The sequence below is a fragment of the Pseudarthrobacter sp. NamB4 genome (assembly GCF_005796185.1).
GTDB lineage: Bacteria > Actinomycetota > Actinomycetes > Actinomycetales > Micrococcaceae > Arthrobacter.
This window is the reverse complement of record NZ_VAHM01000010.1, coordinates 112,542-154,515: the sequence shown is the minus strand read 5'-3', so window position 1 is coordinate 154,515 and position 41,974 is coordinate 112,542. Positions and strand designations below refer to the sequence as shown.

Below are 41,974 nucleotides of genomic sequence, written 5' to 3'. Positions count from 1 at the left end.
ACTCCATGGCGTGAGTCAGGCCCCCGTTGGACGCCTCCCCGCCCAGCTTGTTCCGGAAAATGTCCGCCAGCAGCGCAGCGGCCAACTCGGTGTGTCTACCTTCCAGCATGAGTACCTGTCCGAACGGACCAGTACTCCCGGCAATTTAAACGCGTAGCCTACACGCTAGTTTCAGGGTTTCCCAATACATAGCTTCTACACCAGGGCGCTCCCAGGTTCTCGCCAATGGAGGTGTAGTCGTGTCTAGGCTCAACAGAATAACCAAACAACTGGCCCTCGAAGCCACCGCTGGAATAGAACGGCGCGGACTTCTCAGGCTGGGAACACTGGTGACAGCACTTACGGGTGCATCAGCCATCACAGCTGTCAGCGCACAGGGCGCCAACGCCGCGGCAGATGACAGGAATCAAACCACGTATGTTCCCACAGCGGAAAAGGGAGCAGCCTCGGGAGTGGCAACCCTTGATCCGGGGGCGAAGATCCCAACATCACAACTGCCCGACCTCTCCACTACCTACGTGGCCAAAGGAAACCTCGCCTTCATCGCCAAAGATTTCGGCGCCGTCGGGAACGGCACCACTGACGACACAGCAGCCTGCCAAGCCGCCATCAACGCCGCAGTTGGCACCACCGTGCGATTCACATCCGGCACGTACAAAGTCAGCCAACTCTCGATTGCCAGCAACACCACGCTCGTCATCGACGCCGGAGCGGTCATCGTCCACTCAAACCCAGGCGCAGTCCTGAAGGCCAGCGGCACGCAGGACACCCGTAAATCACTCCTCACGGCCAACTCCCCCGGCGGCTCGTACACAGTGACAGTTCCCGGGCACGGCCTGCAGCCCGGTGACATCTTCCGGCTCGCCTCCAACGCAGTTTTTGATACCTACTCAACCAGCGTGAAATACGGTGAGCTTTGCGTCGTGGCGTCCGTGGCCGGGGACGCAATTACGACGAGCGCGCCAATTTCCGGCTCCACTTACGCGGTTGCAGACGCTGCCTATGTCCAGAAAATCAGCCCCGTGAGGAACGTGACCATTCTTGGCCCCGGCGCTATCCGGGGAATGCGGTCAGCGGCCATGGGCCAATACGGTATCGACGTAATGATGGGCAACAACGTCCGCATATCCGGTGTGACAATCGAAAACGTTGACCGACGCCACATCTACTTCTCCGACTGCATCAACGCGTGGGCTGAACGTTGCACCCTCAAATGGGCGGTGGACAACACTATGGCCTACGCCATTTCAATTGCCAATGCGTCACATGACTGCGGCGCCCGCTATAACGACATTGACTACGTCCGCCACGCGTTCACCACCAACAACGAAACGGCCTACCCCGGGATTCCGCGGCGAATACTGTTCAGCCACAATACTGTCCGCAGTACATCCACCGCACTCGCTGGCTCGAAAGGCGGAGGTGATGCCATCGACACCCACACGGCAGCCGAAGATATCTGGATTGAACGCAACAGTGTCCTAAGTTCCAGCGGCCAGGGCATCAACTTCGAGGCCCGGTCCGGGCACATCGTGGGCAACAAGGTCAAGAACACAGTGTCCAACGGCATCAGCGTGCATAACGAATCCGACCTGCCAGGCAGAATCAATGTCACCGACAACGAAGTCCGCCACAGCGGCAGCGCGGCCATCCATGTGCGGTCAGGGGCGCGTGGAACCAAGGCAGTGTACGAATACATCAATGTATCGAACAACGTCGTAGCCGATATCACCGGCAACGGAGTTGTCATCGGAGGCACCTCGGCCACCACCGGACCTGAACTGGGGGTGACAGCAATTGGTAATACGGCGATCCGGGTTGGCGGCAACTATGCCTGCCTGATAACAAATGCACGGGGCGTGTCGGCGGCGCACAACAAGGGGATTGAAGGCACCACCACCGTTTCAGTAACCGATCTAGCTCCTTCCTCCGGAGACGATCCGGGCTACCTGCACCGGGTTCTTTCCGCCGACACTGTCACTGTGACCCCCACCGCCAGATACGTGGTCCTTGACACCGAATCAGGCGCAGTCACCGATAACCTGCTCAAAATCAACGGGGGATCAAAAGGTCAAATAATCACCATCAGGACGCTGGCCAACGCGCGGGATATAAAAGTGCTAGGAACCGGCAACATACGCACCGTTTCTGCTTTCACCCTGGACTCAGGTAGGGACTCGATCACTTTAGGTTTTGACGGAACAAACTGGGTGGAGCAGGCACGATCGGATTTCCCCGCCGCCTAATGCACCAGGTGGGTTCGGCCGCGGACATGAACTCGTGGCACACTGGACCGTGCCTGATTCCGTAGCCTTCGTGCTGTTCGCGCGCCGCATGTTCGCCGCGGTTTGGGTGGCCTTGGTGCTGTGGTTGATCATGGCCTTCCAGCTGTTCTATAACGTCCAGCATCCGCCGCCCACGAGGACGGACGCGGTGATCATGCTTGGAGGCGCCAGCACGGAGCGTCTTCCCGTGGCTCAACGACTACAAGAATCTCTTGATATCCCAGTGCTTGTGGTTTCGCACACGGACACCCCGGGAAACGCCACTGCGGATGCTCTGTGCCACACGAATTCCCTCCGCCCTGACGGGCTGCTTTGCCTGACGCTAGACGAAAAGGACACCCGAGGGGAGGCGCGTGCCCTCAGTGACCTGGTAGCCGCCGAAGGCTGGACCACTATTACCGTGGTTACGTCGCGCTACCACATGGCGCGCGCGGGGCTGCTGATCGGTCAGTGCACCACAGCACACGTTGAATTGCTCGGGTCAACTCCGGACTTCAACCTGAAACAATGGGTGGACAGGTTTGTGGTGGAGACCGGCGGCCTGTTGGATGTAACACTGCGGCCGGAATGCCGGTGACGTTCGCCGTGGCGGGAATTCCACAGCCAGCATAAATCCAAGTGCAGGGAGGAGTGAATAACAGATGGTGACTGCCAACCCCCCGGAGCCGATTGCACCTGCTCCCAGGCATATGCGCTCACGGCGTCTCCGCCGGGAAACTCCAACCTCCCCGCCGCTCCGCACCCCGGTTTCCCAAACTGATCCAAGTCCACTCGTTCGTAGAAAAACCAGCCACCGGAGCAAACGCATCGTGGCACTGATCCTAGTGACTCTGGTCGCCATCAGCATTCCTGTGCTCGCGTTTGCTTTGATCTTTATCACCTGACACCAGGTGAACCTCAACGAATACGTCCCCGAAGTGCGTTTGCTGTAGCATCAGGGCGTTACTCACATCCTTTCTTGGGGGAATCCTTGCCTACAGTCATGCCTATCTACGGCACCCGTCCAGAAGCCATCAAAATGGCACCCATCATCACCGCCCTGCAGGAATCCCCTGACTTCGACTGCACGGTGACGGTGACCGGGCAGCACCGGGAAATGCTGGACCAGGTCAACGAACTGTTTGGCATCGTTCCGCACCACGACCTCAACATCCTGCAGCAGCGACAGTCCTTGTCCGCCATCATGACCCGCACCATTGACGGCCTGGACAAGCTCTTCACGGCCAGCAAGTCTGACGCGGTCATCGTTCAGGGCGACACAACAACGTCAACAGCCGGTGCCATCGCCGCCTTCTACCACGGCATTCCCGTTGTTCACGTCGAAGCCGGGCTGCGCAGCGGCAATCTATTCTCCCCCTTCCCGGAGGAAGCAAATCGGAAAATCACCAGCCAGATCGCCAGCCTCCACTTGGCCCCCACTAGCACCAGCAAGGCCAACCTCCTGGCCGAGGGCATTACGGAGGGTGACATCGTGGTCACGGGTAACACCGTTATCGACGCGCTCATGACAACCGTCAACAAGCCTATCCCCTTCTGGGACCCGCAGCTCGAGGAGCTGGCTGCCAGCGGCCGGAAGATTCTGCTGGTAACCACCCACCGCCGCGAAAACCAGGGTGACGCGATGCGCGGAATGGGGCGCGCACTGGCCCGGATTGCCGACGCGGAACCTGAACTGACCATCGTGTTGCCTGCGCACCGGAATCCTGTAGTCCGTGAAGCCGTCCTTCCCGCCATCGAGGGAAGGAGCAATGTGATCGTAACGGAGCCGCTGTCATATGGGGAGTTCACCCGCATGCTCTCCCTGTCACATGTTGTGCTGACCGACTCCGGCGGGGTCCAGGAAGAAGCGCCAAGCCTGGGCAAGCCGGTGCTGGTCATGCGGGACAATACTGAACGGCCCGAAGCAGTCCACGCCGGTACGGTGGCACTGATTGGCACCGACGAAGAACGCATCTTCAAAGAGGTGGACCGCCTGCTGAACGACCAAACGCATTTCGATGCAATGGCCAACGCAGTCAACCCCTATGGTGATGGATTGGCGGCAGAGCGGACCGTGGCAGCTGTGGCCGAACTGCTCGGCGTGGGTTCGCGGATACAGGAATTTCTCGGTTCCTGACAGACGGGAACCACCTGCCGAATGTTGCGTAACTGTTCGTTGCCGCGGGCCCCGCACGTTTCCAGTCGGCCTTGCCCCCAAGGGGAAAGGAACTAAATGACCACCCATTCAGTAGATTTCGACGCTGTTCGACGGCAAACTTTCGGCGGGATGTTTGATCGAAGTGCACGGGACCGTGCAGCGGCGGACGAGATCCTCAGCGGCAAAATAACTCTCCGCCCACATCCTGTCTGGGAGTTTGACGACGACGTCGACTGGCAGGCGAATCCTTTTGGGCAGCGCAACTGGCAGGCGCAACTGCAGATGTTGCGGTGGCTGGAACCGGTGCGCCGTGTGGCCATGGACGGTGACGAGAAAGCCCGTCAGTTCTGGATCCGCATGTGCAAATCCTGGGTGGCGGGCAATCCTTCCTCCGGCTATCAGCCCAAGGATGCCCACGGCGGGGCGAGTTATGCGTGGGCAGACATGGTGGAGGCCATGCGTGCCCTTGTTTTGACCTTCGGGCTGCCCCTGGTCGAAGAGGATGACCGGACGTGGCTCCTGGATTCCATCGTCGAGCACGGGACCTGGCTCGCCGATCCGAAGCACCTAGGACATTCGAACCACGCCCTCCACCAGCATCAGGCGCTGTTCGTTATCGGCCTTGTACTGGGCCACAACAGTTGGACACAGCTTGCCATCCAGCGCCTGACGGAACTCTTCGAGGAAAACTACGATGACGAAGGCGTTAACGTCGAAGGTGCCATCGCCTACCACAAGAACAACCTGATCTGGTGGGAACAAGCCTTCAAACGGCTGGACGTCGAAGGAATTCCCCGGCCCGCATCCGCGTCCAGGCTGGAACTCGCGCACCTCCAATTGGCCCATGCAACCAAGCCCGACGGTACCTTCGAACTCATCGGCGACACAGAACTCAACGGACCAACAGGACTTTCCTCACCCGAACTGGACTATGTCCGGACAGAGGGTGCCATGGGGCAACCGCCTTCCGACCTGACCAAGATCTACCGCCAGGGCTACGTCTTTGGGCGGAGCGGATGGGGAGACCACGAACGCGACTTCAGAAAAGAAACCTTCTACTCCCTGTCTTTCGGCAAGGCTAACCGGGTCCACGGCCATCAGGACGGCGCCTCCCTCACTCTTCACTCCAACGGCCATCCCTGGCTCATCGATGCCGGGAAATATGCCTACAAGCAGGACGCAATGCGGGACTACTGCCTCTCCCGCCTTGGGCACAACGTCGTCCACATAGACGGCCGGACGTACGACCGAAAAGCCGACGTCGCCCTGGTCCGCTCGTACACGAGCGACGAAGTAGACGACTTTACTTTTGTGGATTCGGGATACCAGGACGTCAAGCTGAACCGGCGTGTTGTCTACTGCCGCGGCGGCGAGTTCCTTGTGGTGATAGACAGCGTTTTCAGCAAGGAAGAAATAACGGCAAGCCAGCGGTGGCACATCGACGCCGAAACAGAGGTGGACCCGGTGCCCGGCGGATTCCAGCTGACAAAAAGTGACGCGTCAGCCTGGATCCTCTGGAAGGGAAACATGCCTGCCTTGTCCATTATCAGCGGGTCCGAAGAACCCTTCGACGGGTGGATGGCACGCGAGTGGATGGACAAGAAGGCAAGCCCGGTCATCACCGCTTCACAAACCGGCCTGCGGTTCAGGTTCATCACCGTCATCGCATCACCTGCGTCCGGTCAGTTCTCGCTGCAGAAGCTTCAGGCTTCCGCCGGACGCATGTCCGTAACCGCCCAGTCCGGCAGGCACCAGTTCAATCTGGCAGTGGACGAGGACGGAGCGCGGGTAACCCTCGGGGATGAAAGCGACAAGCCGCCGGCCGTTCAGGATGTGAAGTCCGCCTGGCTGAAAACTCTGGATTTGTGCCGGGAAGCAGAAGTAGCCTGGACCGCCCCAAAGCCCGCGGAGGGCACCTTCCGAACCAGCTACTGGGACAGGCTGAAGACCTGGATCGAGGACCAACCCAACCGCAGGAGTGCCCGGCTGGAGGCACTGGGGATCCTTTTGGATCTGCTGCTGGACGTACCCGCCGATTCAGGGGACGACCAGGGCCTCCGCGCGGCCGTGGTCGACGTGCTCGGAACAGACTTGGGTAAAGAGGTGGGCCTGGCTCCCCCGGATGTGGGCATTCTGCGTGAACCATTGCTTGCCTGGAGCGGCGGGGCGGAGCTCCATTCGAAAACGTACAAATGTGATATCCGAACCATTAAAACGGTTGACGAGATCGTCCTGAATGACGGCGAGTCAGCCGCCATCTTTGCTGCGAGCCGAGGAGGACTTGTTCTGCCCTTCGCTGTTGGCCGCGGATCGACAGATCTCCTGACGGTTCGATTTCACGGGGCCATCAACAGAACCAAGACCACCCTTCCCTTTTTCCAAGGCCTGACGTCCGAGGCCGCAGGAAATGACAACTACGCGTTATTCCAGGATCCGTCCCTGGACCTCAACAAGAGCATGACGTTGGCGTGGTATCTGGGAGACGGCACCACTGATATCCACCGGTACATGGCTGAATGCATTTCAAAAATACAGTCGGAAACCGGCGCGGCCCGTGTGCTGCTGTCCGGCAGTTCCGGCGGCGGATTCGCGGCCATGCAGGTTGCGTCCTACCTCCCGGACTCCGTTGCCCTGGTCTTCAATCCGCAAACTGATGTCAAGGAGTATTTCCGTACCAGCGCAGATACCGCCCTTGCCAGTTGCCTTCAGGAAAATGGCGGCACTGACGGGCCCATGGACTTTAGCAAGTCCACCTCGGTGATTTCAAATTACTCAATGCTGGAGAAGCTGCCGCAGGTGCTTTACGTGCAAAATACCGGCGACAAACATCACGTCCTCAAGCATCGTGACCCGTTTCTGAAGATGCTTGAATCTGAACACGAGAACTATAGCGACCGGATCAAGTTCATTGACGTTGATTGGGGAGCCGGCCATGTAGCGGCCACAGCGGAACTTCAAGCCAAATACCGCGGCGAGGCCCTCAATGCCTTTCAGTAACCACCTCTTACAGAACCTCTCCGCCCCTCACGTGGACAACTGTGCAAATCCATCAAAGGACAATCGTGCGCATTAGCAAAAAGTTCAGCTCCGACAAAGCCATTGCAGGTTTCGGATTTTTAGGGGCTGCCCTGATGTTCCCGGGGGCGGCACTGGCTTTTGGATCCCAGGCCTTTGCCGGAAAACCCGTTGCCACCGTGGTGCTGTTGCTTGTCGGTGCAGCCGCATTTGTGATTGCAGGCGCCGGCCTGTTGTTCCGGGCGAAAGAAAACCGGCGCCACCAACGGGAATCCCAGGCTTCAATCAAGAAGTACCTCCTGGCAATCCAGCGCCAACTGGGTGAAATCAAGGACAGCAGAGCCGCTGGGCCTGAGGTTGCGAAGGGCGGCGGTTCCGGCCCGCTGGCATTGAGGCAGGAAGCAGTGGCGCAGCACGAGGGGGCTTCGATAGAGATTATCAAGAGGATCAATGACCTGGAGGCAGCCTATAGCGAAAGGCTCCAGGCTGCAGAAAACCGTTCGCTGGCGCGCCATTTTGCCCTGGTCGCTGCCGAGGGTAAATCCTGGGATATCTTCTCCACCCCTGAGACCAAGATGCTGGCGGAAACGCAATACAGTTCCGCGCCCCTTGCCGTCTACGAAATGCTGGAAGTGCAGGACTGCTTTTCCGATATCACCACCGCGGCCCTCCGCGGACTGGCTACCGAGCTGCGCAAATTGGGATATACAACAAAAAGCCAGCATGTTCTCAAGGTTGTCCTGGAACGTACCCCAAACGAAAAGCTGACCGCAGCCATCGCTCTCCGGGAAGAAGAAGTCAAGGTCTTCTCCGGTGCGTTCAAACCACAGGTGCAAGGCCTGCTGCAGCCCTTCGAAGCAAAACCGAACTGCGTCCTCCATGTGGTGGGCAAGGTGCTGCCAACCACACAGTCGGGCTACACCCTGCGCACGCACTACACCGCTCTGGCCCAGATCCAGACAGGCCTGGAAGTCCACGTCTGCAATCAAGTAGGCGACGTCGCAAGCCCGCAGGCCTACGAGAGGGTGGAGCTCGGGGGCGTCACCTATCACCTCCCTGCCGGTCCCGCACGCCTCAGCACTTCCCTCACCCAGTGGCTTAGTGCGAACGTTGAGGAACTGGCACAGGTCGTCGCAGAGGTTCGTCCAAGCGTCCTCCACGCCCATTCCGACTTCTTCAATGCTCTATCAGCAAGGGCTGTGGGGGACTTTTTCGGAATACCTGTTATTTATGAGTCCCGCGGGTTCTGGGAGGAGTCCTGGCTTTCGCGGATGGCCCAAACGAACGGCATTAAGGACATCGACGCGTTCAGCGCACGGTGGGGCGTTCCCGACACCTACGCATGGCGCCGGGAACTGGAGCATGCGAGCCGGATGGCTGCTGACCACGTTTTCACTCTCGCGGAAGTGATGAAACGCCGCATCACAGGGGAAGGGTGCCCGCCCGAGAAGATTTCGGTGGTGCCCAATGCAGTCAGCGGAGACCAGTTCCCGGTCCAGTCCCGCAATCCGGAATTGGCCAGCAGCCTCGGGATCGAAGACGGCGAAATCGTCATCGGATACATCTCATCGCTGCTTGAGTATGAAGGCGTGCCCGTCCTGCTGGAAGCGTTCAGCAAGCTCCGTCAGCGCCTGGACATCCCGGTGAAGATTCTCATAGTAGGTGACGGTCCGGTTCTTGGCTCCCTCAAAGCCACCGCTGAATCCCTTGGTCTGACAGATGCTATTTTCACCGGACGTGTGGCCCACGAGCAGATACTCAGCTACTACGGCCTCATCGATCTGTTTGTTGTTCCCCGCACCACCGCAGCGGTCTGCCAGCTGGTCACGCCACTGAAGCCTTTCGAGGCTTTTGCTACCGGCCGTTCCGTGGTGATGTCAGACGTGGATGCGCTCAAGGAAATCGCGGAAGCAAGTGGCTCGGCAGCACTTTTCACGGCTGGCAGCAGCACTTCCCTTGCTGATGTACTCATTGAGCTCGTGGGCGATCCCGAGGCCAGGAAGAGAATGGCAGATTCAGGAGCGGCCTGGGTTAGGCAGAGCCGGTCCTGGGAGGCAAACGCAGACACGTATAACGTGCAGTATAAGAGTCTGGCACTGGATGCAATCCCAACGTGATGCCGTCTTCGGCAAGCTGTCGGCTGAAGATGTCCCGGCCCTCATTAATTGGCTGAGGTCTAACCAGCGCTCTGATCTCTCTGGCGGAGCGTGGTTTGACACCCCCACGAAGGATGCTGCGCTGGATATCATGGCCAGCGGTTGGAGGGCTGGCCCCGACCGTGAGCGGGTTGATTTATCAATGCCCGTTGCGTGGGACGCCCTGTGCACCACAGATCGAAGCTGGGGCTCACAGCTCCATTCGTGGAAGTTCATGGACAAGCCCCTGCAGGAGTTTGTTGGAACACAGGATTTACAGTTTCTTGAGTGGTGCATTGAGCGAGCCGTGTCCTGGTCGGAACGGTACACCGAGCAAACTACCGACAACGACATTGTCTGGTACAACATGGCGCTGGGGCAGCGTGCATTGCGCTTGGCTTCCCTGATCCACCTGGCAGCTCACAACGGCATATCCTGTGACAACCTGGCTGTGCTGGTGCGGGCGGCCAACAGGCACGGCCGGAGACTGCTTTCGGACAAATCCTTCAATCCACGAACCAACCATGGGTACTTCGTGGCGATCGGCCAGACGGTGCTGGGGACAGCCCTCGAATTCCTGCCTGCTATGCGGCAGGTGGCGGAACTGGGCCGTGAGCGTCTTACCCTTATGGCCTCCACGCAGTTCCTGGCCGACGGGGGCCACAGCGAACATTCCCCGGAGTATCACAGGATGCTGATGCGCTCCTTCGAACTCGCTGTGGACAATGGCCTGATTGTTGAACCGGAAATTACGGGGCGCCTGAAAAAAGCAGCTGATCTTCTGGGGTGGATGATTCAGCCGAACGGGTCCTTGGTTCCGTTCGGCGACACTCCCTATGTCAACATGACCGATGGCAGCCACCTCCCTACCGCAAGCCCCGGCACGAACTTCCTCATGTCTGAAGGAAGGACCGGGCAGCCCCTTGGTGACCGCCTTGCCGTCTTCCCCGAGTCCGGTTACGCATTTGTCCGCTCACCTCAGCCAAAGACGGATCAGGCCCATTCGGGTTCCTCCTATCTCGCATTCCTGGCGGCCTTTCATGGGCGGGCGCACAAGCACGCTGACGACCTCCACTTCACGTGGTTCGACCTTGGCCTCGAAATCCTGGTGGACGGTGGCCGGTACGGGTACGGGCCCCTCCTTCCCCTGGATTCACCGTTACGGGCCCAGGGCTTTTACTACGCGGACAGATTCCGCCAGTACGTTGAGTCCACCATGGCCCACAACACGGTTAGCGCAGACGGCCGTGACCACGATCGTAGGCGTGATCCCACTGGTTCGGGGCTAGGTAGTTGTAATGAAAGCGACGGCGTGTTCACACTTCGCGGATCCGCCCACCATGCGGGCTGGTCCCATTACCGGACGATCAGGTTTGCACCTGGCCAGGGAATCCGCGTCACGGATGATGTGCAGTCCACGGACGCGGTGAAACGCGACTTTTGCCTGTGGTTCAACCTCAACGGCCGGCTGGATCTCATTGACCACGGAGATGGAAGGGCCGCTTGGACATGTCCTGGGTCTGCTTGGGAACTCGAGCTGCGGGAGCATACGCAGGCGGCACTGGTGCCGCCTGTCCGGGCTGCCGAGAGTCCCTTGAGGGGATGGAGATCGGTGACGGATGGAACCCGCGAAGGGGCCTGGTCGGTAGGACTTGAATTGGAGCGTACCCGCCACCACGTTTTCCAGACGACTCTTTCCATCCGGACTCCCTGACGGGGCGCCTGGAACTTTATCTCCGCTCCTACTGCCTTTAGTGGCCCTTCAAAACAGCTGCCACCTCGGCATCTTCCCACGTAATTGGTTCGTAGAACGCTGCGAGCTGGTGCAGGATGCTGACAGCCTCGGGGTAGTCCTGCGGCTCAACCAGTTTCAGTTTCGGTAGATACCAATACTTCATGAAGGACTGCGCGCGGGTTTTTTTGTACTCCTCGATCTGGCCAATTCCGCGCAGCCACCCTGCCCGGGCAGCCTCCAGGGGAAGATATTTGCGGAAGAAGTCCGGACCTACCGTATTCACTACCGAACCCTGCACGGATCCGTAGTAGATGTGGACGGGTTGGTAAAGGACGTCGATCCGCCTGGCCTTGTGGACCAGTTGCTGGAAGAAGAAGGAATCCTGGCCCAGCGCACCCACAGGCTGTTCGAGCCCCAGGCTCTTCAGCCATTCCGCGTTGATCACCATGGCTTGGATACTCATCGGATAAAACGCGAGCCGCTGGAGGATGTCCGGGTACGGAACCACTTTTCGTCCCTCGTGGTCCTGGAGGTGGCGTGCCAAAATCCGCGCGTTCTCGAGATGTTTTGCGGTCTCCGCGTACATCAGCATGTCGCCGAGTGCAAAATCCAGGGAATTTTTGGTGCACAACTCCACCAGTTTGGCGTAACCATCCTCGACTGCTTCGTTGTCCGGATCCAAATACGTGATCCAGGGTGCTGTTGCCAGTTCCAGGCCCTTATTCCGCGCTCTTGAAGCACTGCCTGAGCCGCCGACCTCAAAACGGTAAAGACGAACCTGACGATGGCGGAGGGCTATCTCCTCCAATATTTGCCGGGTCCGGAGATCGCTCGAGCCATCATCAACGAGCAGTATCTCCATACGGTCAAAGATCGATGACCGGGACAGCGACCGTATGCACTTGTTCAGGAGGTGCGGGCCGTTGTTGTAGACGGGAATGATGACTGAGAGAAGGAACTCCTGTCCCTTTTCCGTGCCCGTCCCTATGACGCCGATGGTCTCCTGACGTCTGCGTACCCCCAGGCGGTCCATGGCGTAGCCAGAGCCTTCCACACGCTGGCCCAGCAAATACTTGTCACCGGCTTCAGACGCCACCCAGACAGCACCCACTGCCAGCTCCGGCATGCTCGCCGAGGCTTCATGTTCGGGCACATCACTCGTTCCGGCTCCGTTTGGAGACGACTTCATCACAAAGTCGACATCTGCATACTTGAAGCCGTTGACCAGGTCTTCGAAGTGGGTTGCCGCGTAGCTGTATCGGTCCGACAGCGGAACAGCGATATCGAACTCGCCGCGCCGGCGCTGCAGTTCTGCGGGGGTGATTACAGCAACGCCTTCAAGCGTCTGGTTCTCTGCCACCTGTGCCGCACCGTGGGTTGCACCCTCGCTGACGGCGCATACGCGGGGCGGCCCGCTGGTCGCCGCCACCCCCACCGCCCTGAGGATCTCCGCCATGCGGTCATGCGCCAGATGTTCGGAATAAGCCCGCCGCAGTCCCTCCATCTGAACCTCGTAAAGTTCGACTCCGGACATCCGGTCGAGTGCCGCGCATACATCGGCGCTGGTCTCCGCCGTCAGGACAGCAGGAAACCTGTTGTTGATCCCGGCGTTGTAGTTCGATATGACCATTGAGCCCATGGCCTGTAATTCGACCACCCGGTTGGCGTACATGGATGGACTCGAAATCACAGAATTCAGGTTTATGTTGAAGTCGGATATCCGCTGGAGCTTCAGGAGAAGGTCATGCTCGACCGCCGGTGCCACGTGCCCCGTGTACTCATCAGGAAAGAAGTAACGGCTGTTCTCCAGGTCCCAGTTCCGGTCAAGAATGATGAGATTTCTCGAGGACGCGACTACCCCTTCGAATATTTTTCGCGCCCCTGATCTCCGTTCCGGATACTTGTGGGCATGCCAGGAGCCGGCGAAAAGAACATCCGGGAGTCGGTGCTGTCTGGAATAGACCGGCGAATGGTGGAGCGGGTTAATCCCAAAGCTTAGGACACCGACCGAAAGAGCCTGTGTACAGTCGCGCCGGTAGTTGTCAACAACCTCGGCAGCGCTGGTGAAAATGAAGTCCGCCGCTTGCGCGATGGCCAGGAACTCCTGGTAGTTAGGCGGGTCTTCTTTGGAGTAGAACACTATGGGAATGTTTTTGGCGCGAAAGTGCGGCAGCACTTGTCCCAGGAGGAACCCGCGTTTCTTGGATTCCGGGGTAGCGAGTCCGGACCATTCGTTATCCAGGCCCCGCCAAGTGCTGGCCACAACCAGAACCTCGACGTTTTCGGCAGCGTCCACGTAGTTATCCGGCGTGACGTAAGTGAGTGCAGCCGTGGAGTCCACGCTTTTGTAAAAGAACTCGTCCGCAATCATGCCCACCTTTGCTGGATGCGGGCGAAGGGCTCGGGAGCCCAGTGTCTGCGGGAGACTGTCCAGCATCGGCCGCAGGTGCTCCACGTAATCCCGGACCGGCGATGTGTTCCGCCGCATCAAATATTCCTGCGGGTTCCGTGACGGGAGTTCGGGTTTACCCGCGAGCACGGAGTTCAGGTAATGGGAGGAGACGTAGTAGTGCTGCCTGGACTCCAAGGTCTGTTCAGCGTACTGCAACTCCTCAAGGCGTCTTTTGGCCAGGGAGGATTCCTGGTGTTGGCCACCCGCTCCAGGCATCATGCCTTCCTCTGTCCCCTGCGCAGCCGCCAATACCGCAGCTGCAAGGAACCCAGCCGGGACCGGGACAAGGCAGTCAGTTTCCGTTCAGTTTGGTCCAGCTTCTTCCGGTGCGTTTCCAGCTGTGTGCGGGCATCATGCAATTCGTCGATAAGGCGTTTCTTGTCGGCTACCGCAAAGGAGGCTTCTAATTCCGCATAGGCCGCTTGCAATTCGGCCTGCAGTCTGTTGATCTCCGCGTTATGGGCAAGGGCTGCCCGGGTGATGCCTTGCTGCACCAACTCCATATCGATACTCTCGGGGATCACTGTGTAGTTGCCTTTATTTCCCTGCGGTAGCCGACATTAGATTTAAAGTGCCGCTGCAGCAGCGGCGATGGCAAGGTCCCGTTCGACGTCGGCACGCCAAATGCCACGCGAGTCGATGACCGTTTTGCCCGCGACGGCGGCCGGCGGCACGTTCTTGAACTCGTCGTGGTCCACCAGCACAACAATGACGTCTGCCTGCGCAATTGCAGCATCTGTTTCTGCCAGCTCGACGTTTGACCGGTCTTGGAGGGCTTCTGGCAGTGCCTTCACATGCGGTTCGACAACAAGAAGCCTGGCGTCGGTGAGCTGATCTGAAAGCGCAGCGGTAATCCCGATGGACGGGGACTCGCGCAGATCGTCAATGTTCGCTTTGAAGGCCAGGCCCAGGGTCGCGATGACTGGCTGGGTTTCGAGGGCTTCCGCAGCCTCCCGGACTTTTGCAACAACCCATTCAGGCTTTGCATCATTGACCTCACGGGCGGTGCGGATCAGGTGTGACGTCTCGGGAGCGGCTGCCACGATAAACCACGGATCAACAGCGATGCAGTGCCCGCCGACGCCGGGCCCCGGCTGAAGGATGTTCACGCGCGGATGGTGGTTGGCCAGGCGAATAAGTTCCCATACGTCGATGCCGAGCTTGTCGCTGATGACGGAGAGTTCGTTGGCGAAGGCGATGTTGACGTCGCGGTAAGAGTTCTCCACGAGCTTCGCCATTTCGGCAGTGACGTCGTCAGTGACCAGGATTTCACCCTGACAAAATACCGCGTAGAGGTCCTTGGCCAACTTGGCAGCCTCGGCGGTAATGCCTCCGACAATCCGGTCGTTGGTCACCAGTTCGATCATGACCCGGCCGGGCAGCACGCGCTCTGGGCAGTGAGCAAAGTGAACCACGGGTGCACCATCTGCGCCGTCAAGGGACAGGTCCGGACGCAGCCCCAGGATGTACTCGGCCATGTGCCTGGTTGCCCGGGGCGGGGAGGTCGATTCGAGGATTACCAGTTCACCGCCCTTCAGGCGCGGCGCGATCCCCCGGGCTGCCGCCTCAATGTAGCTGAGGTCAGCCGAGCGATCCTCCCGGAAAGGGGTGGGAACGGCCACGATATAGGCCTGCGCTTCAGGCGTGCTTGTGGTGGCACTGAGGTGCCCTTGGCTGACGGCGCCGGCAACATGCACTCCCAGGTCCGGTTCCACAAAGGGCACCTCGCCACGGTTAACGGAGTCCACCGTGTTTTGGTTGACGTCCACGCCAATAACGTTGATGCCATTAGTGGCAAGAATGGCTGCCGTGGGCAGGCCGATGTAGCCGAGGCCCACAACGGCGACGGTTTTGATATTTGTCATTTTTCCCCTTGTTGTTTAAAGTGTGACGTGTTTTGTGGGATCCCCGAAGAACCTGATTTCTCCAGACGCGGCCAGCTCTTCCTCTGACACGTCCCAGGTATGACCTTTGGAACTGCGCATCTGGCAGAAGTTGTACCTGTCGGCTGAGTAGATGGTGCCGCCCGCCGTCGTCACTGCCTTGAGGAAGGCCGTGTCTTCGCCACGGTTCAGTGCCTCAAATGGGTGGGCCTCAAAGACTTCCCGCCTCGCTGTGATAGTGGGACCCATGACAGTCCGGCTGAAGGTGTGTTCCAGATGCTGCATGCGCAGCACGTTTGCCCCATTCGACGAGAAGTGCATGTAGTGCGCAAGTTTCCCCACCACATCTGCCTTTGAGAACTGCAATGCATGAAGCAGATCGGCAAGGTAATTGGGACCGTAATAGTCGTCGTCGTCCATCTTGCTAAGGACGTCCCCGGTGGCAGCAGCGACGCATCTGTTGAGGCACTCCCCCAGGGAAAGTTCCCGGGGTGCGGTCAGGACCTGGTAACGCCCAACGCCATACTGGTGGGCCAAGGCATGTACCTGTACATCGTCCGCCTCAAAGCCGTGCGTCAGGAGCACCAGTTCGGCCTCCACCCCAACCTGACTTCCCACTGCGGCGAAGACCTGCTCCAGCTTATGTGGCCGGACAGTGGACACCAGCGCACTTACTGACGGCAGGGCAACTGCCTCACTGCGCTGGGGCAACACGCTTGCGACAACTGCCTCAGCCCGATGGGCGTAGGTGTTCTCCTTCCAGATGCGCCGTTGCCCCTTGTGAACCACGCGGTCGTTCAATTCGGGACTCCGGGCGAGCATCCGGATCTGGTGTTCGCCTTGCTCCTCTGTGGTGGCGACCATTACTTCGTCCGGTTCGAAGAAGCAGCGGATGGCGGCGCTGGGAGCCGAGACTACGGGAGTTCCGGAGGCAGTGATCTCGAAGATCCTCCGCGCGCACATGCTGGGTGAGCCGACCACCGAATTGACATTGAGGAACACTTTGTACATCCGGTACGCCGTGAGCATTTGCGCATAGTCCAGGGTCCCCACTACGTTCTCGCTGAAAGGCACGGGGAACTGGTAGTTCGAATCCCCGCCGAGTTGCCGGGAAAAGATTTCCAACTCCAAGCCACTGTGTGCGGTGGCGCTCCTGGCCGCGGTCAGCAGCATGTCCATCTGCTGGCGACGCTCCGGATACTTGTGCGCGAAGTACATCCCGGCAAAGGCGACCCCACGGGAATGCCGGTCGGCGCTGCTCCTGATTGGATTGTGGAGGGCCGGCTGCGCGGCGAATGGCAAGGTAGAGACGCGGTGGTGCCCCAAGTCCCTTAAATAAGAAGGTATGCGGTCGGAGTCGCTGGTGAAGACGACGTCGAACTGCCGCGCCGCGGGCAGGAAGTCATCATAGTGCGGCGGGTCTTCCTTATTCCAGAAGACCGTGGGGATGGAGTGCTCACGGCACCAGTCCAGAAGGGCGAGGAACTCCGGTTTGGGTCCCGTTGTGCCCGCCAGCTGGTACTTCCAGGAACCTGCGTTGCCGTTCCAGGCGGACTCCACAAACAGAAAATCGATCTTGGTCTCAGTCAGTTGTTGCAGCCATGAGTCCTTGCGGAGGGGTAGGAGATTCCACTCAAAGGAGAAAGCTGAGGAAGAGAACTCGTCCAATATGACGCCGACGCTGAGATCGCCCCGCCGCGGAGCCCGGTCGGGAACCCTGTACGGGGCAAACGACAGCTGCTGGTTGTAATCCCGGTGCCCCTTGCCGGAAGCCGTCCTGATGACGGCGCTTCGGCGGCCAGGGCCTTCTATTTTCCGTCGCCGTATCCACTCTTTGACCTGGGCCGGGCCACCGTGGCGCAAGTGCCACAGGGCTGTGCGGACGTCCGTCATGACAGCAGCCATCTCAGCGCCGCTCTGTCCGACGGCCAGTGGTTCGTTCCAGAACCTGCGTGGCTACAAGATTGGCCCGGGCGTCGTCCTTGATCCTCGTGGCGCTGATGTTGTTCCCCTTGGACAGATGCGCTGAAAAATCCCGGTACAGTTCCGTGGTCTCCTCGGGGCTCCCGTCCATGATCAATTCGCCCTTGTCCAGCCAAATCACGCGGCTGCACATGTCCCGGATGGTATCCAGGCTGTGGCTCACGATGAACACGCACCCAGCCTGGGCCCGAAGCTCATCCATCCGGGCCTTGCTACGGCTGCTGAACTGGGCGTCGCCAGTGTTCAGGGCCTCGTCCACCAGGAGTATTTCCGGGTTGACTGCAGCGGCGATAGCGAAGCGAAGCCGCGATGCCATGCCCGAGGAGTAGGACTTCATGGGGAGGTAGATAGCGGAATCCAGTCCTGAAAGCTCAACAATGCTGTCAAACTGCTCATCAATTTGCTCCATGCTCATGCCCATCGCAAGGCAGCCCAGGACCACGTTTTGGTCTCCCGAGAGCTCCGGGACAAGTGCCGCGTTGACGCCGAGCAGGATGGGCGTGCTGGAGGCATAAACACCGCCCTCAGTTGGTGCCACCTGCCCGCTGATGAGCTTCATCATGGTGCTCTTCCCGGACCCATTGCGACCAATGATTCCTACCGACTCGCCGCGCTCCACCACCAGGGACATCTCTTTCAGGGCGCTCACGGTCACACGGTTGGACCGTCCAAGGACATTCCGGAGGACACCCTTCATCCCCTGCGTAGAGCCGGATCTGTCGTTCGAGGATTCGACCTTGTAGGTCATTGCGACTTTGTCGATCACGACGCAGGGGGGACCATCGAGGAAAAGCGTCTCGTCAATCCCGACCATACGTCTCTTCCCCCTTCCAGAAGAAGAAAAAGCCTACGAGAAGGGCAGCCAGGGCGACACAGGCCAGGCTTGCCCATGATTCCCACGCCGGGAGGGTGTCATACAGCACGCAACTCCGCACGATATCAATGACGTTAAACAGTGGATTCAGTGTCATTACCTCAAGGAGTGTGGGGTCACTGATGAAACGGTCGTAAGAATAGAAGACCGCCGAGGCGTACATCCACGCGCGAAGGACAAACGGCAGCAGATGCGTCACATCGTGGACCCGAGCTATGACCCTGGCCAGGATCATGCCGATGCCAAGGTTGAACAGCCCTTGCAGAAGAACTGCTGGAATAACCAGCAACCAAAGCCACGAGATGGTCTCGGCCGGAGGGAACACGACGATGATCAGCAGCATCCCGAGGACCAACGGCACCGCTGACAGCAGTTCCCGGATATTTGCGCCGAGTGGAAGCGCAGCACGCGGAAAATTGAACGCTTGAACCACGGCTTTGCCGTTACGAATTGAGCGGGCACCTGCAGTGATTGCACCTGAGCTGAACTGGTACAGGAAGATGCCGACCACGAGGTACCCAACAAAGTTGTCGATACCCCTGCTGGTCTGCAGCAAGACCCCAAAAATGAGGTAATACGTCAGCCCGTTGAAAATTGGGTTGAGCAGCAGCCAGGCGCTGCCGAGCCGGTCGCGGCGGGTGCCGCTCTGGACGCGGGCCCGGGCATCGTAAAAAATGAACTGCCGGAAGTCCCAGAGCTTGACGAGATAATCAAGAAAATTCGGCCGGGATCCCACGCGGGTCAGTTTCCGCATATCCACCGAGAGCGGCTGGATGCCCGCGGGCTCAGGCAGCTTGGCCTTCTTTGCGGACACTAGTGAGTTCTCCTTGACTGTTCTGTTGCAATGAAGCGGTATGCCTGGACAGTGGCCGCTGCGTTCGCTGCCCAAGTACGGGTGGCGAGCACTCGATCCCGTCCATGCCTTCCCATCGCTTTGCGTAGCGTGGCATCAGCGAGCAGGGAATCCAGGGCTTTCGCCAAAGCGGCTGGGTCCTCTGGAGCCACCAGCAGACCAGTATGGCCGTCTTCAACGATCTCAGACAAGGCAGGAAGCGCGCTTGCAACCACCGGCCGGGCGCTAGCCATTGCTTCCACAGGCTTCAATGGTGTCACAGATCGGGTGACATCCAGATTCTTACGCGGGACGACGAAGATATCCAGTGCCTGATGGTACGCACGGGCGCGACCCGCTGGTACCAACCCCGTAAAGACAACGCGGTCACCAAACCCGCTCCTCCGCGCTTGGTCCTGGAGCGCCGGAAGGGAGACCCCGGATCCGACAATCAGCAGCCGCAGGTGTGGGTTTGTTGGGGCAAGGAATGTGAAAGCCGAGATGAGGTCATCGAGCCCTTCATAGGGCACGAGGCTGCTGACCGTTCCAATGATCTGAACGTCCTGTTCCAATCCCAGCAGAGTCCGGGCTTCGCTGACCTCCGGGGGCCTAACCAGATACTCCCCGCCCACGGCGTTGGGAGCAATGACAATTTTCGCCTCCGGAACACCGGCAGCCACGATGTTGTCCTTCATGGCCTGACCGAGCGTGATGACCAGGTCAGCCGACCTCATGATTCCAGCTTCGCGCTCCCGGAACAGCTTGTAACGTTCGCTCTCCTTGGCCTCCGGGCCCCTCGTGGACGCCCACGTATCGGCCAACTGCCCACGGACCTCATAAACCCAAGGAATTCCCAGCGCATCGGCCACAGCCTTGGCGACAAGACCGTTGATGAAGTGGGTTGTTGTATGGATAACGCTGGGCCGGAACTCCAGTGCTAACCGCAGTGTCTCTTCTGCCTGCTGCTGAAGACGGCCCGCGGGATTGGCGGCAAGGCTCGCGGGAAGCAACCTTCGGTACCGGACTCCATCAACTGAGTCTTCCTGCCGGGCGCCCAGTTTTCCAACCAGCAAGGGGTAGCCAATGCGTGTGACCGCCAGGGTTTCCCAGCCTGCATCCTGCTGAGCCAACAAGACTGAGTGGGACCTTTCGGCGTAACCGCTCCGGGTATGGGGAAGGGAGTTGGTGAGCAAGTGCAGCACCCGGTCGGGAACCGGCTCCATCGGTGCATGCGGGAGGGTGGGTGCCCAGCCGCTAAGCAATGCCTGTTCCGACTTCAGACGCGCGCGTTGTCCTTTTTGTCTGGTCGCCGAGCCCGGTGCTCCTTCGAGCACGTCGGTCGCTTCTGTGACTGCGCCGGAGTACCAGAAACGGCGGGCGAGTGCAGCAGCATGCCCCGTGGATCCGGAGGAGAGAGCGAGGAATTTGTCTGCATATGCAGGCTCGTTGGCGGCGAGGGCGATTTCGGCCAGCTTCACAGCCACGCGCGGGGACTTATTCCGCTCCAGAGCCAACTGCAAGCGCCGCTTCACTCCGGCGAGGTTACCGCTCAGCATCTCGGCCACCACGACAGGTGTGGACGTGGCTCCGGCAGGGGCGGCAGTTAGGACTAGGCGCACAGCCGGTGTTACGACGCCAGCCGGCAATCTCCGGGAAACTTGGAGAAGAAATTGGAAGGGGTCATCCCCTAGGTTGTCAGCAACGGCCTGGCATGTAAGGCGTAGATTCCGGAACAGCAAGGTCATATCGACAGGCTGTTTCATGAAACAAGATCCCGGATAAGGTCCATATAACGCCGGGAAAGGACGCCGTAGTCCGCGTGGTTCTGTACCCAGGAACGGCTGGTTCCGGTCCGTACAAGGCGTCTCCTGTCTTCCGCCAGTTCGAACCACAGAGCAGCCAAAGAGTGAGGATTGTTTGGCACTATGTCGCCAGCGTCTGCCTCCGCTACCACTCGGGCTGCTTCACCCAGAACCATGGCGGTCATGTGCCGTCCGAGAGCGAGGACCTCGTACGTTTTGGACGGAATTGTGGTCTCAAAGGACTTCCAGTCATCCCTAAGGGACACGATGCAGGTGTCCGCGGAAGCGTACCGATCCAGAACATCCTGTCCATGCAGGGAGGAGTGGAAGGTAACGGGGGCAGCGAGTTCGCGTGCCAGCTTCTGCAGCGCTGGCTTCCGGGATCCGGAGCCCACCATGTGGAGGTGCATCCGGTTGCCCAGCATCGCGCTGGCACGAATGGAGGTTTCCAGTTTCTGGCTCTCACCGTGATTCCCCAAGTACAGCACCTCCAGAACCTCGCGGTTTATCGGAGGTGCAGGCAGCGCTGGCAGGGAGCTCACATGGAGGCCGTTGGAAACGGTCGCGACGTTCAAAATACCCCTGCGGCGGAGCACGTCGGCGAATCCATCAGTAACCGTTACCACGAGGTCGGCACGGCGTTGCACGAAGTCCGCGACAATCTCAAATCCGCTCTTGACACTTCCCTGTACCAATCGAGCATCGCGGGCCAAGTCAGGCCACGCATCCCGCATTTCCAGCACGAGCGGCACCCCGCGCAGGCGGGCAAGCGCATAGCCAGCAGCCAGCATGGGAAGACTCGGCACGGTGACGACAACCACATCAGGTCTTCGGGTAAACATCCCCACGGGGACCGTCCACAACGCGGAGAAGCATTGATCCAGGAGCCGCCAGACATGCCCTCTTCCGTGCGGCAGGAACGGCACACGGTAAATGGTTTCGCCGTGCGGCCCTGCCTGAGAACGAAAGGCCTTCCCCGCCTTGCCCGCAAAGGACTTGCGGTTACCCGCAGGCGAATGAGCGACGGGAGCCACCACGTCGACTTCCCAGCTTTGCTTACGGAACTCCCCCACGAATGCACTCCACCTGCGCTGCGGCGGGCTGGTCTCCGGCCAGTAGGAATGGGTCAGAAGCAAAACCCTTATTTTTTGGCGCAACTCGTCAGAACGACCTTCAGTACTCAATTCGGCTCGCGGTTACTTAGCGGGTCTGGACGGAGTCCGCAGACCCTTGGAACCGAGGGCCCTGAAGTACAAGATGCCGGCACCTATGAGTATGGCAACAGTTAGTATCTGAACTCCGAGGGGACTTCCGGCGGCTGCCGAGACCACCTGCTCCACGGGGCTGGAGTTGACTTGCTGCAACGGGGCGCTTGACGCAGATGAGGATGACGAGGGGCTTGGCGAGGCGACAACTGCTGCCGAACTTTCCGGCTCACTCGTGGACAAGGCAGGCTCGGATGCAGGAGTAGAGAGTTCCGCTGCCTGTACTGGCGACGGAAGTACGTCCGCTCCGGGCGCCACTGCCGGCGTAGTGGCGGCCGGAACCCCCGGCATGACCACTGCGGAAGCAGGAGGGGCAGGCGGAGCAACAGGTTCTGCAGGGACCTCGCTGGGCGGTTCGGGTGGCAGAACCACCTCCTCCACAGGCGGCGGAACGACAGGATCCGGAAGCGGCTCAACAGGACCGAAGGTAGGGAGGCCCGGCTCAGGTGCAGGGTCGGTGCTGGGAGGGGCAGTAACGGCCGGTTCGGAAGCAGGGGAACCATCGTCGGCTTTAGCCGCCTGTACCGGGCCCAGCAACGTGAGCAAAGCCAAAAGCCCACACATTACGCCACTGGAAAGCCAGCGGATCAATGCTTGTTTGCTCACGATGTTCGCGCCCCCCACGGCTCGGTTGGTCCCCCGGCAAAGCGTTGACAGTGCCTCAGAATCAAAATGATGAGAATCTGAGGCAAGCCGAGTCAAGTTGAAGTTTCGTCCCCAGCATACTCGACTTCCCTCATCCTTCAGGTTCCGCCAGGATCCTTGAACAGCCCCTGCTAAGCACCACCCGGGCGCCGAGCGGATTCAGTCGCGGCAGAAAGGGACATGGGCAATGGAGCCTCGTAGGTTCGCTAAGCTAAGTCCACACCCACCCGTTGACCCTGGAGATTCTTCATGCCCAGCCCTAATCCCGATCTCCCCGATACCCGGCACGAGGATCGGGCGAAGGCGAAGATCGAACGGAAGCCGAGAACCTCCACTGTTAGTCCGCGCGCTGCCTTGACGGCGCTGTTCGGACTGGCACTGATCGTCTCGGGCTGCACACCCTCCACCCCGGAATCCTCCACCGCCCCTTCCTCCGCGGAGCCCACTGCACCGCCCACCCGTTCGCTTCCCCCGGCACCACCTGTTACCTATTACGAACAGTCGGGCCCACCGACGGGATCCCCCCTGAAGAAGGTGGAACCGCTTACTATAGAGGTCACTGACCGGGAGACGGGCACCTCCCTGCCGCAGGGCATGGCTGGCATCTCTCTTGAGGCGACCGACTTGGCGGACCTCCAGCTCAGCAGCCAGAACGCATCCATGGTGAAACTTCTCCGCGAGGTGGACGGGCCCGTGTTGCGTTTCGGCGGAAATGCAGTGGACCGCCGCTTTTTTTGGACATCGACCGGCGAAGCAGCACCGGGTTCATATAAGGGCGATAAGGCTCACCCGGTTCGTGCCGTTGGTCCTGACGACCTCATTCGTGTGAACACGTTGCTGGAAGCCGCCGATGCGCAGGTTGCCCTCACTGTGGATCTGGGCCACTACGAGCCGGACCGTGCTGCCGACATGGTGAAGAATGCTGACGCAATTCTTGGTGATCGGCTGCTCAGCGTCACCATCGGCAATGAGCCCAACGGGTACGGTACGAACGGTCTCCGGCCGAAAGGATACACTCCTGAGGATTACGTCCGGGAGCTGAAGGCCTATGCAAAGGCTATCCATGCCGTGGCCCCTGACGTTCCAATCGCTGGTCCTGGTGCATATAGCCAGGCATGGTGGAAGCCCTTCATTGACGCCGACATACCCCAGAAGAAGATCTTCACCTTCCACAACTATCCTCTGTACAGCTGCGATGGTGCCGTCGATCCGAAGGCATCACCGACCCTGGCCAACCTCATGACCCCGCTGATGCACATACGTGCAGAGGACTATCAAAAGGCTGCTCTTGAGGCGGCACAAGCAGCAGCGCTTGAAACTTGGCTTTCGGAAACCGGGATAGCTGCATGTCCTGGGTCGAACGAAACGTCCCGGACCCACGCCTCCGCCCTCTGGACGGCGGACTACGTCCTCAACGCCGCCAAGCTGGGAATCACCCGGATCGGCTTCCACAGCTCCCTGTTGACATGCACAGGTGGCCCACCTATGTCCATGCTGTGCAGCGGTGGTCCCTACCTGAAGCCAAACGGAGAGTTCGCGGCCCGCGCAAACTTCTTCGGGCTAGCTATGGTGTCGGATCTCGAGGGTGGAAAGTTCCTCGAACTGCAGAGTTCGGGAGGGGGCCTCGTGTACAACTACGCTTTGAAGAGCCCGGACGGAAGTACAACAGTGGTGATCGTGAACCAGAACGACCCGCAAGTCGCGGCGCAAACTGAAGTACAACTTAGGCTTCCGCAGCAGCCCGTAACTGGCACCATGTCTCAGCTGTCCGGTCCCAGCTACGAAGCCGAAGACCAAACGGTTATTGACGGAGCCGATTCCGGCCCCGCCCCCGTGCCGGAACGGCCGACGGTACCCGGCTTCGAATATGGGTCCCAGGATCAGACCATCAAGCTCACGGCAGGCACAGTGACGGTCTTAAACTTCACCTACTAGTTACCCGGCAATGAAATAGGGCCCTTGCAGATCGCGGGGCCCTATTCAATAAGCGGAGCGTCAGTCAGTTCACGAAGCCCTTCATCCAGGTCTTCAGGTCCTCACCGAACTCGACGCGCTCGGAGGCCAGGGTAATAACGGCCTTGAGGTAGCTCAGCTTATCGCCGGTATCAAAACGGCGGCCCTTGAAGACCACGCCATACACGCCGGAGCCTTCACCATCGCCGGCGGCCAGGGTCTGCAGTGCGTCGGTCAGCTGGATCTCGCCGCCGCGGCCCGGCTCGGTGTTCTCCAGGACACCGAAAACCGACGGGTGCAGCACGTAACGGCCGATCATGGCAAGGTTCGATGGCGCCTCCCCCACTGCGGGCTTCTCCACCATGCTGTTGACGCGGACGTAATCCTCGCCGTCGACCGGAGTGATGTCCGCGCAGCCGTAAGCGCTGATCTGGGACGGGTCCACCTCGATCAGTGCGATAACGGAACCGCCAGTCTTCTGCTGAACCCGCATCATGGTGCTCAACAGATCCTCGGCCTCATCAATGAGGTCGTCGCCCAGCAGCACGGCGAAGGGGTCATTCCCGACGTGCTGAGCAGCGCACAGCACCGCATGGCCCAAGCCCTTGGCCTCACCCTGCCTGACGTAGTGGATGGGTCCCAGCTCAGAGGCGTGCTCCACAGACTCAAGCTTGTCCTTATCACCCTTGGCCTCGAGAGCACGCTCCAGGCCCGGTTCGCGGTCGAAGTGGTCCTCGAGGGAGCGCTTGTTCCGCCCCGTAATCATCAACAGGTCCTTGAGGCCGGCGTTGACGGCCTCCTCAACAACGTACTGGATGGCCGGCCGATCTACGACCGGCAGCATTTCCTTCGGCATTGCCTTGGTGGCGGGCAGGAAGCGAGTCCCCAATCCGGCAGCAGGAATGACGGCTTTGGTGATGGCTTTGCCCATAGTCATAGGTTGAACCTTACAAATCAGCGGTGGACAAAGGCAATTCTTCTCCTTGCAGCCGGAGGAGGTCTCCGGTGCGGAGTATAGGCAAAAGGTTCTACCGGGGTCAGGCCCAGCGGTGCGGGACAGCCTTGGCTTGGAGGTAGCCGGGCCGGGAGTCCCTCAGTGGCAGCGCTTCCCATTCCTGTTCCGACCTGGGCTGCCCATTGAACAACGGCGACAGAACGGCCGGGAGGCTGCGGCTTCCGACTAAGTCGCCCTGCCAGGTTCCCCCCGAAGTGTCGATCAGGCGGCAGAGCGACTGCAGCGGCTCCCGGTTCTCCCCCTGCGAGGACGGCTCGGGGATCAGGGCAAGTACTGCGTCGGCGAGGGGGACCGTCTCGAGTACGGTGCCGCGTAGCAACCCTGGACGCGGTCCAGCAGCACTACCGATTACTGTAGGGCCTAGCGGGTCTGGCTGAAGCCCGAGCTAGTGGGATCAGAAGGACCTTCAGCCCTAGAAGGCCATTGTCTTTGGGCGGATCCTCGAAAAAGACTGACCAGCTCATACAAAGTTCCCCAGCCACCCCTCCCCCTATGCCATGAACTCCCACTGGATATGGCCGGCCCACGGCGCAACCGCCACCGAAGCGCCCCCCCGTCGGGCCGTTGCCTGGAGGACAGCGCTTACGCTGCTGGCTGCCGTCGTCGTGCTCCTGCCGGTGGTGCTGCTGCCCCTCATCACGGAGGCACCGCCCCTAGTCTGGCTGCCCCTGCTGCTGGTGGCGCTGGCATCAGCCCGTTTGCACTCATCCATCTGCCCTTCGCCTTCGCCGAGAAGGGCTTCACCGGCACGCCCTGGACCGACGCCGCTCTCTCCTGGGCGGTGCTGTTCCTTTTCGCCCCGCTCTTCCGCCTGCTGATGGGATCGCCTCTGTGGGATCGGGCTACACCGTGCTCATCGCGGGGCTCCTGCACGCCTCCTTCAACGCCTCCGAATCCACGAAGCTTGACGTGTTCGACGGCGAGTGGCAGCGGGTCGCCGCCGTGATCGTCCTGCTGGGGATACTTGCCGCGGCCACCCCGTCACGTACGCTCCGCGCCAGGCCGGCCGCCGCGTAGGTGGCGGCACTCAACCGTTGCCCTTGTCCTCCTCCTTGTCCTTGTCGGACTCCTTTTCCTCCTCCTCTTTCTGCTTCTCGGCTTCCTTCTTTGCCTCTTCCTCCTGCTTCTTCGCTTCCTCTTCCTGCTTCTTTGAGTCTTCTTTTTCCGGTGGAGCAGGCGCCGGGGAATCCTGGGTGGGGGCAGGCTCCGGTGCCGGGGCCATCGCTGCTTCCAGCTCACTCCTGATGCTGCCGATGGCAGCCTCAATCCTGTTCTTTCGCTGCTCCGACATCCGGCCCTGTTCAGCAGCCGCCGCCACCTCCCGGCCCAGCTGGTCGAGCTCTGCCAGCGCCGTCGGGAAGTCCTGTTGGGCGGCGTGCTGCTTTGCCGTGGCCACCCGCTGCTGCAGCTGCGATGCCACACCGCCGTCCAGGTCAGGCTGCCCGGCGCAGGAAGTCAGGACAAGTATGGCAACGACGGCGGCCAGGAAGCCGGTCAGGAGTCTGCGCAATGGGTCGTTGATCATGGGGTGACGCTTTCTTCCAGTTCCTTGAAGTGCTCGCCCAGCTGCCCGGGGATGGTTGGTCCCGGCGTCTCCACCGGGGCGGGGGCCGGCCGCTGGATGGTGGTCAGCAGCACGATTCCCAGCACGACGGCGATCGCGGCTGCCGCTGCCAGGACCAACCACCGGCGTCCACGCACCTGCCCGAACTTTTCCCGCAGGCGCTGGTTGGCCGGCTTTGGTTGCGAGGCCGGTTGCGCCGAGGCCGGGGCGCGGGCGGGTATCTGCGGGGCAGGCTGCCAGAAGGTGGCGTTGGTTGCCTGGCTCTCCTGCAGCGCGGGCAGCCGCTCACCGCACGGCTTCGGCGGCCTGGCGGTGGGCGTCATCCCGGCTGCGTGCGGGTCCAGGACCTTGGTGTCCGCGGGTGCTGCGGGGGCTGCTTCCGTTTCGGGCGCCTCTTCCGCCGGCAATCCCCAGCCGACGCCGGTGCCCAGCGCTGCAGCGACAGTGGCCGCATCAGGCCGGTCCTGCGGGTCCTGTGCTGTCATGCCCGCGAGCAGGGACGTCCACTGCCGGCCCAGGGAATCAGGGATATGGGGACCGCGGGAGAGCCGGGCCACGGCGGCTTCCAGCGGAGGGCCGGGAAACGCCACGGTGCCCGTCAGGGCCTCCAGCAGCACCAGCCCCAGGGAGTAGATGTCCGCCGGCGGCTCCACCTTGTCCCCGCGGGCCTGTTCAGGGCTGAGGTAGGCAGCCGTTCCGGGGACCATGTTCGTGGCGGTGACCCGGACGCCGTCGAGCATCCGTGCGATGCCGAAATCCGCGAGCTTGGGCCGCAGCGGCGCATCAGCCGCGTAGCGGGTCAGGAGGATGTTGGCGGGCTTCACGTCGCGGTGCACCACGCCGCGGTGATGGATGTACCGCAGCGCTTCGGCCAGTTCAGCGCCCAGCCGTGCCGTTTCAGCACCGGTCAGGGGTCCGGCTGCAAGGTGCCGGTGCAGATCTGTTCCCGGAACAAGCTCCATGACCAGGAACGGCACTTCCCGCTGGCCGCGGAGCAGCGTGCCGGTATCGAAGAGCGTGACCAGGCCATGGTGGTTCAGCTGCGCGAGCATCCGGGCCTCTGCCTGCTGCCTGGCCAGTTCCTCGGGGCTGGAGATGTCGTCGCGGAAGATCTTCAGCGCCACGTCCCGGTCCAGGACAAGGTCCTTCCCGCGGTACACGCTCCCCATGCCGCCGTGGCCCAGCACTTCGCCTACCCGGTACCGCTCGCGCAGCACGGTGCCGGCCATACCGGTCTCCCTGTTGTAGGTCACTGCACACCTGCCTTCCCTCGCGACTTACTCTAGCGAGCGGCTGGATAATCCACTGGTGTGCTCGGCGGCCCTAGGTTGTTGCTTTACGAGACCCAAGCCAGACATTTGCTAATGATAATCGGTTGCAACTAGTGTAACGCGTCGGAACCGAACAGCTTGGCAACCAAAGAGGGAGCGGACCCATGCTTGGGCGCAGGATAAGAATGGTGGGGGCGTCAGCTGCCGCGGTATTGATGATGGCCGGATGTGCCGGGCAAAGCCCAGCAAAGAACCAGGGCGTACAGCAGCCATTGAAGGTGGTGGGGCAGTTCGAGCTTCACAGCCTTGACCCGTCTACCAGCGGGGGGTTCTTCACCCGCCTGCAGGTGGCTGAAACCCTGGTTGACGCGGACAACCAGGGGGCACTGCAGCCTGGGCTGGCCACGGCGTGGGAGGCTTCCCCGGATAAGCTCTCCTGGCGCTTCACGCTGCGCGAGGGTGCCGCTTTCCACGACGGGACCGCGGTGACTGCTGATTCCGTCGTCGGCGCACTGGAGACCGCACGGACCAAGGCGGCAAGTCCCCTTGCAGCCGTCCCGGTCAAGTCCATCACGGCCGAGGGCGCGGCAGTTCGCGTGGACCTGACGCAGCCGTACGCCCCGCTGCCCGCCGTCCTCGCCCACACCAGCACACAGATTCTTGCCCCCAGCTCATACGCAGCCGACCGGACAGTCACCGAGATCGTGGGCTCCGGCCCCTACAAGGTGACCCGGCTGGAGCAGCCGGCCACCATCGAACTGGCTGTCTCTGACCAGTGGCAGGACGAAAAGCCGGCGATTGCGGAGGTCCACTACCAGGCGGTGGGAAGGGCCGAAAGCCGTGCACTGATGGCCGAAAGCGGACAGGCCGACGTCACATTCGGAATGGACCCCACCAGCCTGCAGCGGATCAAACAGGCCGGCAAACTGGATATCGCAGCGGTAACTCTCCCCAGGACCATCCTGATGAAGGCCAATGCAGGACACGAGATCCTAAGCGACGCCCGCGTCCGCCAGGCACTGAGCCTGGCCCTGGACCGCGAAGCGATGGCAACAGCGCTGCTTCGAGATCCTGAAATGGCCGCCACCCAGCTGTTCCCGCCCTCGCTGCCGGAGTGGCACCAGGATGATGTCACGCCGCTGAGCCACGATGCGGACGAAGCGAAGAAGCTGTTGGCCGAGGCCGGCTGGGCCCCGGGGACCGACGGGATCCTTGAGCGCGACGGGAAAAAGTTCTCGGTCAGCCTGCGCACCTTCCCTGACCGCCCGGAACTGCCACTGCTGGCCACCGCCATCCAGGCAAAGCTGAAAGACGTGGGAATCGCCCTGGACGTGAAAATCGGCAACTCGAGCGAGATCCCTGCCGGACACCAGGACGGTTCACTGGAACTGGCACTGTACTCCCGGAACTACGCACTTGTGCCTGACGCGCTGGTAACCCTCGCGGACGACTTCAGGCCCGGCGGTGCTGACTACGGCGCCATGGGTTGGAACAATGCAGAGCTGACCTCGACACTGCAGGACATGGCCACCGGCGCCGACACCGGCAACCTGGAGGAGAACCGGCGCGCGGTCACCGACATCCTGCACAGCGAGCTCCCGGTGATCCCCGTCGCGTGGTACCGGCAAAGCGCCGTGGTCAGTGACAGAGTCGAGGGCCTTGTCCTGGATCCCCTTGAGCGCTCCTGGCGTCTGACCGACCTGACCTGGTCGAAGTAGAAGGGGCGGAAAAGCTTCCATGGGAACACCCTCAGCCAGGCTCCCGATTCCTTCCGGTCCTGCCGCCCGCATCCTTCGCCAGCGCACCGTGCAGGCGGTCGCCGTCGTACTGCTGGTCTCCACGGCATGCTTCGCCATTGTGCAGAACCTGCCCGGAGACATCGCTTTCCGCATTGCCGCCGGCCGGTACGGATATGACCAAGTCACCGCAGCTTCAGCGGACAGCGTCCGCGCTGAACTGGGACTGGACCGGCCCGTCTGGCAGCAGCTCATCGACTGGCTCACAGACCTGCTCACCTTCAACCTCGGCACTTCCCTGGTGACGGGAGGATCCGTCGCCGGCGAGCTGGCGTTCTATCTTTCCAGCAGCATCCAGCTCGCCGCAGTGGCCCTGGCCATCGCCTTCGTGGCAGGTGCAACCGCCGGCGCCCTTGCCGCCACCCGGCCCGGCGGGGTGCTGGACCGGGTCACCAATCTCTGGGTTTCGGGTGCACGCGCACTGCCTCCGTTCCTCCTCGGGCTGGTCCTGATCCTGGTCTTCTCCGTCCACCTTGGCGTGCTCCCGGCCGCAGGCCACGGAGAAGCAACCAACATCGTGCTGCCGGCCGTGACCCTTGCAGTCGGGCTTTCCGGGCTCTTTGCCCGCGTCACCCGCGACACGGTCGTACAGGTGAGGGAATCCGGGTACGTCCACTTCGCCTACACCAAGGGCCTCAACGGCCGACTGGTGTTCTTCCGGCACATACTGCGCAACACCGGGGTCACACTGATCGCCTACGTCGGTGTCCAGGTGCTGATCCTCATCGAAGGAGTCGTCATCGTTGAAAGCCTCTTCGCCTGGCCGGGCCTGGGACATGCACTCGTCCACGCCATTTTTTGGCGGGACATTCCCATGATCCAGGCCACCGCCGTGGCACTGGCCCTCCTCGTCGTCGTCCTGAACACTGCCGTTGACCTTGGCTCTGCCGCCATCGATCCCCGGCCCCGCCGCCGGGAGGTGGTCCTGTGACGGCCCCCGCAACCAGCCAGTCCAACAGGGACAGCAAACAGGATCGGGGATCGGCAGCCGTGCCGGCACCCGCCCGGGGGTTTTCCGCCCTCACCCGGGCGCAGCGCGCCTCGACCGTGCTGCTGGCTGCGCTGGCGCTCTTTGCCCTGGCCGGACCTTTGGCCTGGCCCGACCACGCAGCCCAGGACCTGGCGCGGTTCCTGGAAGCCCCCAGCCTGGCTGAGCCGCTGGGCACTGATCACTTGGGCCGCAGCGTCATCGCCCGTCTCGCACACGCCACCCGGCTCTCCCTGCTGATGGCCCTGCTGTGCGTCGGGACCGCGCTGCTGCTCGGAACACTGGCCGGCATCACCGCCGCCTGGCGGGGAGGATGGGCAGACACCGTTCTGCACGGACTTTCCGAAGCCTTCATCGCACTTCCGGCACTGCTGGTGGTCCTTATCTTCTCCGCTCTTGCCAACGGTGAACTGTGGTCGCTGTACATTGGGCTCGCCCTGGCCCAGTGGGTGGAATACTTCCGGATGATCCGCTCACGCAGCGGCCTGGTACTTGCCGGTGCTGCCGTCGAGGCGGCCGGGCTGCTCAAACTCGGACCCGTACACATCGTGCGCCGGCACCTCTGGCCCGAACTGCGGCCCCTGCTGACCACCATGGCAACATTCGGGATCGGCTCCTCGATCCTGGCCCTGTCCACCCTCGGCTTTGTCGGCGTCGGGGTCCGGCCACCCACGCCGGAACTGGGGCAAATGGTCACCGAAGCCTTCCCCTACTACCACGAGGCGCCCTGGATGTCCCTGGCACCTGTCCTGGTCCTCGTCACCATCCTCACCGGGCTCCTGGGCCTGCGTAACAAGGAGTCCCGCCCGTGACACTGCGCTTGAACAACCTCGTGGTAACCCACGGCCGAACGACGCTAGTGGAAGCCGCCGACCTGGACTTTGTGCCGGGGCACCCCGTCACCATCGTGGGTGAGAGCGGTTCGGGTAAATCGCTGCTCGCCCACGCAATCATGGGTACGCTCCCGGCAAACCTCACCGCACGGGGAAACCTCACCCTGGACGGCCACACCTACGATCTGGCCGACCCCGGGAACAGGCGCAGGCTCTGGGGCCCGGTCATGTCCCTGCTTCCACAGGAGCCCATGCTCGCACTCGATCCCACCATGCGGGCCGGCGAACAGGTGGCCGAAGCTGCGACCTGTTTCAGGACAGATAAAAGAAGCGCCCGCGCCGGCGCCGGAAAACTGCTGGGCGCTCTGGGCCTGGCCCCGGCTGCCACCGCCTTCCCGCATACGCTCTCCGGTGGAATGGCCCAGCGGGTGGCCTTCGCTGCCGCCACCATCGGCGGGGCTCAAATCCTGATAGCGGATGAGCCCTCCAAAGGCCTGGACGAGGGGGCCCGGAACGAGCTTGCAGCCCTGTTGCAGCGGCACGTCAATGACGGCGGGATCCTGCTGACCATCACCCACGATTTGGAACTCGCCCGTAAACTCGGCGGGAATGTCCTGGTCATGCAGAAAGCCAACATCGTCGAACAGGGACCGGCCCGGGAAGTGCTAACACATCCTTCCCACCCCTACACCCGCCGACTGCTTGCAGCTGAACCCTCCAACTGGCGGCACCCCTGGGTCACAGCGCCAGAACCCGGGGAGTCAACAAGTCCGGCTCTTATCCGCGGCAAGGGGCTGTCGAAAGCCTTCGGAAAACAACAGCTTTTTTCCGGACTGGACGTGACGATCCATCCACGGGAACGGGTGTCCTTGAGCGGCCCGAGCGGCAGCGGCAAAACTACGCTGGGCAACGTGCTGTTGCGCCTGCTGCCCCCGGATGCCGGAAAGATCCAGCACTCCGACGTACTGCAAGGCGGCCGGCTGCAAAAGCTCTACCAGGACCCCGCCCTGGCCTTTCCAGCCAGGGTGCCCCTCAAAGACTCCTTTGGCGACCTGATCCGACGCCACCGCCTGAATCCGGAACGCCTGGAAGAACTCATGGGCTCACTGCGCCTTGCGCCGGCGCTGCTGACCCGCAAACCCGGGCAGGTCTCCGGCGGGGAACTCCAACGCCTGGCCATCATCCGCTCGATGCTCCTGGAACCGACCCTGGTCTTCGCCGACGAGCCCACCTCACGCCTTGACCTCATCACCCAGGAGGAAACCATGGCCTGCCTCATGGAACAGGTGGAACGCCAGGACTGCGCGCTGGTACTCGTCACTCATGACAGCGGCCTCGGCAGGGCTGTAGCCCACCGCAGCATTCCGCTGGGCACAAGCAAAGAAGATGCCGAAAGGATCGAAACCTTCGCCTGAAAAGCACGGTTTATCGACGTTCCAGCCCCCGCTTCGGGCAAGCGCCCGAAAACCGGTGGGGGTGCAACCGCCGACGCCGCCGAACACCGCGCACCTGATCCTGACATGGAAGCCAACACTGACAACGGGGCATGCTCCTGCTGCCAGTGCAGTTTCCGGCGCGAACCAACCCCGCCGACCAGTAGCATTCCTGCTGACCGGGACCGGCAGCGCCGGCAGCTCCTGGCGATTGCGGCCTGCGGGAGCCGTAAGGGGCTGCCGTCACGTGGGACCAGCTCGGTGCCGGGCCTAACCGCCCGTTGCATCACTTCTGGCCACCGTGAGGGCGAGCCGGGGATCAGCCTTGGCGGGCCTTCATGCGCGGGTTTTCTTGTTGATGACGAAGGTCCGCCCGCGGCGGCGGACGATCTGTGCGCCCGGTACTTTTCTTCATGGCCCGCAGCGAGTTCCGTACGTTCATGAGTTGCTCCTTTGTGAGGTGGTCGGCTGTTTCGTTGAGGTGGAAAGGGTCGGGGAATGCGCCACCGCCACGCCGAACACGGCGACCACTAGGACGCACTTGAAGCGCCTCTTTAGTTCGACCCGTGCACTCGAATTGACACTGATTCTCATTAGGGTGAGAATCAGTGTCATGAAACCCCGCACCCGCCTTGCTTTTGCCATGCCCCTTTTGACCGCACTGTCCCTGACTGCCTGCAGCCCGGAGGCGCCGGCGGACTCCTCTTCCTCTGCCGCAGCTACCGGGGGAAGCTCCGGATTGAAGGTGATGGCGTCCTTTTATCCGCTGCAGTATGTGACCCAGCAGGTGGGCGGGAACCTTGTCTCGGTCGAGTCCCTTACCCCTCCCGGCACGGAACCGCACGACCTGGAGTTGTCCCCGGCGTCGGTGGCTGCCCTGGAAAGCGCAACGGCCGTTGTCTACCTCTCCGGGTTCCAACCAGCCGTTGATGAAGCCATCAAGCAGGCATCACCGGCCCGCGTCCTGGATGTCTCCGAAGAAGCAACCCTGCCGGCGGGGCACTCCGAAGAGGAGCACGCCGCCGAAACACACACTGATGGTCCCGCCACCGAAGAAGCACACGCGGACGAGACCGGAGACACCCATGGGCATGCGGGCGAAGAGTCAGCGCAGGACCTGCACTTCTGGCTTGACCCGGAGCGCCTGGCCCACACTGCCCACGCCGTCGCTGAGGAACTGGGGAAAGCAGACCCGGCGAACGCTGCCGCCTACGAGGCCAACGCCGAAACGCTGTCTGGGAAGCTGACCACCTTGGATGAGGACTTCAAGAAGGGTCTGGCAACCTGCGAGACCCGGACTATCGTGGTGTCCCACGAAGCGTACGGCTACCTCGCGAATAAATATGACCTGAAGCAGGCAGGCATCTCCGGCCTCGCACCTGACACCGAACCTTCCCCGGCACGTCTGGCCGAAATCGGCCAGGTAGTCAAGGATGAAGGGGTGACGACAATCTTCACTGAAACCCTGGTCAACCCAAAGGTCGCCGAAACCCTCGCTGCGGACCTGCACGTCAAGACCGCGGTCCTGGACCCGCTCGAAGGCCTCACTGACGAAAGCTCAGACTACGAAAAGGTTATGCGTGCCAACCTCGAAGCCCTGCGCACAGCCTTGAACTGCGCCTAAAGTGCCTGAAAACCAGCCGCCTATCCGGACCCGGGAACTGCGTGTGGCAGTGGAAACCGGAACCATCCTGCACGGCATCGACCTGACAGTCTCCGCCGGAGAAGCCGTGGCGCTGCTGGGCGCCAACGGGTCCGGCAAATCCACGCTGGTCAAAGCACTCATGGGGATCGCCCCTGTGACCTACGGCGCCGCAGAACTCTATGGCGCCGACATCACCACAGCACGAGGATCGGTGCCCTGGTCACGCATCGGCTATGTTCCCCAGCGATTGGGCCCCAGTTCCGGAGTGCCGGCCACAGCCCTTGAAGTGGTCGGTTCCGGGCTGCTGGACAACAGGCGTTTCCGCCCGGGCCGCGGCGCCCGGCGGAAGGCCGTGGAGGCGCTGGAGCAGGTCGGGCTGGCCGACCGCGCGCATGACAGCGTGCAGGTTTTCTCAGGCGGCCAGCAGCAACGGGTGCTCATCGCCCGCGCCCTCGTCCGCGACCCTGACCTCATCATCCTGGACGAGCCCTTAGCCGGAATCGACCGGGCCTCCAAGGAGGCACTGGCCAGCACCCTGAACCGCATGCGCGGACAAGGGACAACAATACTGGTGGTCCTGCACGAACTTGGCGAACTCGCCGACATGATCGAAAGGGCCGTGGTGCTGCGCCACGGCCGGATCATTTACGACGGACCACCGCCGCCCGCCGCGCAAGGCCACGACCACCCCGAACACGACCACGTCCATGCCCACGCGGACACGCCCTCTCCCGGGCACACCGTCCCTGATCTGCGTTCGGAGTGGTAATGGCTTTCTTCGACACGCTGGCGGCCATGCTCGCCAGCCCCCTCATGCAGCGCGGGCTGATGGTTGCCGTGCTGGTGGGCATCTCCGCCCCCGTCATGGGCACCTACCTGGTACAGCGGCGGCTCGCCCTGCTCGGCGACGGGATCGGCCACGTCGCCCTGACCGGAGTAGCGATGGGCTGGCTCGCCGGCAGCGCAGCAGGACTGACCCCGCATGACCTGCTCGCCGTGCCCGGCGCCGTCATCGCCGCCATCATCGGGGCCGTGCTCATAGAACTGGTCAGGGAAAAGGGAAAAACCAGCGGAGACGTCGCGCTGGCTCTCCTCTTCTATGGCGGCATCGCCGGCGGGGTACTGCTCATCGGCCTTGCCGGCGGCACCGCGGCCAACCTGACCGGCTACCTCTTCGGGTCCATCTCAACGGTGACCGAACTGGACGTCTGGCTCACCGCCGCGCTGGCCGTACTCATCCTGGGTATCGGCCTGGGCCTGCGGCCTGCCCTGTTCGCACTAAGCCATGACGAGGAATTCGCACGCGCCACCGGCCTGCCCATCCGCGCCCTGAACATCCTCGTGGCCGTACTCGCGGCACTGACAGTGTCCGTGTCCATGCGCGTCGTAGGCGTGCTCCTGGTCTCGGCGCTCATGATCGTGCCCGTCGCGATAGCCCAGCTCACGGCACGGTCCTTCCGCGCCACCATGACAACAGCAATGGTGGTCGGAGCGACAGTCTGCGTCACCGGGCTTTCCATTACCTACTTCCATCGGCTCTCGCCCGGGGCGACCATCGTGGTTCTCGCGATCGGTGTCTACGCCGCCGTGGCCCTCATCCGTCCGCTTTTCCGGCGCCCGAGCGAGGACACCGACCCTCACCTGGATGCCGAAGACGACGTGCGGCTGCACGAGAACACTTGAGATGGAACGGCGAACCCGGGTTCAGCACTGGAAGAGATGCTGAAACGCACCCCCGAGTTCCAAAGCGCGCAGCAGCTGCACGCCAAGTTGCTGGACACCCGGGAGACCCTCGCCCTGGCCACGGTCTACCGGCTCCTGCAATCCATGGTCAGCGAAGGTGAAGTTGACGCCCTTCGCAGCCAGGACAGCGAAACCAAGTACCGCAGGTGCCAGCGCAAAGAACACCACCACCACCTTGTCTGCCGCCGCTGCGGCCACACCATCGAAATCGCCGAAACCACCGTCCAGCGCTGGGCTGACAAGAAAGCCCGAATGCACGGCTTCACCGCAGTCTCCCACACCCTCGAACTCATGGGAGTCTGCGGAACCTGCGAACGCGAGGTGACTTCCCAGGGATTCAACCGCGAAACTGCGGCTCCCGCTTCTCTTGAAAAGCCCGGAAACCCTCGGCGTAGTCGTCGGTCTTGCAGAGCCGTGCCTGCTCGGCGTTCTCCTCGGCCATGGCCTCCCACAGGCCCAGGCGCTGGTCGCGGATGTGCGCCACCAACTCCTTGCTCGCGGTGAACGCCCCGGTGGCCCCCGCAGCCACCTTAGCCACGATCCCCCGGGTCCTGTCCAGCAGCTCATCCGCGGGCATGGCCCGGCTGAACAGCCCCTGCGCCACCGCCTCGGCGCCACTCATCAGCTCGGCCGTGTAGATCAGGTCCAGGGTCCGGTGCATGCCCAGCCGCTCGGTGAAGTACCAGTGCCCGCCCGAATCCAGCGTGGCCCCCAGCTTGGCGAACGGCGACCCAAACTTCGCGTTCTCCGCCACGTACACCACGTCCGTGGCCAGCAGCAGCCCCAGCCCCACGCCCAGGCAGGCACCGTGGGCTGCCGCAAAGGTGGGCGCCGGGAAGGACGCCATCTTCTTCAGCAGCGGCTCAACCAGCCCGCCCAGATACGCGGCAGCGTCGTCGTCCTCCGGCGAGACGCTTGAGATGTCCCGGCCAGCGCAGAAGGCCCGGCCCTCTCCCCTCAGCAGCAGCGCCCGCACCTGCCCGCGTGAGGCGGCGGCAGCAGCGTCGTCGTACGCCTGGGACAGCTCCTGCAGCGCCTGCTCATCCAGCGAGTTCAGCTTCTGCGGCGCGTCCAGCACAACCTCGGCCACGTTGTTGCTGATGGAAAGGGAAATCATGGGGCTCCTTGGGGTGGGACGGGGCACTGCTTAGACGTCGAAGTCGACGGTGACTTCCTTGCTGGTGGGGTGGCTCTGGCAGGTCAGCACGTAGCCCCTGTCCAGCTCATCCTGCTCCAGCGCGTAGTTTTCGTCCATGGTCACGCTGCCCTTGACCACCTTGGCCCGGCACGTGCCGCACACTCCCCCGGCGCACGCGAACGGCACGTCCGGGCGGACCCGCAGCGCGGCGTTCAAGATGGACTCGCGGGCATGCGTGGGGCTAGCCACCTCGCCCTGCAGGCCGTCCAGCTTGAACGTGATTTTGTACGTCTCCTTGGACTCGTCCACCAGCACGGGCCGGCCGGCGTGTCCCTCCGGCTTGTCCGGCTTGCCGGACGTGAACAGCTCGAACCGGACGTTTTCCGGCTTCACGCCGCGCTCGGCCAGGGTGTCCCGGCACAGCTGCACCAGCTCGAACGGCCCGCACAGGAACCACTCGTCCACGTCGTCCGCGTGGATGGCCGTGCCGAGCAGCTGCTGGAGCTTCCCGGCGTCGATCCTGCCGCTGAGCAGGGGCGCGATCCGCTGCTCGCGGGACAGCACGTGATGGATGGCCAGCCGCTGCGGATACTTGTCCTTCAGGTCCGCCAGCTCCTCCAGGAACATCACGTCCATGGCGGCCTTGTTGGCGTAGATCAGGTCGAACCGGCACTCCGGGCTGGCCGCCAGCAGCGTGCGGGCGATCGCGATCACCGGGGTGATCCCGCTGCCCGCGGCGATGGCCACGAAGCTGGCCTCCCCCTGGCGGGCGACGTCCCCGGCCAGCTGCTCCGGGTTGTTCATGGAGTTCATCCGGTTCTGCTCCACGGCCTTGCCGTCCCGGCCGTGCTTGGACACGAACGCGCCCATGGGGCTCATGACGTCCAGGGTGTCCCCGGCCTTCAGCTCGGCGTTGGCCCAGGTGGAGAACAGGCCGCCCAGGTCCTTCTTGATGGCCACGCGGATCTCGCTGGTGCCGTCCTCGAAGCTGCGCGGCTCGGCGCAGATGGAGTAGCTGCGCCTCACCTCGTGGAGCTCGCCGTCCTCGTTGGGCAGCTTGGTGCGCAGGGCCACGTACTGGCCGGGCAGGTAGTCGAAGTGGCCGGCGAGCTCGGCTGGGACGTGGAAGGCGACCTCGATGGCGTCCTCGGTGAGCCGGCGCACCTCCTTCACGGTGAGGGTGTGGAAGGACGGACGACGGCGGCCGGTGGCCTGCGCCTCTTCGGCGGCCGTCTGGCGGACAACAGGCATGGGGGTTCCTTACAGGACCTTGAAGTAGTCGAACGGTTCTTTGCAGTCCTGGCAGACATACAGCGCCTTGCAGGACGTGGAGCCGAAGCGGGTGAGTTCCTTGGTGTTGAGGCTGGAGCACTGCGGGCACTTGACGGCCATGCTCAGGCGGATGGGGCCGGCGTGGCGTGCTGCTGTTGATTTTCCTGATGGCGGCGCGATCCCGTACTCCTGCAGCTTGGCTTTGCCAGCCTCGGTCATCCAGTCCGTGGTCCAGGCCGGCGACAGGACCAGGTTGACCTCGACGTCCTGGTAGCCCTCTTTGTCGAAGGCTGCTGTGAGGTCGTCACGGATGGCGTCCATGGCGGGGCAGCCCGAGTACGTGGGGGTGATGGTGACGATGACCTTTCCGGCCTCCGTCACTTCCACGTTGCGCAGGATACCGAGGTCCTCGATGGTGAGCACCGGGATCTCGGGGTCGACCACGGTGGCGGCGATGTCCCATGCCTTCTGCTGGGCGGTTTTGGTTTTCGGCTCGAAGTCTGAGACGTAGATTGCCATGGCTGTCACCATTTCGCTCCGGGGTATTCGCGGGCCAGCACCTGCATCTCGGCCAGGATGTAGCCCAGGTGCTCCGAGTGCCTGCCCCGCCTTCCGCCGCCGGGGGCTGCCGGCACGTCCGGGACGTCCAGTTCGGCTTCCTCCAGGAGTTCGCCGGTCAGCCGGTCGAAGTCCTCCCGCAGGCTGGAAGGCGCGACGGCGGCACCCGCCTCGGCTAGGCGGCGCGTCAGGTCGTCGTCGCGGAACAGTTCCTCGACGTAGGGCCACATCAGGCGCAGTCCGTGAACCATCCGCCGTCGTGATTCCTCCGTGCCGCCAGCCAGGCGCAGGATCCACTGGGCGCTGTGGTCCCGGTGGTAGTCCACTTCCTTCACAGCCTTTGCGGCGATGGCGGCCAGGGTTCCGTCTGTTGATTCCGTCAGGCGCCGGTACAGCTCGAACTGGTAGTAGCTCACGATGAACTGGCGGGCGATGGTGACCGCGAAGTCGCCGTTGGGTTGCTCGAACAGCTGGACGGAGCGGAACTCGTGCTCGCGGCGGAAGTAGGCCAGGTCGTCCTCGGTCTTGGCAGAGCCGTCGTCGTTGGTCATGGCGCCGCCGGCGTAGCTGAGGAAACTCCGGGCGTGGCCCAGCTGGTCCAGGGCGATGTTGCCCAGGGCGATGTCCTCCTCGAGCTCGGGGGCGCGGGAGATCCAGTGGCCCAGGCGTTGGGCGAGGATCAGGGCGTCGTCGCCCAGGCGGAGCGCGTACTCGGCGATGTCCTCGCTGGGCTTGAGGCCGGTGCGGACCTCGAGCGCGATGTCCTCCGGGCGGAGCGCGTTGCCGGGCGTGATGCGGGTGGCGGAGGCGTTGGAGTCGCCGCTGCCGGTCGGGGCTGCGACGCCGGTGGAGATGTCGCCGTGGCCGGTGGTCTCTGCTGCGTCGGTGTTCGTTGGGGGTGTGCTCACAGGTGCTTCACCCCTTCGCTCTTGGTGTAGTAGGTGGCATGGCGGTAGTCCTTGCCCTGGGGCGACTCGAAGAAGCTGCCCTTGGCGTCGGGGTCGCTGGCGGCGATGGCGTCGGCCGGGACCACCCAGATGGAGACGCCCTCGTTGCGGCGGGTGTAGAGGTCCCTGGCATTCCGAAGGGCCATGGCGGCATCCGGGGCGTGCAGGCTGCCGGCGTGGACGTGGCTCAGGCCGCGGCTGGACCGGACGAAGACCTCCCAGAGGCCCCAGGCGGAGCGGTCGTGATGCTGCGGCGGCGCAGAAGCGGCCGGGGCTGCCGGCGCGCTCGGGGCTGCTGGCGTGTTCGGAGCTGCCCCGCCCGAAGTGTCAGCCGTGGTGTTCGCCGTGGTGTCCGGGCCGGCCGGCACCTTCTGCGCGTCGCGGTTGATGTCGGTGGCGGAGCCGGCGGGCTCTTCCGGGTTGCCGTGGGGACTCATGCTGCGTATTCCTTCGTCGTCATTGACTGTTTTGCCTGCTGTTTCGCTGCATAGGCGGCCGCTGCCTCGCGGACCCAGGCGCCGTCGTCGTGCGCTTCCCTCCGGCGCTCCAGGCGCTGGGCGTTGCAGGGGCCGCGGCCGGCGAGCACTTCCTGGAACTCGTGCCAGTCCAGCGGGCCGTGCTCCCACTTTTTGGTGTCCTCGTTGAAGCGGACCTGATCGTCCGGGAGTGTGAGGCCCAGGACCCTGACCTGCTCCACCATCATGCCCACGAAGCGGCTGCGGAGCTCGTCATTGCTGAAGCGCTTGATGTTCCAGGCCATGGACTGCCTGGAGTT

33 protein-coding genes and 2 pseudogenes (1 of these 35 running past the window's edge) are annotated in these 41,974 nt (G+C 62.3%); 16 read left to right on the top strand and 19 right to left on the bottom strand.

Going from position 1 to position 41,974, the window contains the following annotated elements; genetic code table 11:
• Window positions 1-239 precede the first annotated feature (239 nt).
• The 6 genes from FDW81_RS11515 (at window position 240) to FDW81_RS11490 (ending at window position 11,286) form a co-directional block, all read left to right on the top strand.
• Complete coding sequence (locus tag FDW81_RS11515; protein WP_171027187.1) at window positions 240-2,246, top strand: glycosyl hydrolase family 28-related protein; 2,007 nt, start codon at window positions 240-242, stop codon at window positions 2,244-2,246.
• 49 nt (window positions 2,247-2,295) lie between these two features.
• The gene (locus FDW81_RS11510) at window positions 2,296-2,862 is read left to right on the top strand and encodes a YdcF family protein (protein ID WP_240720209.1); all 567 of its coding nucleotides are present in this window, start codon (window positions 2,296-2,298) and stop codon (window positions 2,860-2,862) included.
• A gap of 405 nt (window positions 2,863-3,267) precedes the next feature.
• Window positions 3,268-4,401 carry a non-hydrolyzing UDP-N-acetylglucosamine 2-epimerase gene (gene wecB / locus FDW81_RS11505; protein WP_240720207.1) on the top strand — a complete coding sequence of 378 codons (1,134 nt, stop codon included), beginning with the start codon at window positions 3,268-3,270 and terminating at the stop codon, window positions 4,399-4,401.
• Between the two features lie 96 nt (window positions 4,402-4,497).
• The gene (locus tag FDW81_RS11500) at window positions 4,498-7,419 is read left to right on the top strand and encodes a heparinase II/III family protein (RefSeq protein ID WP_138134316.1); all 2,922 of its coding nucleotides are present in this window, start codon (window positions 4,498-4,500) and stop codon (window positions 7,417-7,419) included.
• Window positions 7,420-7,484: 65 nt separating this feature from the next.
• Entirely contained in the window at window positions 7,485-9,554 is a 2,070-nt protein-coding gene (locus tag FDW81_RS11495) for a glycosyltransferase (RefSeq protein WP_138134315.1), read from the top strand.
• On the top strand, window positions 9,538-11,286 hold the full coding sequence (locus tag FDW81_RS11490; RefSeq protein WP_370278965.1) for a heparinase II/III family protein: 1,749 nt from the start codon (window positions 9,538-9,540) through the stop codon (window positions 11,284-11,286). The genes FDW81_RS11495 and FDW81_RS11490 overlap by 17 nt, the downstream gene beginning before the upstream one ends.
• Before the next feature lie 37 nt (window positions 11,287-11,323).
• Here FDW81_RS11490 and FDW81_RS11485 read toward each other — a convergent pair whose 3' ends face one another.
• From FDW81_RS11485 to FDW81_RS11450, 8 genes are all read right to left on the bottom strand, one after another.
• Window positions 11,324-13,978, bottom strand: a complete 2,655-nt coding sequence (locus tag FDW81_RS11485; RefSeq protein ID WP_138134313.1) for a glycosyltransferase — start codon at window positions 13,976-13,978, stop codon at window positions 11,324-11,326.
• Entirely contained in the window at window positions 13,975-14,283 is a 309-nt protein-coding gene (locus FDW81_RS11480; protein WP_138134312.1) for a hypothetical protein, read from the bottom strand. The genes FDW81_RS11485 and FDW81_RS11480 overlap by 4 nt, the downstream gene beginning before the upstream one ends.
• A 42-nt stretch (window positions 14,284-14,325) precedes the next feature.
• Complete coding sequence (gene wecC / locus FDW81_RS11475; RefSeq protein WP_138134311.1) at window positions 14,326-15,624, bottom strand: UDP-N-acetyl-D-mannosamine dehydrogenase; 1,299 nt, start codon at window positions 15,622-15,624, stop codon at window positions 14,326-14,328.
• Window positions 15,625-15,639: 15 nt separating this feature from the next.
• Window positions 15,640-17,535, bottom strand: coding sequence for a glycosyltransferase (locus tag FDW81_RS11470; RefSeq protein WP_240720205.1), 1,896 nt, complete (start codon window positions 17,533-17,535; stop codon window positions 15,640-15,642).
• 13 nt (window positions 17,536-17,548) lie between these two features.
• A complete protein-coding gene (locus FDW81_RS11465; protein WP_138134309.1) occupies window positions 17,549-18,439 on the bottom strand; it encodes an ABC transporter ATP-binding protein in 891 nt (296 codons plus the stop codon).
• Window positions 18,426-19,313: an ABC transporter permease gene (locus FDW81_RS11460; protein WP_240720203.1), complete on the bottom strand. Its 888-nt coding sequence runs from the start codon at window positions 19,311-19,313 to the stop codon at window positions 18,426-18,428. Before FDW81_RS11460 ends, FDW81_RS11465 begins: the two co-directional genes overlap by 14 nt.
• Window positions 19,313-20,950 carry a glycosyltransferase family 4 protein gene (locus tag FDW81_RS11455; protein ID WP_240720201.1) on the bottom strand — a complete coding sequence of 546 codons (1,638 nt, stop codon included), beginning with the start codon at window positions 20,948-20,950 and terminating at the stop codon, window positions 19,313-19,315. Before FDW81_RS11455 ends, FDW81_RS11460 begins: the two co-directional genes overlap by 1 nt.
• A gap of 140 nt (window positions 20,951-21,090) precedes the next feature.
• Window positions 21,091-22,206 carry a glycosyltransferase family 4 protein gene (locus FDW81_RS11450; RefSeq protein WP_370278967.1) on the bottom strand — a complete coding sequence of 372 codons (1,116 nt, stop codon included), beginning with the start codon at window positions 22,204-22,206 and terminating at the stop codon, window positions 21,091-21,093.
• A 1,086-nt stretch (window positions 22,207-23,292) separates the two neighbouring features.
• Here FDW81_RS11450 and FDW81_RS11445 point away from each other — a divergent pair.
• Window positions 23,293-24,978, top strand: a complete 1,686-nt coding sequence (locus FDW81_RS11445; RefSeq protein WP_138134306.1) for a hypothetical protein — start codon at window positions 23,293-23,295, stop codon at window positions 24,976-24,978.
• A gap of 64 nt (window positions 24,979-25,042) precedes the next feature.
• On the opposite strand, the gene galU is transcribed toward FDW81_RS11445, so the two are convergent.
• Both galU and FDW81_RS11435 read right to left on the bottom strand, forming a co-directional pair.
• A complete protein-coding gene (gene galU, locus FDW81_RS11440) occupies window positions 25,043-25,933 on the bottom strand; it encodes a UTP--glucose-1-phosphate uridylyltransferase GalU (protein WP_138134305.1) in 891 nt (296 codons plus the stop codon).
• Window positions 25,934-26,501: 568 nt separating this feature from the next.
• A complete protein-coding gene (locus FDW81_RS11435; RefSeq protein WP_138134304.1) occupies window positions 26,502-26,723 on the bottom strand; it encodes a hypothetical protein in 222 nt (73 codons plus the stop codon).
• Window positions 26,724-26,842: 119 nt separating this feature from the next.
• On the opposite strand from FDW81_RS11435, the gene FDW81_RS11430 reads away from it, so the two are divergent.
• The gene (locus FDW81_RS11430; RefSeq protein ID WP_138134303.1) at window positions 26,843-27,028 is read left to right on the top strand and encodes a hypothetical protein; all 186 of its coding nucleotides are present in this window, start codon (window positions 26,843-26,845) and stop codon (window positions 27,026-27,028) included.
• A 10-nt stretch (window positions 27,029-27,038) separates the two neighbouring features.
• On the opposite strand, the gene FDW81_RS18120 is transcribed toward FDW81_RS11430, so the two are convergent.
• Both FDW81_RS18120 and FDW81_RS11420 read right to left on the bottom strand, forming a co-directional pair.
• Entirely contained in the window at window positions 27,039-27,536 is a 498-nt protein-coding gene (locus tag FDW81_RS18120) for a hypothetical protein (protein ID WP_171027185.1), read from the bottom strand.
• Complete coding sequence (locus FDW81_RS11420; protein WP_240720199.1) at window positions 27,533-28,828, bottom strand: serine/threonine-protein kinase; 1,296 nt, start codon at window positions 28,826-28,828, stop codon at window positions 27,533-27,535. The genes FDW81_RS18120 and FDW81_RS11420 overlap by 4 nt, the downstream gene beginning before the upstream one ends.
• A 203-nt stretch (window positions 28,829-29,031) precedes the next feature.
• On the opposite strand from FDW81_RS11420, the gene FDW81_RS11415 reads away from it, so the two are divergent.
• Genes FDW81_RS11415 through FDW81_RS11400 form a run of 4 tightly spaced genes read left to right on the top strand, consistent with a single transcriptional unit; the run spans window position 29,032 to window position 33,878 of the window.
• Complete coding sequence (locus FDW81_RS11415) at window positions 29,032-30,564, top strand: ABC transporter substrate-binding protein (RefSeq protein ID WP_171027184.1); 1,533 nt, start codon at window positions 29,032-29,034, stop codon at window positions 30,562-30,564.
• 19 nt (window positions 30,565-30,583) lie between these two features.
• Entirely contained in the window at window positions 30,584-31,573 is a 990-nt protein-coding gene (locus tag FDW81_RS11410) for an ABC transporter permease (protein WP_138134300.1), read from the top strand.
• Window positions 31,570-32,442, top strand: coding sequence for an ABC transporter permease (locus FDW81_RS11405; protein ID WP_205754614.1), 873 nt, complete (start codon window positions 31,570-31,572; stop codon window positions 32,440-32,442). Before FDW81_RS11410 ends, FDW81_RS11405 begins: the two co-directional genes overlap by 4 nt.
• A complete protein-coding gene (locus FDW81_RS11400; RefSeq protein ID WP_138134299.1) occupies window positions 32,439-33,878 on the top strand; it encodes an ABC transporter ATP-binding protein in 1,440 nt (479 codons plus the stop codon). Before FDW81_RS11405 ends, FDW81_RS11400 begins: the two co-directional genes overlap by 4 nt.
• Window positions 33,879-34,215: 337 nt before the next feature.
• Here the strand turns inward: FDW81_RS11400 and FDW81_RS11395 are convergent.
• A pseudogene (locus FDW81_RS11395) lies at window positions 34,216-34,338 on the bottom strand (ribosomal protein bL36).
• Window positions 34,339-34,509: 171 nt separating this feature from the next.
• On the opposite strand from FDW81_RS11395, the gene FDW81_RS11390 reads away from it, so the two are divergent.
• From FDW81_RS11390 to FDW81_RS11375, 4 genes and pseudogenes are all read left to right on the top strand, one after another.
• A complete protein-coding gene (locus FDW81_RS11390) occupies window positions 34,510-35,520 on the top strand; it encodes a metal ABC transporter substrate-binding protein (RefSeq protein ID WP_240720197.1) in 1,011 nt (336 codons plus the stop codon).
• Between the two features lie 43 nt (window positions 35,521-35,563).
• Complete coding sequence (locus FDW81_RS11385; protein WP_370278962.1) at window positions 35,564-36,310, top strand: metal ABC transporter ATP-binding protein; 747 nt, start codon at window positions 35,564-35,566, stop codon at window positions 36,308-36,310.
• On the top strand, window positions 36,310-37,224 hold the full coding sequence (locus tag FDW81_RS11380; RefSeq protein ID WP_138134297.1) for a metal ABC transporter permease: 915 nt from the start codon (window positions 36,310-36,312) through the stop codon (window positions 37,222-37,224). Before FDW81_RS11385 ends, FDW81_RS11380 begins: the two co-directional genes overlap by 1 nt.
• A gap of 36 nt (window positions 37,225-37,260) precedes the next feature.
• A pseudogene (locus FDW81_RS11375) lies at window positions 37,261-37,515 on the top strand (transcriptional repressor); the annotation flags it as partial.
• Between the two features lie 106 nt (window positions 37,516-37,621).
• Here FDW81_RS11375 and FDW81_RS11370 read toward each other — a convergent pair.
• The 6 genes in view from FDW81_RS11370 to paaA are tightly spaced (at most 30 nt apart) and all read right to left on the bottom strand, a layout consistent with a single transcriptional unit that may run on beyond the window.
• Window positions 37,622-38,401, bottom strand: a complete 780-nt coding sequence (locus FDW81_RS11370) for an enoyl-CoA hydratase/isomerase family protein (RefSeq protein WP_138134296.1) — start codon at window positions 38,399-38,401, stop codon at window positions 37,622-37,624.
• 30 nt (window positions 38,402-38,431) lie between these two features.
• Complete coding sequence (gene paaE, locus FDW81_RS11365; RefSeq protein WP_138134295.1) at window positions 38,432-39,673, bottom strand: 1,2-phenylacetyl-CoA epoxidase subunit PaaE; 1,242 nt, start codon at window positions 39,671-39,673, stop codon at window positions 38,432-38,434.
• 9 nt (window positions 39,674-39,682) lie between these two features.
• Window positions 39,683-40,213 carry a 1,2-phenylacetyl-CoA epoxidase subunit PaaD gene (paaD, locus tag FDW81_RS11360; RefSeq protein WP_138134294.1) on the bottom strand — a complete coding sequence of 177 codons (531 nt, stop codon included), beginning with the start codon at window positions 40,211-40,213 and terminating at the stop codon, window positions 39,683-39,685.
• A 5-nt stretch (window positions 40,214-40,218) separates the two neighbouring features.
• Window positions 40,219-41,160, bottom strand: a complete 942-nt coding sequence (gene paaC, locus FDW81_RS11355; RefSeq protein ID WP_138134293.1) for a 1,2-phenylacetyl-CoA epoxidase subunit PaaC — start codon at window positions 41,158-41,160, stop codon at window positions 40,219-40,221.
• Window positions 41,157-41,636, bottom strand: coding sequence for a 1,2-phenylacetyl-CoA epoxidase subunit PaaB (gene paaB, locus FDW81_RS11350; RefSeq protein WP_138134292.1), 480 nt, complete (start codon window positions 41,634-41,636; stop codon window positions 41,157-41,159). The genes paaC and paaB overlap by 4 nt, the downstream gene beginning before the upstream one ends.
• Window positions 41,633-41,974, bottom strand: the end of a protein-coding gene (paaA, locus tag FDW81_RS11345) for a 1,2-phenylacetyl-CoA epoxidase subunit PaaA (RefSeq protein ID WP_138134291.1). Its footprint extends 663 nt past the window's final position; the window shows 342 of its 1,005 coding nt (coding positions 664-1,005); its start codon lies beyond the right edge, outside the window; its stop codon occupies window positions 41,633-41,635. Before paaA ends, paaB begins: the two co-directional genes overlap by 4 nt.

What these genes read in the sequence shown, in the direction of transcription:
- FDW81_RS11380 (WP_138134297.1), top strand. Translation starts at nt 36,310, where the DNA reads ATGGCTTTCTTCGACACGCTGGCGGCCATGCTCGCCAGCCCCCTCATG.
- FDW81_RS11435 (WP_138134304.1), bottom strand. Translation starts at nt 26,723, where the DNA reads ATGGATGAGTGCAAACGGGCTGATGCCAGCGCCACCAGCAGCAGGGGC.
- FDW81_RS11500 (WP_138134316.1), top strand. Translation starts at nt 4,498, where the DNA reads ATGACCACCCATTCAGTAGATTTCGACGCTGTTCGACGGCAAACTTTC.
- FDW81_RS11465 (WP_138134309.1), bottom strand. Translation starts at nt 18,439, where the DNA reads ATGGTCGGGATTGACGAGACGCTTTTCCTCGATGGTCCCCCCTGCGTC.
- FDW81_RS11485 (WP_138134313.1), bottom strand. Translation starts at nt 13,978, where the DNA reads ATGATGCCTGGAGCGGGTGGCCAACACCAGGAATCCTCCCTGGCCAAA.
- FDW81_RS11415 (WP_171027184.1), top strand. Translation starts at nt 29,032, where the DNA reads ATGGTGGGGGCGTCAGCTGCCGCGGTATTGATGATGGCCGGATGTGCC.
- FDW81_RS11410 (WP_138134300.1), top strand. Translation starts at nt 30,584, where the DNA reads ATGGGAACACCCTCAGCCAGGCTCCCGATTCCTTCCGGTCCTGCCGCC.
- paaD (WP_138134294.1), bottom strand. Translation starts at nt 40,213, where the DNA reads ATGGCAATCTACGTCTCAGACTTCGAGCCGAAAACCAAAACCGCCCAG.
- paaB (WP_138134292.1), bottom strand. Translation starts at nt 41,636, where the DNA reads ATGAGTCCCCACGGCAACCCGGAAGAGCCCGCCGGCTCCGCCACCGAC.
- FDW81_RS11470 (WP_240720205.1), bottom strand. Translation starts at nt 17,535, where the DNA reads ATGACGGACGTCCGCACAGCCCTGTGGCACTTGCGCCACGGTGGCCCG.
- FDW81_RS11490 (WP_370278965.1), top strand. Translation starts at nt 9,538, where the DNA reads ATGCAATCCCAACGTGATGCCGTCTTCGGCAAGCTGTCGGCTGAAGAT.
- FDW81_RS11390 (WP_240720197.1), top strand. Translation starts at nt 34,510, where the DNA reads ATGAAACCCCGCACCCGCCTTGCTTTTGCCATGCCCCTTTTGACCGCA.
- galU (WP_138134305.1), bottom strand. Translation starts at nt 25,933, where the DNA reads ATGACTATGGGCAAAGCCATCACCAAAGCCGTCATTCCTGCTGCCGGA.
- FDW81_RS11370 (WP_138134296.1), bottom strand. Translation starts at nt 38,401, where the DNA reads ATGATTTCCCTTTCCATCAGCAACAACGTGGCCGAGGTTGTGCTGGAC.
- FDW81_RS18120 (WP_171027185.1), bottom strand. Translation starts at nt 27,536, where the DNA reads ATGATCAACGACCCATTGCGCAGACTCCTGACCGGCTTCCTGGCCGCC.
- FDW81_RS11445 (WP_138134306.1), top strand. Translation starts at nt 23,293, where the DNA reads ATGCCCAGCCCTAATCCCGATCTCCCCGATACCCGGCACGAGGATCGG.
- wecB (WP_240720207.1), top strand. Translation starts at nt 3,268, where the DNA reads ATGCCTATCTACGGCACCCGTCCAGAAGCCATCAAAATGGCACCCATC.
- paaE (WP_138134295.1), bottom strand. Translation starts at nt 39,673, where the DNA reads ATGCCTGTTGTCCGCCAGACGGCCGCCGAAGAGGCGCAGGCCACCGGC.
- wecC (WP_138134311.1), bottom strand. Translation starts at nt 15,624, where the DNA reads ATGACAAATATCAAAACCGTCGCCGTTGTGGGCCTCGGCTACATCGGC.